Source organism: Anoxybacillus kestanbolensis, from assembly GCF_001996285.1.
Classification (GTDB): Bacteria; Bacillota; Bacilli; order Bacillales; family Anoxybacillaceae; genus Anoxybacillus; species Anoxybacillus kestanbolensis_A.
The window spans coordinates 229,896-287,566 of sequence record NZ_MQAD01000005.1 but is presented as its reverse complement, the minus strand read 5'-3'; the positions used below and the strand labels follow the sequence as shown (position 1 = coordinate 287,566).

General features: G+C 40.2%; 54 protein-coding genes, 1 other RNA gene and 1 riboswitch. Of the genes, 43 read left to right on the top strand and 12 right to left on the bottom strand.

The window, feature by feature from the left end; translation table 11 throughout:
- Positions 1-141: 141 nt before the first annotated feature.
- The 11 genes from BO219_RS03855 to BO219_RS03805 all read left to right on the top strand — a co-directional run bounded on the left by BO219_RS03855 (position 142) and on the right by BO219_RS03805 (position 10,574).
- Positions 142-366, top strand: coding sequence for a hypothetical protein (locus tag BO219_RS03855; protein WP_226373755.1), 225 nt, complete (start codon positions 142-144; stop codon positions 364-366).
- 55 nt (positions 367-421) lie between these two features.
- Entirely contained in the window at positions 422-1,408 is a 987-nt protein-coding gene (locus BO219_RS03850; RefSeq protein ID WP_077428464.1) for a sugar-binding protein, read from the top strand.
- Positions 1,405-2,844, top strand: coding sequence for a sensor histidine kinase (locus BO219_RS03845; RefSeq protein WP_012574929.1), 1,440 nt, complete (start codon positions 1,405-1,407; stop codon positions 2,842-2,844). Before BO219_RS03850 ends, BO219_RS03845 begins: the two co-directional genes overlap by 4 nt.
- Complete coding sequence (locus BO219_RS03840; protein ID WP_077428463.1) at positions 2,822-4,054, top strand: helix-turn-helix domain-containing protein; 1,233 nt, start codon at positions 2,822-2,824, stop codon at positions 4,052-4,054. The genes BO219_RS03845 and BO219_RS03840 overlap by 23 nt, the downstream gene beginning before the upstream one ends.
- 180 nt (positions 4,055-4,234) lie before the next feature.
- A complete protein-coding gene (xylF, locus tag BO219_RS03835) occupies positions 4,235-5,317 on the top strand; it encodes a D-xylose ABC transporter substrate-binding protein (RefSeq protein WP_006318730.1) in 1,083 nt (360 codons plus the stop codon).
- A gap of 16 nt (positions 5,318-5,333) precedes the next feature.
- Complete coding sequence (locus BO219_RS03830) at positions 5,334-6,887, top strand: xylose ABC transporter ATP-binding protein (RefSeq protein ID WP_006318729.1); 1,554 nt, start codon at positions 5,334-5,336, stop codon at positions 6,885-6,887.
- A gap of 3 nt (positions 6,888-6,890) precedes the next feature.
- Positions 6,891-8,060 carry a sugar ABC transporter permease gene (locus BO219_RS03825; RefSeq protein WP_077428462.1) on the top strand — a complete coding sequence of 390 codons (1,170 nt, stop codon included), beginning with the start codon at positions 6,891-6,893 and terminating at the stop codon, positions 8,058-8,060.
- 63 nt (positions 8,061-8,123) lie between these two features.
- Positions 8,124-9,245: an o-succinylbenzoate synthase gene (menC, locus tag BO219_RS03820; RefSeq protein WP_077428461.1), complete on the top strand. Its 1,122-nt coding sequence runs from the start codon at positions 8,124-8,126 to the stop codon at positions 9,243-9,245.
- A 4-nt stretch (positions 9,246-9,249) separates the two neighbouring features.
- A complete protein-coding gene (locus BO219_RS03815) occupies positions 9,250-9,762 on the top strand; it encodes a hypothetical protein (RefSeq protein WP_077428460.1) in 513 nt (170 codons plus the stop codon).
- A gap of 79 nt (positions 9,763-9,841) precedes the next feature.
- Positions 9,842-10,087, top strand: a complete 246-nt coding sequence (locus tag BO219_RS03810; RefSeq protein ID WP_077428459.1) for a YuzB family protein — start codon at positions 9,842-9,844, stop codon at positions 10,085-10,087.
- Between the two features lie 52 nt (positions 10,088-10,139).
- Entirely contained in the window at positions 10,140-10,574 is a 435-nt protein-coding gene (locus BO219_RS03805) for a DnaA N-terminal domain-containing protein (RefSeq protein WP_006318712.1), read from the top strand.
- A 70-nt stretch (positions 10,575-10,644) separates the two neighbouring features.
- On the opposite strand, the gene BO219_RS03800 is transcribed toward BO219_RS03805, so the two are convergent.
- Both BO219_RS03800 and BO219_RS03795 read right to left on the bottom strand, forming a co-directional pair.
- On the bottom strand, positions 10,645-11,304 hold the full coding sequence (locus BO219_RS03800; RefSeq protein WP_077428458.1) for a GNAT family N-acetyltransferase: 660 nt from the start codon (positions 11,302-11,304) through the stop codon (positions 10,645-10,647).
- 11 nt (positions 11,305-11,315) lie between these two features.
- Complete coding sequence (locus tag BO219_RS03795) at positions 11,316-12,173, bottom strand: carbon-nitrogen hydrolase family protein (RefSeq protein WP_077428457.1); 858 nt, start codon at positions 12,171-12,173, stop codon at positions 11,316-11,318.
- Between the two features lie 130 nt (positions 12,174-12,303).
- On the opposite strand from BO219_RS03795, the gene BO219_RS03790 reads away from it, so the two are divergent.
- From BO219_RS03790 to BO219_RS03780, 3 genes are all read left to right on the top strand, one after another.
- On the top strand, positions 12,304-12,798 hold the full coding sequence (locus BO219_RS03790; protein ID WP_077428456.1) for a glutathione peroxidase: 495 nt from the start codon (positions 12,304-12,306) through the stop codon (positions 12,796-12,798).
- A gap of 103 nt (positions 12,799-12,901) precedes the next feature.
- On the top strand, positions 12,902-13,993 hold the full coding sequence (locus tag BO219_RS03785) for a CotS family spore coat protein (protein ID WP_198936648.1): 1,092 nt from the start codon (positions 12,902-12,904) through the stop codon (positions 13,991-13,993).
- A complete protein-coding gene (locus BO219_RS03780; protein WP_198936646.1) occupies positions 13,990-15,300 on the top strand; it encodes a glycosyltransferase family 4 protein in 1,311 nt (436 codons plus the stop codon). Before BO219_RS03785 ends, BO219_RS03780 begins: the two co-directional genes overlap by 4 nt.
- 9 nt (positions 15,301-15,309) lie before the next feature.
- Here the strand turns inward: BO219_RS03780 and BO219_RS03775 are convergent, their stop codons facing one another.
- Positions 15,310-16,530, bottom strand: coding sequence for an NAD(P)/FAD-dependent oxidoreductase (locus tag BO219_RS03775; protein WP_198936645.1), 1,221 nt, complete (start codon positions 16,528-16,530; stop codon positions 15,310-15,312).
- Between the two features lie 179 nt (positions 16,531-16,709).
- Between BO219_RS03775 and BO219_RS03770 the strand changes: the two genes are divergently transcribed.
- Together BO219_RS03770 and BO219_RS03765 are read left to right on the top strand one after the other, a co-directional pair.
- On the top strand, positions 16,710-18,464 hold the full coding sequence (locus BO219_RS03770) for an ABC transporter transmembrane domain-containing protein (protein WP_077428452.1): 1,755 nt from the start codon (positions 16,710-16,712) through the stop codon (positions 18,462-18,464).
- A complete protein-coding gene (locus BO219_RS03765) occupies positions 18,461-20,227 on the top strand; it encodes an ABC transporter ATP-binding protein (protein WP_077428451.1) in 1,767 nt (588 codons plus the stop codon). Before BO219_RS03770 ends, BO219_RS03765 begins: the two co-directional genes overlap by 4 nt.
- A gap of 25 nt (positions 20,228-20,252) precedes the next feature.
- On the opposite strand, the gene BO219_RS03760 is transcribed toward BO219_RS03765, so the two are convergent.
- Positions 20,253-21,179, bottom strand: coding sequence for an MBL fold metallo-hydrolase (locus BO219_RS03760; protein ID WP_077428450.1), 927 nt, complete (start codon positions 21,177-21,179; stop codon positions 20,253-20,255).
- A gap of 196 nt (positions 21,180-21,375) precedes the next feature.
- On the opposite strand from BO219_RS03760, the gene BO219_RS03755 reads away from it, so the two are divergent.
- From BO219_RS03755 to BO219_RS03680, 16 genes are all read left to right on the top strand, one after another.
- Positions 21,376-22,368: a 2-oxoacid:acceptor oxidoreductase family protein gene (locus BO219_RS03755; protein WP_077428449.1), complete on the top strand. Its 993-nt coding sequence runs from the start codon at positions 21,376-21,378 to the stop codon at positions 22,366-22,368.
- 16 nt (positions 22,369-22,384) lie between these two features.
- Positions 22,385-24,640 carry a thiamine pyrophosphate-dependent enzyme gene (locus BO219_RS03750; RefSeq protein WP_077428448.1) on the top strand — a complete coding sequence of 752 codons (2,256 nt, stop codon included), beginning with the start codon at positions 22,385-22,387 and terminating at the stop codon, positions 24,638-24,640.
- Positions 24,641-24,790: 150 nt separating this feature from the next.
- Positions 24,791-25,735, top strand: a complete 945-nt coding sequence (locus BO219_RS03745; RefSeq protein ID WP_077428447.1) for an endonuclease I family protein — start codon at positions 24,791-24,793, stop codon at positions 25,733-25,735.
- 66 nt (positions 25,736-25,801) lie between these two features.
- Positions 25,802-27,190 carry a hypothetical protein gene (locus tag BO219_RS03740; RefSeq protein WP_077428446.1) on the top strand — a complete coding sequence of 463 codons (1,389 nt, stop codon included), beginning with the start codon at positions 25,802-25,804 and terminating at the stop codon, positions 27,188-27,190.
- A 213-nt stretch (positions 27,191-27,403) separates the two neighbouring features.
- Positions 27,404-28,717 (top strand): ammonium transporter, encoded by a 1,314-nt coding sequence (locus tag BO219_RS03735; RefSeq protein WP_077428445.1) that lies wholly within the window; start codon positions 27,404-27,406, stop codon positions 28,715-28,717.
- A gap of 13 nt (positions 28,718-28,730) precedes the next feature.
- Positions 28,731-29,759, top strand: coding sequence for a DUF294 nucleotidyltransferase-like domain-containing protein (locus tag BO219_RS03730; RefSeq protein WP_077428444.1), 1,029 nt, complete (start codon positions 28,731-28,733; stop codon positions 29,757-29,759).
- Between the two features lie 3 nt (positions 29,760-29,762).
- On the top strand, positions 29,763-30,482 hold the full coding sequence (locus tag BO219_RS03725; protein WP_004890245.1) for an exonuclease domain-containing protein: 720 nt from the start codon (positions 29,763-29,765) through the stop codon (positions 30,480-30,482).
- Positions 30,483-30,569: 87 nt separating this feature from the next.
- A complete protein-coding gene (locus tag BO219_RS03720) occupies positions 30,570-30,875 on the top strand; it encodes an ArsR/SmtB family transcription factor (protein WP_004890247.1) in 306 nt (101 codons plus the stop codon).
- A gap of 11 nt (positions 30,876-30,886) precedes the next feature.
- Positions 30,887-32,950, top strand: a complete 2,064-nt coding sequence (locus BO219_RS03715; RefSeq protein ID WP_077428443.1) for a heavy metal translocating P-type ATPase — start codon at positions 30,887-30,889, stop codon at positions 32,948-32,950.
- A gap of 118 nt (positions 32,951-33,068) precedes the next feature.
- On the top strand, positions 33,069-34,985 hold the full coding sequence (locus BO219_RS03710) for a sensor domain-containing protein (protein ID WP_226373754.1): 1,917 nt from the start codon (positions 33,069-33,071) through the stop codon (positions 34,983-34,985).
- 98 nt (positions 34,986-35,083) lie between these two features.
- Complete coding sequence (locus BO219_RS03705) at positions 35,084-36,415, top strand: right-handed parallel beta-helix repeat-containing protein (RefSeq protein ID WP_004890254.1); 1,332 nt, start codon at positions 35,084-35,086, stop codon at positions 36,413-36,415.
- Complete coding sequence (locus BO219_RS03700; RefSeq protein WP_077428441.1) at positions 36,399-36,845, top strand: nitrous oxide reductase accessory protein NosL; 447 nt, start codon at positions 36,399-36,401, stop codon at positions 36,843-36,845. The genes BO219_RS03705 and BO219_RS03700 overlap by 17 nt, the downstream gene beginning before the upstream one ends.
- On the top strand, positions 36,842-37,651 hold the full coding sequence (locus tag BO219_RS03695) for an ABC transporter permease (protein WP_077428440.1): 810 nt from the start codon (positions 36,842-36,844) through the stop codon (positions 37,649-37,651). The genes BO219_RS03700 and BO219_RS03695 overlap by 4 nt, the downstream gene beginning before the upstream one ends.
- Complete coding sequence (locus tag BO219_RS03690; RefSeq protein WP_077428439.1) at positions 37,644-38,345, top strand: ABC transporter ATP-binding protein; 702 nt, start codon at positions 37,644-37,646, stop codon at positions 38,343-38,345. The genes BO219_RS03695 and BO219_RS03690 overlap by 8 nt, the downstream gene beginning before the upstream one ends.
- A 49-nt stretch (positions 38,346-38,394) precedes the next feature.
- Complete coding sequence (locus BO219_RS03685) at positions 38,395-39,021, top strand: histidine phosphatase family protein (RefSeq protein ID WP_064214604.1); 627 nt, start codon at positions 38,395-38,397, stop codon at positions 39,019-39,021.
- Positions 39,018-39,545, top strand: coding sequence for a thermonuclease family protein (locus BO219_RS03680; RefSeq protein ID WP_004890265.1), 528 nt, complete (start codon positions 39,018-39,020; stop codon positions 39,543-39,545). Before BO219_RS03685 ends, BO219_RS03680 begins: the two co-directional genes overlap by 4 nt.
- Before the next feature lie 30 nt (positions 39,546-39,575).
- Here the strand turns inward: BO219_RS03680 and hcp are convergent, their stop codons facing one another.
- Positions 39,576-40,865 (bottom strand): hydroxylamine reductase, encoded by a 1,290-nt coding sequence (gene hcp, locus BO219_RS03675; RefSeq protein WP_077428438.1) that lies wholly within the window; start codon positions 40,863-40,865, stop codon positions 39,576-39,578.
- Between the two features lie 163 nt (positions 40,866-41,028).
- Positions 41,029-41,144, top strand: a riboswitch (TPP riboswitch).
- A gap of 56 nt (positions 41,145-41,200) precedes the next feature.
- Here hcp and thiM point away from each other — a divergent pair.
- From thiM to BO219_RS03660, 4 genes are all read left to right on the top strand, one after another.
- Positions 41,201-41,995 carry a hydroxyethylthiazole kinase gene (gene thiM, locus BO219_RS14410; protein WP_143271267.1) on the top strand — a complete coding sequence of 265 codons (795 nt, stop codon included), beginning with the start codon at positions 41,201-41,203 and terminating at the stop codon, positions 41,993-41,995.
- The gene (gene thiE, locus BO219_RS14405) at positions 41,996-42,649 is read left to right on the top strand and encodes a thiamine phosphate synthase (RefSeq protein ID WP_129000308.1); all 654 of its coding nucleotides are present in this window, start codon (positions 41,996-41,998) and stop codon (positions 42,647-42,649) included.
- Between the two features lie 42 nt (positions 42,650-42,691).
- A complete protein-coding gene (locus tag BO219_RS03665; protein ID WP_077428437.1) occupies positions 42,692-43,498 on the top strand; it encodes an enoyl-CoA hydratase in 807 nt (268 codons plus the stop codon).
- A 96-nt stretch (positions 43,499-43,594) separates the two neighbouring features.
- Positions 43,595-44,731 (top strand): PP2C family protein-serine/threonine phosphatase, encoded by a 1,137-nt coding sequence (locus tag BO219_RS03660; RefSeq protein ID WP_077428436.1) that lies wholly within the window; start codon positions 43,595-43,597, stop codon positions 44,729-44,731.
- Between the two features lie 27 nt (positions 44,732-44,758).
- On the opposite strand, the gene BO219_RS03655 is transcribed toward BO219_RS03660, so the two are convergent.
- Genes BO219_RS03655 through BO219_RS03640 form a run of 4 tightly spaced genes read right to left on the bottom strand, consistent with a single transcriptional unit; the run spans position 44,759 to position 47,139 of the window.
- A complete protein-coding gene (locus tag BO219_RS03655) occupies positions 44,759-45,052 on the bottom strand; it encodes an STAS domain-containing protein (protein ID WP_077428435.1) in 294 nt (97 codons plus the stop codon).
- Positions 45,049-45,441 (bottom strand): ATP-binding protein, encoded by a 393-nt coding sequence (locus BO219_RS03650; protein WP_077428434.1) that lies wholly within the window; start codon positions 45,439-45,441, stop codon positions 45,049-45,051. Before BO219_RS03650 ends, BO219_RS03655 begins: the two co-directional genes overlap by 4 nt.
- A complete protein-coding gene (locus BO219_RS03645; RefSeq protein WP_077428433.1) occupies positions 45,419-45,748 on the bottom strand; it encodes a hypothetical protein in 330 nt (109 codons plus the stop codon). Before BO219_RS03645 ends, BO219_RS03650 begins: the two co-directional genes overlap by 23 nt.
- A gap of 23 nt (positions 45,749-45,771) precedes the next feature.
- Positions 45,772-47,139: a globin-coupled sensor protein gene (locus tag BO219_RS03640; RefSeq protein ID WP_077428930.1), complete on the bottom strand. Its 1,368-nt coding sequence runs from the start codon at positions 47,137-47,139 to the stop codon at positions 45,772-45,774.
- A 371-nt stretch (positions 47,140-47,510) separates the two neighbouring features.
- Here BO219_RS03640 and BO219_RS03635 point away from each other — a divergent pair, with 371 nt between their 5' ends.
- The 7 genes from BO219_RS03635 (at position 47,511) to BO219_RS03605 (ending at position 55,174) form a co-directional block, all read left to right on the top strand.
- Entirely contained in the window at positions 47,511-47,744 is a 234-nt protein-coding gene (locus BO219_RS03635) for a CotD family spore coat protein (RefSeq protein ID WP_009361305.1), read from the top strand.
- Between the two features lie 124 nt (positions 47,745-47,868).
- The gene (gene gpsB / locus BO219_RS03630) at positions 47,869-48,165 is read left to right on the top strand and encodes a cell division regulator GpsB (RefSeq protein WP_004890279.1); all 297 of its coding nucleotides are present in this window, start codon (positions 47,869-47,871) and stop codon (positions 48,163-48,165) included.
- A gap of 67 nt (positions 48,166-48,232) precedes the next feature.
- Positions 48,233-48,625: RNase P RNA component class B (gene rnpB / locus BO219_RS03625), an RNA gene on the top strand.
- 61 nt (positions 48,626-48,686) lie between these two features.
- Positions 48,687-50,420, top strand: coding sequence for a putative bifunctional diguanylate cyclase/phosphodiesterase (locus tag BO219_RS03620; protein ID WP_077428432.1), 1,734 nt, complete (start codon positions 48,687-48,689; stop codon positions 50,418-50,420).
- A 6-nt stretch (positions 50,421-50,426) separates the two neighbouring features.
- Complete coding sequence (locus tag BO219_RS03615) at positions 50,427-51,560, top strand: THUMP domain-containing class I SAM-dependent RNA methyltransferase (protein WP_077428431.1); 1,134 nt, start codon at positions 50,427-50,429, stop codon at positions 51,558-51,560.
- A 115-nt stretch (positions 51,561-51,675) separates the two neighbouring features.
- Positions 51,676-53,604, top strand: coding sequence for an ATP-dependent DNA helicase (locus BO219_RS03610; protein ID WP_077428430.1), 1,929 nt, complete (start codon positions 51,676-51,678; stop codon positions 53,602-53,604).
- Positions 53,605-53,659: 55 nt separating this feature from the next.
- Entirely contained in the window at positions 53,660-55,174 is a 1,515-nt protein-coding gene (locus BO219_RS03605) for a carboxypeptidase M32 (RefSeq protein ID WP_006318625.1), read from the top strand.
- 26 nt (positions 55,175-55,200) lie between these two features.
- Here BO219_RS03605 and BO219_RS03600 read toward each other — a convergent pair whose 3' ends face one another.
- From BO219_RS03600 to BO219_RS03590, 3 genes are read right to left on the bottom strand one after another with little or no spacing between them, the layout of a single operon-like run.
- Positions 55,201-56,850, bottom strand: a complete 1,650-nt coding sequence (locus tag BO219_RS03600; RefSeq protein ID WP_077428429.1) for a b(o/a)3-type cytochrome-c oxidase subunit 1 — start codon at positions 56,848-56,850, stop codon at positions 55,201-55,203.
- Complete coding sequence (locus BO219_RS03595) at positions 56,847-57,320, bottom strand: cytochrome c oxidase subunit II (RefSeq protein ID WP_077428428.1); 474 nt, start codon at positions 57,318-57,320, stop codon at positions 56,847-56,849. The genes BO219_RS03600 and BO219_RS03595 overlap by 4 nt, the downstream gene beginning before the upstream one ends.
- Positions 57,321-57,341: 21 nt before the next feature.
- Positions 57,342-57,491, bottom strand: coding sequence for a cytochrome c oxidase subunit 2A (locus BO219_RS03590; protein ID WP_003396066.1), 150 nt, complete (start codon positions 57,489-57,491; stop codon positions 57,342-57,344).
- Positions 57,492-57,671 lie beyond the last annotated feature (180 nt).

Below are 57,671 nucleotides of genomic sequence, written 5' to 3'. Positions count from 1 at the left end.
ATTTAAACATATTTTGATTTTGGCAAATGGTGAAAAAGAATGCAAGTCTGTTTTTTGATAAAGAAATATTTGTATTTATAAATTTTTTTCATTTGATAAAATAGTGTTGCTCATCAATTCACAAAAATGGAGGGGACAGTAATGAAAACGCGAGGAAAAATCGTAGCTGTATATATCCTTACCGTCTTTTTGCTAGTTGGACTTGTTAACGGCATCATTTATGTTCAATTTCAATCATTAATCGCTAACAAAGTGATGACGACAAACGCTCAACTTGTTTTGCAATTGATTGATGCGAAGTTTGTTGGGGAGTGGCAAATCAAAGATGGCAAAAGGCAAATACGAACGAAAGCTGTATATGTCTAAAGAGCATTGTAAACGTTATCAAAACGAATTATAGTAAAATTAGGTGAAGAAGATCATGGCACAAAAAAAATGGACAATTAGCCTTATTGTACTACTCCTTTTGTTTTTATATGTTTTTTTTCATTTTATCACCGTAACAAAGCAACTAGAAAAAACAGTAGCAAAACTACAGCACGAACAAAAAGGAACGTCCCATCTTCCACATGTCATTTTAATATCGCAAGAATTTGACAATCCGTATTGGCGGAAAATTGAACAAGGAGCAAAGGAGGCAGGAAAAAAGTATGATGTAAATATTGAATACATCGGTCCGCTCCGAACAAGCGTTGATGAGCAAGTAAAATTGCTTGAAAAAGCAATTGCTTCTCGTGTTGATGGAATTATTGTGCAAAATCTAAAAGACGAAGCATTTACACCGCTTATTGACAAAGCGATTTCACGAAATATACCTGTCATTACAATCGATGCGGATGCTCCAGAAAGTCGTCGCATCGCTTATGTTGGAACAAATAATTTTGAAGCCGGTCAATTGCTTGGAAAGGCAGTTGTTTCCCGTGTGGAAGGAGAACGTGAGCTTGGGGTTATGATCGGAACGGATACATCAGAAAACCAACGTCTACGTTTGCAAGGATTTTTGTCTGTTATTGCTCAACATCCGCGCTTAAAAGTCGTTTCTGTTGCTTCGTCAAACATTTCACGCATTCAAGCGTCGATTCAAGCGGAACAAATGTTGCGAAAACATCCGCATATTTCGGTAATGGCCGGTACAAGTGCACTTGATGCAATCGGCATCCGAATGGCGACAAAAAATTTACATCGTCAGGACATTCAAATTTTCGGGTTTGATGATGTAGAAGAAACAATAGAAGCCATTCAACAAGGGGACATTGTCGCAACGGTCGTTCAAAAACCTTACGATATGGGTTATTCCGCAGTCAAGTTAATGGTTGAGCATCTTTCTGGTAAACAAATTCAAAAAGAACATTTTACAGCGATTGAAGTCATTGATCGTCAAAACGTTCAGCAGGAGAGAAACAAATGAAAATCCGGACGAAATTGTTTGTTTTTATTCCACTTCTCGTTCTTTTATTGAATTGTATTGCGTTTTTTATTTTCCAAAGCGGAAAAAAAGTACAAGAAAGCTATGATGTCATGATGCAACGTATTTTTTTATACAAGCAAATCTCACTTGAAACTCAGGAAAATGTTCGGTTTTTAAGTAGCTATTTAATTCATCAAGACGAATATAATTATAAACAGCTTATTGAACATAAACAACAACTCGAAAAGTTGCATCGTGAACTAACAGAAAGACAATTGGACGGAAACGATGCGTTTACACTTGAAAATTATAAAAATATGGTTTATGTTTTTCTCGATTTAGAGCAGGCGATTATTCATAAGCTGACAAAACAGCAATTCACAGGTTATGCGGATCAGTACAACGAAATTGAGAAAATCGCTTCATTTATTCGAGAAGATAGTCAAGCGCTTGTCGACGTTGAGCTCAGCTTATATCAACCTGTATACAAGCAAATATTACAGCATACGGCACGGATGAATGAACTCGGTGGAACGCTGTTTGTTTTAACGACCATTTTAAGCATTGTATTTGCGATATGGCTATCGCGAACCATCGTCATTCCGATCCATCACCTTGTTCACGTAGCAAAAAAAATATCATCCGGTCAATTAGATACACGTATCCCTCGTTTTGATGGGCACGATGAAATCGGTTTGCTTGGTCAAACGTTTCAACATATGATTGAAAATTTGCGCATATTAATCTCTAAAAATATGGAAATATTAGAAAAAGAAAAACTTGTGCGTGAACTAGAGTTAAAAGCGTTACAAAGTCAAATTAATCCGCACTTTCTATTTAATACGCTAAACGTCATTTCAAAACTTGCCTATATTGAAGGGGCGGAACAGACGAGTGAACTGACTGTATCTACATCGAATTTATTGCGATACAACTTACGGAAGCTCGATCAACCTGTTACGTTGCGTGAAGAAGTCGAACATGCGAAAGAGTATTTTGCGATTCAAAAAGCCCGTTTTCGCGATCGTGTGACTTTCGAAGTCAAAGTGGATGAATCGTGTTTAGAACAACCCATTCCTTGTTTAACGTTGCAACCGCTTATTGAAAACGCTTTTATTCATGGGATTGAAGGAATGGAAGAAGGGGCAAATATTCAATTAATCATCGAAGAAAAAAGAAATTGCATTCAAATAACAATTGCTGATAACGGCGTAGGTATGCCGTACGATGTACAACGAGCGATTATGGACGCATCGTATTCATTAACGAAAACAGGTCATTCCACAGGACTTGGGTTAGAAAATGTATTGAGACGTCTTCAGCTTTTTTACGGAGTCGAGAAAATACTTGAAATAAAAAGTGCCCCAAACGAAGGAACGGCCATCATTTTACGATTACCGAGGAGGGAGAGAGATGTACAAGCTGCTCATTGCTGATGACGAACCGCTAGAGCGGGAAGGATTGCAATTGATGATTGAACGGGCTTTTCCGCATATGTTTACCATTTTTCATGCCGAACACGGTCGCAGCGCCATTCAGCAAGTAGAACAACATCGGCCACACATTATTTTTATGGATATGAAAATGCCTGGTATTCAAGGACTCGAGGCAATCGCAGAAATACGAAAAATGGATGCGCAAGCGAAGATCGTTATTTTAACTGCATACGATTACTTTACATATGCAAAAGAAGCTATTTCTTTCGGTGTAAGTGAATACGTGTTAAAACCTGCGAAAAAACAACAAATGATTGATTTGTTACAAAAATTGTTACAGCAAATTGCAGAAGAACAAGCGATGCGTGAACAACAATTGGCTGCTCGTGAGAAACTCGTTCAGCTGCAAGCGTTAGGCGAGATCGCTTGGACGTGGTTGTTCATGGGGAAGATGGATGAATGTGCGGCTCATACGTTTACCGGTATGGAATTTGAAAGCGGATACGCAATAGTCGTGGAACTCGAAAAGGCTGATGCGTGTGAACGTGAGAAATGGGAAGAAAAGATGAAGCAATGCATAAAACAACAGCGACGTTGTTTATGTAGCTTGCTTAATCAAAGACAAATGGCCATTTTTATTGAAGCCAAGCAGGACGAACATGTTATTTCGTTTGTTCAATCGCTGTTAAAACAGCTCGAGAAAGCATTACAACAGCGAGTAAAGATCGGGATTGGCACGATCCAGTCAGGTGTTGATGGAATGAAACGCTCATATAAAGAGGCATCGATAGCAGTTCGTTACGTCTCCTCATTCAGTCGAGTGATGCATGTCGATGATGTTCCGCTGACGGATGAAGTGGAACAAACGACAATAAAAACAGGCGGTAGTGTCATTGAACAAGTCGAAATGTTTTTGCAAGAAAACTACTGTTATGATGTGACGCTTGAGGAAGTAGCAAAATATGTTCATTTAACTCCGTATTATTTCAGCAAACTATTTAAAAAAGAAACAGGTCAAACATTTATCGATTATTTAACCAATTTACGCATCGAAAAAGCGAAGCAATTGATGCGTGATGAAGGATTAACAGTGAAAGAGGCTTGTTATCGTGTCGGATATAAAGACCCAAACTATTTTAGTCGTGTGTTTAAAAAAGTGACGAATATGACGCCAACAGAATATCGCCAAGATGTGTGCGAGCGTGCATAAAACGTTCGCATTTTTTTGTTGTTGGACAAAAAAATGCTAGACCATTCTTTTTCGCAGGAATGAAAGCGTTTAAATTGTGCGAATATAGCGCAAATAAGTGAAGAAAGTGAAGAAAACGCTTTCTTTTTCCCGTGGTATCTTTAAATATGTAAACGATATGAAAAACAAGGGGGAATACGTGTGAAGTGGTGGAAACATGTCGCAAAAGGGGCGGCAACATTCGTATTAGCATCCGCATTAACAGCGTGCGGTGTCGTATCTTCGGGAAACGAAGGGGGAAGCGAATCGACGAAAAAAGACGACGACAAAATTGTCATCGGTTTTTCGATGGATACGTTAAAGGAAGAGCGTTGGCAACGAGATAAAGAATTGTTTGAGGCAAAAGTGAAAGAGCTTGGTGCGGAAGTGAAAACGTTAGCAGCGAACGGAGATGATGCGGCACAGTTAAGCCAAGCAGAACAGCTTATTTCGGAAGGTGTCGATGTTCTTGTCGTTGTACCTCATAACGCTGAGGCATCGGCAGCGATTGTAGAAAAAGCGCATAAAGAAGGTATTCCTGTTATTTCTTATGACCGTTTAATTAAAAATGCGGAAGTAGATTATTATGTTTCGTTTGACAACGTGCGTGTCGGTGAAATGCAAGCTCAAGCGATTGTAGAAAAAGCGCCGAAAGGAAACTACGTTTATATCGGTGGAGCAGATACAGATAACAACGCTCATTTATTCCGCCAAGGAGCGATGAACGTATTAAAACCACTTGAAGAAAAAGGTGACATTAAAATTGTTTACGATCAATTCTCAAAAGATTGGAAACCAGAAGAAGCTTTAAAAAATATGGAAAACGCATTAACAGCGAACAACAATAACATTCAAGCCGTTGTTGCAGCGAATGATGGCACAGCAGGAGGTGTCATTCAAGCATTAGCAGCACAAGGTTTAGCAGGAAAAGTACCTGTTTCAGGACAAGATGCTGAGTTAGCTGCATTACAACGCATCGTTGAAGGTACGCAAACGATGACAGTATACAAACCAATTAAAGCGATTGCAACAAAAGCAGCGGAAATGGCTGTTGCTTTAGCAAAAGGTGAGAAAATCGAAACGAACCAGACGGTATCAAACGGCAAAATCGATGTGCCATCTGTCTTGCTTGATCCGATCGCAGTAACGAAAGATAACGTTGTAGACACAGTCATTAAAGACGGTTATCACAAATTAGAAGATGTATTTAAAAACGTACCGAAAGATCAATGGCCAAAACAATGAAAACAAGGGGCTGGCTTTGCCAGACCCTTATTTTCAACATGATACAACGGGAGTGAAACGAATGTATGCGTTAGAAATGATCAATATTACAAAAGAGTTTCCCGGTGTGAAAGCACTTGATCGTGTTAGTTTCAAAGTGAAAAAAGGAGAAATTCATGCGCTTTGTGGTGAAAATGGTGCAGGAAAATCGACGTTGATGAAAGTGCTAAGCGGGCTGTATCCGGCTGGCACATATGACGGTGAAATTCGTATTGATGGGAAGCCTGTTTCGTTTCGGAATATTGTTGATGCGGAGCAAGCAGGCATTGCGATCATTCACCAAGAGCTTGCACTTGTCAAAGAAATGACCGTTGGTGAAAACATTTTTTTAGGACGCGAACCACGTAAATTCGGTGTCATTCAATGGGATCAATTGTACTATGAAGCAGAAACATGGTTAAAGAAAGTCGGATTAACAATTTCTCCACAAACAAAAATTCATTCACTCGGCATTGGGCAACAGCAATTAGTTGAAATCGCAAAGGCGCTAGCTAAGCAAGCAAACATTTTAATTTTAGACGAACCTACTGCGGCCTTAACAGAAAGTGAAGTTGACATTTTAATGGGTATTTTAGAACAACTACGGGCACAAGGGGTCGCGTGCATTTATATTTCTCATAAAATGCCAGAAGTATTTCGATTAGCAGATTCGATTACCGTATTGCGTGACGGAAAATCAATCGCAACTCTTTCACGTGCAGAAACGAATGAAGATGAAGTGGTTGCTCTCATGGTTGGGCGCGAGTTGACTGAACGTTATCCGTACGTCAAAAAAACGCCAGGGCATGCCGTATTAGAAGTAAAAAACTATTCCGTATGGCATAAAGAAAAGCCGATGAAAGTCAACGATAATATCCATATGACTGTCCGTGCTGGTGAAATTGTCGGAATTGCCGGATTGATGGGGGCTGGTCGAACAGAACTCGCGATGAGCTTATTCGGTGCATACGAAGGCAAAGCCGAAGGAGAAGTATGGATGGAAGGAAAACAAGTGCACATCCGCTCGGTACAAGATGCGATTCGATCAGGCATTGCACTCGTCACAGAAGACCGAAAAAGATTAGGGCTTGTACTCGGAATGGATGTGAAAACAAATACGACATTAGCAAGCTTAAAAAGCATTAGTCACTTACAAATTATCAATCAAAATGAAGAATTAAAGTGGAGCCAAAAATATGTAGATGAGCTAAAAACGAAGACAGCTTCCTTAGAAACGGCTGTCGGCACGTTATCGGGAGGAAACCAACAAAAAGTTGTATTGGCGAAATGGTTAATGGCAAAACCGAAACTTTTAATATTAGACGAGCCAACACGTGGGATCGATGTTGGGGCAAAATATGAAATTTATCACCTAATGAATAAATTAGCAAAAGAAGGCGTTGCCATCATGATGATTTCTTCTGAGCTTCCAGAAATTTTAGGGATGAGCGACCGCATTTATGTTATGCGTGAAGGACGAATCGTGAAAGAGTTATCACACGATGAAGCAACACAAGAAAATATTATGATGGCAGCGACAGGAGGGGAATGAGTCATGGAAGTGAAAGCAGTCATCGAGCAGCAACCGAAAAAGAAAAATATATTTGGCAAAATAGATATTCGTGCTTATACGATGATCGGTGCACTCATTGCCATTTGGATTTTCTTCGGCATGTTAAATGAAACATTTTTAAGCGCTCGAAATTTATCAAATTTATTTACACAAATGTCGGTTACAGCTATTTTAGCCATTGGTATGGTGCTTGTTATTGTCGCGGGTCATATTGACCTTTCCGTCGGTTCAATTGTCGGTCTTACTGGCGGTGTTGCAGCTATTTTAAGCAACTGGATGGGAATGCCAACATCTGTCGTCATCGTATGTACGTTGCTTGCAGGCGCACTTGTCGGATTCGTGCAAGGCTGGTTAGTTGCTTATCGGGCGATTCCGGCATTTATCGTTACATTAGGTGGAATGATGATTTTCCGCGGAGCATTAATGGGCATTACAAAATCAACAACCATCCCAATTTTTGATGCTCAATTTATCGCTTTAGGAAGTGCATATTTTACGGATATTTTCGGTATGATCCTTGCGGCGATTGCCATTGTTACGCTATTTATTTCAACATTTCGTAAGCGAAAATCGCGTCAACAATACGGCTTTACTGTTTCGCCGTTACCTCTTGAACTAACAAAACTATTCGTTATAAGCACACTTATTTTCGTATTTGTAGTTACAATGAACAGCTACAAAGGAATTCCGTTTCCAATTATTTTTGTTATTGCACTTGCATTGATTTTTTCATTCATTGCGACAAAAACAACGTTTGGTCGTCACGTATACGCCATTGGAGGAAATGTGGAAGCGGCTCGATTATCTGGAATTAACATCCAACGTCATACGATGATGTTGTTTGTCTTTACGGGGTTGCTTTCTGCTATTGCTGCGCTCGTTTTAACCGCGCGTTTATCTTCAGCGACCATTTCGGCAGGTCAAATGTATGAACTCGATGCTATTGCAGCCTGCGTCATCGGCGGAACATCGCTCATGGGTGGGTCTGGTACAATTATCGGAGCGATTATTGGAGCGATGGTCATGACGTCTCTTGATAACGGGATGTCATTGTTAGGGATGGAAACATTTTGGCAATATATTGTAAAAGGAAGCATTTTAATTTTAGCGGTTTGGATTGATATTGCTAGCCGAAAACGGAAAACAAGTTAGATAAAAAAGCTGATCGTTTTCTCGGTCAGCTTTTTTCATTTATTATATAATTGTTTCGGAGGGATGTTTGTGCAAATACATACAGTTATTTTACGATACTTACAAATGGAATTAAAATCACCATTTACAACAAGTTTTGGGACGATGAAAACGCGTCCTGCTTTATTAGTTGAAGTCGTTGATGAAGACGGTGTGTGTGGCTGGGGAGAAGGTGTAGCGTTTTCTGCTCCGTGGTATACAGAAGAAACGATTGAGACGACGTGGCATATGCTCGAAACGTTTTTAATTCCGCTTCTTTTTCAAGCACCCGTTTATCATCCTGACGAATTGCGTGACCGATTTTCGATTGTTCGCCGCAATTACATGGCAAAAGCAGCGCTTGAAGGAGCCGTTTGGGATGCGTTTGCGAAACGACATGGGGTGTCGTTAAGCTCTGCGCTCGGCGGTGAAAAAAAAGAAGTGAAAGTCGGCGTCAGCATTGGCATTCAACCGATAACAAATATATTAAAACGGATCGAACAGGCGCTTGCGGAAGGATACCAACGTATAAAAATAAAAATTAAGCCCGAATGGGATGTAAATGTTGTTCGAGAGATTCGTCATCATTTTCCAGACGTTCCGTTGATGGTGGATGCAAACTCTGCCTACTCGCTACGGGATATCGATCGTCTCCAAGCGCTTGATGACTATGAGTTACTGATGATTGAACAACCTCTTGCTGTCGATGATATTGTCGATCATGCAAAACTACAAGCGAAATTAAAAACACCGATTTGTTTAGATGAAAGCATTTGTTCGTATGAAGATGCAAAAAGGGCGATTGAGTTAAAAAGTTGCCGCGTGATCAATATAAAAATTGGTCGGGTCGGTGGACTGACAGAAGCGAAACGCATTCATGATTTATGTCAACAACATCATATTCCTGTATGGTGTGGCGGTATGTTAGAAGGTGGAGTTGGACGAGCACATAGCATTGCTTTAGCAACTCTCCCTCATTTTTCTCTCCCAGGGGATACAGCGGCATCAGCAAATTATTGGGAACGGGATTTCATTGATCCGGAAGTAACCGTTGACAATGGACGAATTTTCGTTCGGCAACAGATTGGAATCGGTTACACCGTTAATCTGACAGAAGTCGAGCGGCGTACCGTTCGCTCAAAAATATATAAAAAATCGAGAGGATGAGCATATGTTTGACCCAACGATTTTCGACAATTTAAAAACGGTCGTAGAAGGAGCCGTTTATGATTTAGATGTAACAGATGAACTCGTAACAGTTGTTGATCGCTCGGACATCATTGATTTAGCGAAATTTACGCGCGCATATGCGCTTTCTTTTCAATTGCGGCATGCGCATGAAGTGACGTGCACTATTTCTCTCGCGATGACGCTTCAACATATTGCAAACGAGTTGTTATATGAAGAAATCTCGCAGGCTGGATGCACGATGACCGTTTCGTTTTCTTTTTCGGCTACACATGTCGATGGCCAAGCTGTAGAACAGACGCTAAAGCACATTTGGGGGGAACAGCGCACAGTTATACAAACGTTAACGTATACATACCCAAAACATGAGCGATATACTCATCAAGTGACGATTGATTTCGAACGCATGATTAACGAAAGTCATGTCGACGATTTATTGCAGATGATTCCGTACATCATTCGTTCGCTTAAGCAATTACAACAATATGCCAAGTAAAAATCATTGAAGGAAGCAAACATTCAAAGTATGATAGAAATGAAAATGATTATAGTTATCATACTTGGAGTGTGACGAAATGAAAAAAGTGCACTTTTGCAAGAAAAATAAGTTTGCAACAAAAACGTTATATATGTTTCTAAAACAAACATTCAAACATGTCAAAATAAAACGAAAAGATTGCGTTGGTAAATGTAAAACATGCAAACATTGCCCGTTTGTCCTAATCGATGGCGAAGTCGTTAAAGCGACAACAACGGATGAATTGTATGATCGCATTTCTCATGAAGTGACAAAACAATGGTGGGCGTTTCGAAAAAAATAAGCAGGAATTTTTTTATTTTTGTTTAATTTCATGTGTGAAAGGGGGGAAAACAATGTGGTCAGAAGTGAAAAACGTTTTATCTCGCACGATGTCCTCACTTGCTTTTGAAACATGGATTGAAGGAACGACAGCGACGATGGAAGACGATAAAGTCATCATTCATTGTACAAACCCACTGCAAAAAAATTGGATACAAGCGTTGTATATGCCTCACATTGAACAAGCGATTGAAAAAGTTTACAGGAAGCGAATGATTATTCAGTTAGAGGCGCCTCATGAGCTGTCTGACGAACAATTTATGCGCATGTGGAACTACATGATCGCCCTCGAAAAACAAACGTGGAACCTCGAAGCGCGTGTAACGAAAGTCGAACGACAAATGGAAGAAATAAAAAAAGAAGTCGCTCAACTACAAGAGCGCACCGATTTTCTTGAACGGTTACTATCTGCTGAGGAACAACCAGTATCGAAAACGTATATTCACTAAAAAGGTGTTGTTTTTATTTTCTCTCGAACAGGGCGCCTGTTGCTTTATTTGGAGGCACCCTGATAATTTTTTATAAAAACGGATTGCGCCATTCCATAAGCAAGGCGTAGTTGCACGATTGAGCATCTTCTAAATAATTAGCGACGACTTTCACCGGCGTACGCCCGCAGCGAAGTAAAAACGTAATGACAGGGTCTTTTATTTTTCCTGTCATGACGGCGTCTACATACTGTTCGGCCGTCATTTCATTCGCATATCGATGATATCCTGGCATGCGACTGCCACCTAATAGTCGTTCAAGTTTTTGGTGAACGACAACTTCGTACATCGACTGCATTAGCCATTTTCCTAACCCGAGTTTGCGATATGCTGGACGTACGCCAATGTCGACGACGTATAACGTATTGCCGTTTCGGTTATGGTTGCGAATATATCCGTTGTCCGTTATTTCTTCCCACGTATGATCAGCATCGCTCGGGTGGAAGTTCACGATCAAACCAGTCATCGATCCGACGACTTCTCCGTCCACTTCGACACATAACGCCCCTTCTGGAAAAAGGGTGATATGGTTCATAAGCTGTTCTTTATTCCACCATAGTTCAGATGGAAATGGAGGTGGAAAGCTTTCTTGCTGGATGCGAATTAACGCATCGATATCTTTTTCTTCATAGTTGCGAATGGTGGCAGGAATCGGACGGTCGTCATGAAAGACGTAAAGTTGCTTATACATCGTTCTCCCCCTTATGTCCAATCGGTATATAAATCTGTGCGGCGGTCGCGCCATGTAGTGACGGATCCGCGCTTGCGAACGTCGTAAAGAAGCTGTAAATCAAGATCGGCCGTAATAATCATATCGTCATTGATTTCTCCCTCCGCTAAAATGCCGCGCGGTGGAAAGGGAATATCGTTCGGTGTAATAATCGCTGCTTGCCCGAAGTTTGCCCGCATAAAGTCGACGGTTGGCAATGATCCGACCGTTCCTGTCGTGACGACGTATACTTGATTTTCAATCGCGCGGGCGTGACACGTATAGCGTACGCGATAAAATCCGTGACGATCATCGGTACACGACGGACAAAAAATGACGTCCGCTCCTTTTGCACGCGCCATGCGCACAATTTCAGGAAATTCAATGTCATAACATGTTAAAATCGCAATCGTTCCTTTTATTGTGTCAAAGACATGTAATGTGTCGCCGCCATGCATATTCCATTCGTTCACTTCTGTCGGGGTAATATGTAGCTTTGCCTGTTCGGCAATCGTTCCATCGGGATAAAATAAATGTGCCACATTATATAGTCGATCTTCTCTTTTTATGACATGTGTCCCGCCAATAATATGCATATTCGTTTGTTTCGCAAGTGTTGAAAATAATGAGCGATATGCTTCTGTAAACGTTGGAAGCTCGTCAATCGTTAACGCTTCTTTCTTGTCATCGCCGATAGACATAAGCTGTGTCGTCATAAACTCGGGAAATAGGACAAATTCAGCCCCAAATTCTTGCGCTGTTTTTACATAATGTTCCACTTGTTTCGCAAACTGTTCAAACGATTGAATCGTATGTAAATGATATTGCACTGCACTAACGCGCATTTTCAACGAAACTCACCTTCTTTTTCTGTATTTTCCATCATTATAACGAATATTGTTTCATTTGTCAGAATGGAAGCATTGTTTATGTAGAAAAAACGATTCGTATGTTACAATAGCGCTAAAGGAGGAATGTGAAATGAACATTTACGATTTTCACGTACGTACGATTCATGGGGAAGAGCAATCGTTAGCGAAGTACAAAGGAAACGTATTACTCATCGTCAATACAGCAAGCAAATGTGGTTTGACGCCACAATATGAACAATTGCAACAACTATACGACAAATATAAAGAACATGGGTTTGTTGTGCTCGGCTTTCCATGCAATCAATTTGGAAATCAAGAGCCGGGATCAGAAGCAGACATCTCGCAATTTTGTCAACTCAATTATGGTGTGACGTTTCCGATGTTTGCGAAAGTCGATGTAAACGGTCCAAACGCCCATCCGCTGTTCGTTTACTTAACGGAACAAGCGCCAGGCATGTTAGGAACGAAAGCGGTGAAGTGGAATTTTACAAAGTTTTTAGTCGACCGAAACGGGCAAGTCGTTGCACGTTTTGCACCAACAACAAAGCCGTTTGAGCTAGAACAACATATTGAAGCTTTGCTTCGCGAAACCGTCTCTGAATGAAAAGAGGCGGTTTTTTGTTGGGCGTAATGGATATGTCTATACGAAATTTTTTTTAGTGCATATGTTGAGATAGTAGGGATTTATGTCAAATAGGAGGGGTTATATGCTTATTGAACCTTGGATCGTGGATGAAACGATGCCCGAGTTTTTTGTACCAGATTATATTGAACAAATGGCAGAAGACGTTTTGCGCCATTACGATTTATCTGTTCAAAGTAGGCAAGTCGTGACGACGAAGCCGGATAAAGGGGGAGCCATTTGGAAGTTAGAAACGAATAAAGGTCCGAAAAGTTTAAAATTGCTTCATCGCCGTCCAACGCGCAGTTTATTTAGCCTCGGGGCGCAACGATATTTAGTCGATGTGCAAAAAGCGAACGTTCCGCCAATTGTACAAACGACGGACGGAATGGATTATGTAGAAGCGGGAGGAAAGTTATGGTTTGTTGCGGAGTGGATTGAGCCATTATTTCCGGTAACAAAAGATTTAGAAGGAGCGAAACAACTGTGCTATGCGCTTGGTGAATTTCATCGTTTAAGTAAAGGATACGTTCCTCCAAAAGGAGCAGAAATCGCTTCACGGTTATACAAATGGCCGAAAACGTACGAAAAAACGATAAACAAAATGGATTGGTTTCGCCAATTAGCGAAGGCGTATAAAGAGATGCCTGCAAGTGCGATGTTATTGGAAGTTGTCGATCATTTTCAAGCACAGGCTCGTGAAAGTTTTGCGCGACTTCAACAATCTTCGTATCATCAATTAGTCGAACGAGGAAATAGCGAATGGGGACTTGTGCATCAAGATTACGGCTGGTCGAACGGACAAATGGGCGCAAATGGTATGTGGATTATCGATTTAGATGGTGTCGCATACGATTTGCCGATTCGCGATTTACGAAAACTGATTTCCGGTACGATGGCTGATTTATACCGTTGGGACGTTCATTGGGTGCGTGAAATGATTCGAGCGTATCATGAGGCAAATCCGATCGACGCTTCATTATATGACGTGTTGATGATCGATTTGTCACTTCCGAATGAATTTTACAAAAATTTAAAAGAAGTAGTATATGATCCAGAGCTGTTTTTAAACGAACAAACGATGCAACTCATTGAGACGATTGTTGCGACAGATGCAACAAAATGGCCAGTACTCGCTGAAATTGAAAACGATTGGAAGGAGAACGGAAATCGATGAACATTTTAATGATTTGTACAGAAAAGTTACCTGTTCCTCCCGTGCTTGGGGGTGCGATTCAAACGTATATTGCTGGGATTCTTCCTCATCTTCGCACCGCTCATCGCATTACTGTACTAGGGGTACAACACGAAACATTACCAAACGAAGAAACGATCGATGGCATTCACTACGTGCGCATCCCAGGAGGCATATTTGATACGTATTGCGATCATGTCGTTCAGTACGTGCAAGCGCATACGTTTGATTTGATCCACATTTTCAATAGGCCACGTCTTGTTTTACCTATTCGTCAAGTCGCTCCTCATGCCAAAATTACGCTCAGCATGCATAACGATATGTTTCAAATTACGAAAATTAACCGTGAAGAAGCAGAAGAAGTGGTGCGACAAGTATCCGCCGTTGTCACCATTAGCAACTACATCGGTCAAGTCATTCGCAACTTATACCCGGAAGCAGAGGGGAAATTACGAACGATTTATTCGGGTGTTGATTCCGGACGATTTTTACCAGGGAATCATCCGAATATGACATCAATTCGTAAGCAACTGCGCCAAGCGCACGGAATCGATAACAAAACCGTCATTTTATTTGCTGGTCGGTTGTCGCCAAATAAAGGAGTGGATAAACTCATTCAAGCGTTGCCAGAACTGGCGAAACGGTTTAATGATTTAGCGCTCGTCATTGTCGGAAGCAAATGGTTTAGCGAAGAAGGAACAACGGACTATATTGCCTACGTTCGCTCATTGGCTAAAAGATTGCCAATCCCCGTTGTGGCGACCGGATTCGTGCCACCAAACGAAATTCAAAACTGGTTTGCCGCTGCTGATTTGTTCGTTTGTACATCGCAATGGCAAGAGCCGCTTGCTCGTGTCCATTATGAAGCGATGGCAGCAGGGCTTCCGATTGTGACAACTGCTCGCGGTGGCAATGCAGAAGTCGTTGTTCCAAATGAAAATGGTGTCGTTGTTGAAAGACCAGAAGATCCGCAAGATTTTGTGGAAAAAATGACACACATCTTATCCAATCGTACATTGATGAAAAAAATGGGGGAAAACGGACGAAAATTAGCGACATCGCTTTATCGTTGGGAACGTGTAGCATCAGATTTGCTTGATGTATGGAAACATGTTGAACAAACGGATCTCTCGGTAGCACCGGTAACTGTTTCTACTGAAGCAACGATCGACGAAGTTGTTATAGAACCATCTGTTGAATCGATTTCACACGTTGAGTCATCTATTCCAGAAAAAGCGATAACGAATAAGAAGAGGAAAAAATCATTTATATGGGCGATTACGACATAAAACTCCCACTTACGTTTGTGGGAGTTTTGGCCTTGTTTGCATATATAAATAAAAGTCGTCATTTTGTTTTTCTGTAATGGCATCGCGTAAAATTTGAGCGAGTACAGTACTATATACCGTACCGTTATCTCCATAAGCGTAAACGAAATAACAATTCGGAAAGGAATCATATACCCCAATCATCGGAAGGCCATCGTGTGTCCCACCGTAAAAGGCAGCTAAATAAAATTCAGGAACGACGTGAATATCGGGGAACAGCCGGTGAAATTCTTCAATCAGTCGTTCTTTTTTATGCATCAGTTTGGCATCACGGTCATCCGCATAAGCTGTATTTTCATCTAGTCCGCCGATAATAATGCGATCATCCGCTGTTGTGCGCATATATACATACGGACGAGCTGTCTCCCAAATAAGCGTTCGTTTATACCAACTCGAAAAATCTTCAACACGATTGGTAACGACGGCATATGAACTAACGAGTTGCGCTTTTTTTTCTTGTTTTACTTCTAACGTTTCGTAACCAGCGGCGAAAATGACTTTTCGTGCTCGAATGGTATATCCGTTTTTCGTATAACATGTTGCCATATGTTGTTCAAGTTTTTTTCCGTTCATTTCTGTTTCTTCAAACACGCGCACGCCACGTGTTTTCGCATATTCCAATAAACCGATTGTCAATTTATAAGGGTTTAATTCGCCATCTCCCATCGTATATAAAGCAGCATGCTTTTCAAACGGGTAATGGCGACGAATTTGTTGCTTGTCTAACCAGACGACTGGATAACCTTGTTTTTTTAATGCTTCATATTCTTTTTCTAGTTTTGTTACATCTTCGGCCACGCTTGCGTAATACAAACTATCTCTTCTTTGAAATTCTACATCGATATGTAATTTATTTGCGATTTTCTCTAGCTCATCGACTGCCTGTTGACAAAGTGTCAAATGACGAGCGGCATACGTTTCGCCAAAACTGTTCACAAGCTCAAAAAACATTTTATCTCCAAGACATTGAATAAGTGCCGTATTTGTCATCGTGCTTCCGTACCCTGCTTTTCGTTTGTCGATGACAACAACGTCTAAATCCGTTTCACTCAAATAATAAGCACATAACGCTCCTGATCCGCCCGCTCCGACAATTAATACGTCGCATTGCATGTCGTTGTCTAGCGGTGGATACGAAGGGGCATCGGGAAATGTCGTTGGCCAGTATAATTTTCCTGTTTGTAAATCCATCGCAACAACCACCTTTTTTATTCGTTTTAGTCTTTTTTAGATTGGCCTGCATATGTAAAAGTATGCGATAAGAATAACACTATTTATATACTAACATAGCAAAAAACTTTCTTATTTTTGGAATATTTGATAAAATAGAACGAGACGACAATCGAAGCACGAAAAGGTAGGGATGGTGTATGAGAGTATTTCTCGATTTAATGTGGTTTTTTAAACAAGAAAAAAAAGCATACATAATCGGCATTATATTACTTGCGATCGTTTCATTGCTTGAGCTCGTTCCCCCAAAAGTAATTGGGCATGTTGTGGATGCTGTAAAAGCAGGAGAACTGACGAAAGAAAAGCTGATTATGTGGTTAAGCTTGCTTGCAGGTGTTGCGCTTTGTATGTACGTTTGTCGTTACGTTTGGCGGACGATGATTTTTGGCTCAGCAGCAAAGCTCGCCCGGTTGTTGCGCGATCGGCTATATGAGCACTTTACGATGATGTCGCCGTCATTTTACCAAAATCGCCGCATCGGTGATTTAATGGCGCATGCGACAAACGATTTACAAGCGATTCAACAAACAGCAGGTGTTGGCGTCTTGACGCTTGTTGACTCATTATGCATTGGGGGCTTTGTCATCGCGACAATGGCGTTAACAATTAGCTGGAAACTGACGCTTATTTGTTTATTGCCGATGCCGCTTATGGCGTATTTAACAAGCTATTACGGTTCTTTGCTTCATCAACGGTTCCATTATGCGCAAGAGGCGTTTTCTGCTTTAAACGATAAAGTACAAGAGAGTATCGCTGGAATCAAAGTAATAAAAACGTTTGGACAAGAAAAAGAAGAAATTGAATCGTTTCGAGCGCAAGTTGATGACGTCGTTCGAAAAAATATGGCAGTTGCTCGCATTGATTCGTTGTTTGATCCAACGATTTCGCTCATTGTCGGCGTGTCGTTTTTTTTATCGATTGTTTTTGGGGCGCGTTTTGTCGTTCAAGGAGAGCTAACGATTGGACAGCTCGTTTCTTTTACGATGTATTTAGGACTGCTCATTTGGCCGATGTTAGCATTTGGATGGTTGTTTAATATTGTCGAACGCGGTCGGGCTTCGTATGATCGGGTGTCATCATTGTTGCGAGAAAAACCGGATATACAAGGAGACGATGGGTTGCTTGATGAAGTGCCGACAGGTGACATCACATATGACATTCGTTCCTTTACGTATCCGAATGAAACGGAACCGATATTGCAACACATTCAGTTTACGTTAAAGAAAGGGGAAACGTTAGGAATTGTCGGGAAAACAGGAGCCGGAAAGACAACGCTTTTAAAAGTGTTGCTGCGGGAGTTTGTTGGAATAGATGGAGACGTGTATTTTGGTGGACATTCGATCACGCAATATCGGTTAGAACGATTGCGTGAAGCGATTGGCTATGTCCCGCAAGATCATTTTCTTTTTTCTGCTTCCATCCGAGATAATATTGCGTTCGCTCGCCCTGATGCAAGTCAAGAAGAAGTGGAACGGGTCGCTAAACTCGCTCAAGTGCATGATGATATTATGCAGTTTCCAGAAGGATATGAAACGGTCGTTGGCGAAAGAGGCGTTTCTTTATCTGGAGGACAAAAACAACGGTTGTCGATTGCTCGTGCGCTGTTGCTTAATCCAGAAGTGCTCATTTTAGATGATTCGCTATCGGCTGTAGATGCACAAACAGAGGAGCGTATTTTGCAGTCATTGAAAGAAAATCGTGCGGGAAAGACGACAATGATTGCGACACATCGGTTAAGTGCCATTCAACATGCACATCTCATTTTAGTGCTTGAAGATGGAAAAATTGTTCAACGTGGCACGCATGACGAGCTCGTTGCACAAGACGGATGGTATCGGGATATGTACGTTCGTCAACAGCTCGAACAATTTGTGGAACGTGGGGGTGCGCAATGAAATCAAATATGAATCAACGACAAGTGTTTATGCGACTGATGGGCTATACTGCACCACATCGAAAGTCGTTGTTGTTCGCTTTTTTTCTTTTAGCGTTAACGACTGCTGGAGACGTACTTGGTCCGATCATTGTAAAAATTTTTATTGACGATTATTTAGCGCAGATGACATTTCCGCTTCAAGCAATGATCGGACTAGCGACAGCGTATATCATGATTCATATCGGAAAAGTGTTTCTTTCTTATTTTCAATTATTAAAGTTCCAAGAGATTGCATTAAAAATCATTCAACAATTGCGCATAGACGTGTTTGCGAAAGTGCAATCATTAGGAATGCGTTACTTTGATCGCACGCCAGCTGGAAGCATCGTTTCACGAGTGACAAATGATACAGAAGCCATTAAAGAAATGTTTGTTGAAGTGCTTGTCACGTTTATTCAAAGTGCTTTTTTCTTAGTCGGCGTGTTTGTCGCAATGTTTTTGCTTGATGTCCGATTAGCTGCTTTTTGTTTAGTCATTTTACCGACCATTTATTTTATTATCCGTACGTATCGGAAGTACAGTTCGGTGTTTTATAGCGATTTACGCGAACGTTTAAGTCAACTCAATGCGAAATTAAATGAGTCACTTCAAGGAATGGCGATCATTCAAGCGTTCCGTCAACAAAAGCGGATGAAAGAGCAATTCGGAGTCATTAATGAAAAACATTATACGGCAGCGATGAAAAATATTAAACTAGATAGTTTATTGCTTCGTCCAGCAACAGACTTAGTTTATGTGTTTTCGCTCATTGTTGTGTTAAGTTACTTCGGTATTTCTTCCTTTCAAAGTCCAGTTGAAATTGGAGTGTTATACGCTTTTGTCAATTATTTAGAGCGTTTTTTTGAACCGATTAACCAAATGATGATGCGGCTATCGATGTTTCAACAAGCGCTCGTTGCTTCCTCACGTGTATTTCAATTGTTAGATGAACAAGAAGAAGAACCGAAACAAGCTGAAAAACCGCTCGTGATTGAAAAAGGGACGGTTGAATTTCGTAACGTATCGTTTAGTTATGATGGAAAACGGGATGTGCTAAAAAACATTTCGTTTATTGCTCGGCCTGGGGAGACCGTCGCGCTTGTCGGTCATACCGGAAGCGGAAAAAGCTCAATTATTCAACTGCTCATGCGTTTTTATGAGTTTGAACGTGGTGATATTTTGATTGATGGTCATTCGATTAAAGAGTATCCAAAGAGAGAGTTGCGGAAACATATCGGCCTTGTGCTTCAAGACCCGTTTTTGTTTTATGGGACGGTACGAGATAACATTCGGCTCCATCATCAACATTTGACGGATGAACATATTGAGCAAGCTGCCAAATTCGTTCAAGCTCATGCGTTTATTGAAAAGTTGCCAAAAGGGTATGATCATCCCGTGACAGAGAGAGGGACGACGTTCTCAAGCGGCCAGCGTCAGCTCATTGCGTTTGCTCGTACAATTGCGATGAACCCAAAAATATTAGTGCTTGATGAAGCGACTGCAAACATTGATACAGAAACAGAAGAAGCGATTCAACAAGCGCTTGAAAAGATGAGAAAAGGGCGAACAACGATTGCCATTGCCCATCGCTTATCAACAATTCAGGATGCAGATCAAATTCTTGTCTTGCATCAAGGGGAAATCGTCGAGCGCGGCACTCATCAGCAATTGCTTGCAAAACGAGGATTGTATTATCGCATGTACGTATTGCAAAATGGGGTAACGGAAGATATATGTATATAGGAGAATAAGTCTGAACCGCCACGCTTTATGTGGCGGTTTCACAATGTACGATTTCGCCTAATTTCAGCACACGTAGTTGTTCGTTCGGAAAGTTGCGACGTTTCCATTCAGCATAAAGGCGCTCTAACGCTTCTTTTGGTGTATCGTCAGCTAGCGGAAATGTGCCATAATGCATCGGAATAAATGTTTTCGCCCGGCAATCGACAAATGCTTGAACGGCTTCTTCAGGGGTAACGTGTTGAGGCCCCATAAACCACTCGGGTTCATATGCACCAATCGGCAATAAAGCGTAATCGATATGGAAACGTTCCCCAATATCGCGAAATCCATGAAAATATCCGCTATCCCCTGCAAAATAAAACGTCGGTTTATCTTTTGCTTCAATCACCCATCCACCCCAATGGGACGTATTTGTATCAAATAACGTTCGCTTCGACCAATGTTGTGCAGGAACGAATGTGAATGAAACATCTCGTTCGACAACGGTGTCCCACCAATTGCATTCCACAACATGCTCGAACCCTCTTTTCAGAAAGGATGAACGTAACCCGCTCGGTACAAGAATGAGTGGGTTTCCTTTCAGTTTTTTAATGCTCGCAAAATGTAGGTGATCGTAGTGACTATGAGAAATTAATATGACGTCAACGGGAGGTACATCGTCAATCGACAGAGCGGGCTCCGTTAGTCTGCGGATCGTTCCTAATCGTTTTGCCCACACAGGATCTGTAACAATCGTCAATCCGTTTATTTGAATAATGAATGTCGCATGCCCTATCCATGTGAGTAGTGTTTGCCCCGTATTTGTATGTAGCAACGAAGGTTGAATATGTTCGCAAGGCAAAGTATATGACCAATCTTTCTTTTTTTGTCTTCTTTCCGCATACCATTTCCGCAAGTCAGCAAACGATTTCGTTGTTGGGACGCCACCTAAATTTTCATATCGCTTTCTCATTTTTTCTCCTCCAATATGGGTGTTTCATTCAAATATGCGACTCTGTTATATACAAAATCCCCTTGTTATATAACATAATTTCACTCCTTTTTTTGCTTGTATAAATCAAAAATGTGTTTATGTTTGATTTTTGTCACATCCCTTTTTTGAATTTTTTTATAAAATAAAGAACGATTGACGAATGAGGGGGGATTCGATGTCTATTTTACCAAAAACAAATGAATTAGGGTTTTTTGAAATACGTCTAGAGTCTATCGGGGGATTAGGTGCGAATTTAGCGGGGAAAATGCTTGCAGAAGTAGGGGCGCTCGGGCATGGATTAAATGCTGCAAACTTTTCAACATACGGTTCTGAGAAGAAAGGATCGCCTGTGAAAAGTTATATTCGCTTTTGTGATGAGCATGTACACATTCGCGATCATAGTCCGATTGAACAACCGCATGTCATCGGGGTTTTCCATGAATCTCTTTATAAAATGGTTGATGTCATTAGTGGATTGCGACCAGATGGCATTGTGCTCGTTAATTCCGTGAGAAGTGCTGAGCATATTCGTCGCGATCTACGCTTGTCATACGGAACACTCGCGATTGTCGATGCGCTTGGAATTGCGGTAGAGGAAAAAACAAAAGTGAATACAGCTATGCTCGGGGCATTATTTCGCATTTGTCACTTTCTTGATCCCGAGAAAATGAAGCAAGTGATTCGTAAAACGTTTGAAAAAAAATATCCACACCTCGTTGAGGCAAATATTCGTACATTTGAACGTGGATATGAAGAAGTTCGTTTTTATAAGAGTGAAGACGCTTTATTAGAAACAGGAAAGCCGTTCTCTCGTCCGTATCCTTTGTTTGGTTATGAGACACAAACGATCGGTGGAGTCATTATAACAAACGGCAATAGCGTATGGAAAGACTTAAGCGGCTCTCGACAAGGGTTTCTGCCGAAATGGGAGGAAAAAGATTGCATTCATTGTGCCGCCTGCGACACCGTTTGTCCAGATTTTTGTTTCGTGTGGGAAGAAGGAGAAGATCGTAAAGGAAGAAAACAAATGTTTTTAAAAGGAATTGACTATCAATATTGTAAAGGCTGTTTAAAATGTGTAGAAGCATGTCCAACGAGTGCGTTAACGCCATATCGTGAACAAATTGGCTTTGCCGAGACTCATACGGTAAAGCGAATGAGAGTGTGAAAGGAGGAAAACACATATGGAACAAGTAGTCGCATTTGAGTCTGGGAATGAGATGGCGGCCCTTGCTGCTGCACAAATCAATTATCATCTCATGGGATATTTTCCAATTACACCTTCAACAGAAATTGCTCAACTATTAGATCAAATGAAAGCGCGCGGGGAACATGATATTATACTTATTCCTGCCGATGGAGAACATGGATCCGCAGGGATTTGTTATGGTGCGACAGTCATGGGCGCTCGCGTATTTAATGCAACAAGTGCAAATGGCCTCATGTATATGTTAGAACAGTTGCCTGTTCAATCGGGGACACGTTTTCCGATGGTCATGAATTTAGTGACTCGTTCGATTAGTGGGCCATTAGATATTCGCGGGGACCATTCGGACTTATATTTTGCTTTAAATACAGGTTGGGTCATTTTAACAGCACGCACTCCGCAAGCAGTATATGATATGAATATTATGGCTTTAAAAATTGCCGAGCATGAGGATGTACGTTTGCCAGTTATTGTGGCATACGACGGATTTTTCACATCGCACCAAAAACGAAAAGTTCAATATTTTAAAGATCGTCAAGTTGTTCAAACGTTTATCGGGGAGCGACCAACTCATTTTCCGAACGCATCCGATCCAACAAAACCAGTGACAATTGGTGCACATATGAATGGAGATGATTTAATTAATAATCATTATCAACAATCAGAAGCGTTATATCGGGCAGCTCATGTGTTTCAACAAGTGGCGAAAGAATATGCGCAATTGTCAGGACGAGAATATCCTTTTGTTGATTTGTATAAAATGGAAGATGCAGAAGTGGCGTTATTTTTAATTAATTCAGCAGCAGAAACAGCAAAAGATGTTGTCGATCAATTGCGAGCAAAAGGGATAAAGGCAGGTGTCATGAGCCCGAATATGATTCGTCCGTTTCCGAGTGAAGCCATCCGACAAGCATGTAAACATGTAAAAGTGCTTCTTGTCGGTGAACGTGCCGACTCATACGGGGCGCACGGAGGAAATATGACACATGAAATTAAATCCGCATTAAAGGAAGATCCACACAATCAAACGATTGTTTTAACGCGCATTTTTGGGCTTGGTGGAAAAGATTTTTACCCTGATGACGCGAAATCATTTTTTAATATTGCTTTACAAACTTTAGAAAAAGGTTTCGCTGAAAAGCCATTTGACTATTTTGGACATGTACCAGGGGATCCAAAACAGAAATGGGAACAAGCCATCGAGCCAATGTATGGTGATGCATTTAAAAGCGGACTTATTCAAGTGATTGAAGATGAAGAGACGAAAAGATTAAAAGTAAAAGTTCCTCCGCTTCGAGCGTTAACGTCAAAACCAAAACGGTTAGCTCCAGGTCACGGTGCATGTCCAGGGTGTGGGATTTTCCCAGGTCTCGAGTTGTTTTTTAAAGGAATTGAAGGGGATGTTGTCGTTTTATTTCAAACCGGTTGTGCTTACGTGGTCACAACGGCTTATCCGTACAGTTCGCATAAGCAAACGATGATTCATAATTTATTCCAAAATGGTCCAGCCACATTATCTGGGGCTGTAGAAGCGTTTTTTGAGATGAAACGCCGTGGAGATATTCAAATTTCTGATGATATCACGTTTGTTATGGTGACAGGCGACGGTGGCATGGATATTGGCATGGGATCAGCAATTGGCACAGCACTTCGTAACCATAAACTGATTATGCTAGAGTACGATAATGAAGGATATATGAATACAGGTTCGCAAATGTCGTATTCGACGCCGATTGGACATATGACAAGTACAACAGGCATTGGGAAAGTACAGAAAGGAAAAGCGTTTCATCATAAAGATACGCCGCAAATTATGGCGGCTACAAATATTCCATACGTGTTTACGGCAACAGAAGCGTTTCCACAAGATTTAATTAAAAAAGCGGCAAAAGCCCAGTGGTATGCTCAACATGAAGGAACAGCGTACGGTAAACTACTTATTACATGTCCGTTAAACTGGAAATCAGAAGAGCGATACGGGGAAAAAATCATGAAAGCAGCGGTAGATTCATGCTTTTTCCCGCTATACGAAGTAGAACGTGGAAAAACAACGATTACGTACGATCCAGAAGAAAAAAATAAGCGTATTCCGTTGCAAGAATGGTTAAAATATATGGGCAAGGCGAAACATCTGTTAAAAGAAGAAAATCGGGAATTGCTCATTGCTTTCGAACAAGAAGTAGAACGAAGATGGAGACGTTTAAAAGCAATGCACGAACATCCGGGTTTATAAAAGTGTCATGAAAATAGAACTGGGCATGACTATGCTCCGTTCTATTTTTTATTGTGTACATATTGATTATAATAGGTGTATGAAACAAAAGAGCGGAGACGTAATGGACAATATACGAATACATTATAGTAAAAATGATTGGAGAGAAGAATGGTGGAAGATGTTATCCATCAACATGCAGAGCAGCTGAAGCGTTGGGAAGAAAAACAGAAAGAAATTTTGCAAGAACTTATTGAAAATCAACAAAAAATTCAGCAACAAAACGCTTTATATTATAACGAAAAGGAAGAAGAGCGCATCATTGACCGATATTACGAACACATCGATCATCAAACGGATGGAAAGTTGTTATTTCAAGCGTATCACGATTTAATAAAACGGACGCACATTCGACGCATTCCATATTTTTTAAGCAAAGATTACTATTTGTACACATGGGTCGATTTGCAACCAGACGGAACAGTAAAAAGCATTTATTCAGGAAAAAAGAAAGATCCACGTACAATTATTTTACAAGATTACGAGATCATTCAAAAGCGATATGAACAATTTGTTCAGCTTGTAAAAAAGGCAAAAAAAGGCGAACTCGATTTTAATCAAAAAATAAAATTGGTTGATCAACAATTGAAATTTAATGCCGAACATGTCGTGCCGCAATCATGGTTTGGAGCGAAGGAACCGATGAAAGGGGATTTGCATCATTTATTCGTTTGCGAACCACGCTGCAATTCGATTCGTTCCAATTTTCCTTATGCCGATTTTCCGTTTTATGAACCTGAGTTGCCGAATGAAATCATTCAAAATGATTGTGGCGTGGCATACGGGGAACATTTCGAACCTGAACACGGAAAAGGAGCAGTAGCGCGAGCGATGTTGTATTTTCTTGTTCGTTATCCGCGAGCAATCAAACAGTCGTTTATTGACCAAATTAATATTTCGCTACTCATTCAATGGCATAAACAGTTTCCAGTTACAATGTATGAAAAACATCGTAACGCAGCCATTTTCCGCATTCAAGGCAATCGTAATCCGTTCATCGATAAACCACATCTTGTTGAAGAGCTCTATTTTTCAATTGGACGTAAAAGTGGTTAGGCGTTCGCACACATCGTTCCCTTTTTCATATGCTGTATTACAGTTTATGAAAAGGGGAAGAGGACGATGGGTGTGGAGTTAACAGCGTTACATTGGATTTACGTCTCGTTTATTTGTATCATTATCGCATTAATGATTTGGCGTAAAGATACATCTTTAGCTTGTATGGTAGGCATTTTTTTGTTAGCGATTACAGCGACAGGATCTTTACCGCTCTCTATTAGCACCATTTTTAAAAGTTTTGTTTACGCGATCACAGAACTTCTTCCGACTATTCTTGTCATATCGATTATTGTATCCATGAGTAAGTTACTGACGATTACCGGAATGAATGAAGTGATGATTGCGCCGTTTGCGAAATTCATTCGGACACCAACGCTAGCTTATTGGACGATCGGGATATTAATGATGGTGATCTCATGGTTTTTCTGGCCATCTCCTGCGGTGGCGTTACTTGGAGCGGTGTTGTTGCCCGTTGCCGTTCGCGTCGGCTTACCGGCATTAGGTGTAGCGATGGCGATGAATTTATTCGGGCACGGCATTGCACTATCAGGTGATTTTATTATTCAAGGAGCACCGAAATTAACAGCAGACGCAGCGGGGATTCCTGTTTCCGACGTCATTTCAGCAAGCATTCCTCTCGTTTTTATCATGGGGATCGTCACCGTGACAACCGCATTTTTCTTATTGCGTCGAGATGTAAAAAAAGGTAACATTCCACAAAGCGAAGCCGTTTCGATCGAAGAAAACGAAGTGCAGTCTCACTTATTAACGAGAAGGATGAAAACAACATTTGCGTTTCTCATCCCCATTTTATTTGGATTAGATGTTGTAGCGATGTACTATTTTCAATTGCAAGGTGGAGATGCAACGGCATTAATTGGTGGAACAGCGATTTTCATTTTATCTCTTTTATCAGTCGTTGCATATAAAAAGAAAAGTTTAGAACAAATTACAGATTTGTTCATTCAAGGATTTCAATTTGGGTTTAAAGTGTTCGGTCCGGTCATTCCGATTGCCGCTTTCTTCTACTTAGGAGATTCAGGATTTCAAACAATTATAGGAGAGTTTTTACCAAAACAGTCGCATGGTATTGTGAATGACTTAGGTGTTGCTTTATCTAGTGTCGTTCCATTAAGCAAAGAGGTAGGAGCGATTACGTTAATAGGAGTAGGAGCGATTACCGGATTGGATGGATCAGGTTTTTCAGGCATTTCTCTTGTTGGTTCTATTGCCAAATTGTTTGCAACGGCAATCGGAACAGGAATTGCTACATTAACAGCACTTGGTCAAATTGCAGCCATTTGGGTTGGTGGAGGAACATTAGTGCCTTGGGCGCTTATTCCGGCGGCAGCCATTTGTGGCGTGAGTCCATTTGAATTAGCAAGACGAAATGTCGTGCCGGTGGTTACAGGATTGATTGTCACGACAATTGTTGCTATGTTTCTAATTTAATTGTAATTGTAAGGAACTGACTCCGGGGAGATACATGAAGTTATTGATAGGTATAGGGTAGGGTGTCCCACCATTTCTTGGGACACTCTTTTTTTGTGTTATGAAAAATAACATGTAAATAAAAATTTTCAAAAAAATGTTGCATTTCTGTTTCTTTGTGTAATATATTATAACCATAAATGTTATAAAAAATAACACAAAGGAGAGATGAGTATGAACGAAGTACAGTTGAGTTTAGCTCTTGATTCACTTTGGGTCATGTTAGGTGCCATTTTAGTCATTGGAATGCAAGTCGGATTTGCTTTGTTAGAAGCTGGGTCAACACGAATGAAAAACGCAGGTCATGTCGCTGGGAAACAAATATTAAGTTTTGCGATTGCATCACTTGCGTTTTGGGCAGCAGGTTTCGCAATTACATTCGGAAAAGGGAATGGATTCATTGGCACAGAAGGATGGTTTTTAAAAGAAGGAACAGAGACGTTTTCTTCACTTTCGTGGGCAAATGTTCCACTTGAGTTGAAATTTCTATTTCAACTTGCCTTTGTTGGTGTATCTTTAGCGATCGCGTGGGGAGGATTTGCTGAGCGAGCAAAACTATCTGTTTACTTTATTTTTGGAACGATTTTCACGATCGCCATTTATCCAGTCATCGGTCATTGGGTATGGGGAGGCGGTTGGCTCGGAGAAATGGGAATGCAAGATTTCGCGGGCTCGACGGTTGTCCATTTACAGGGAGCGATTGCAGCACTCATTGCGACAATGTTGTTAGGGCCGCGCATTGGCAAGTTTAATAAAGATGGGACACCGAATTACATCCCGGGACACAATCAAGTATACACAGTCATTGGTGGCTTCGTATTATGGATCGGTTGGTTTGGGTTTAATGCGGGAAGCACAATGGGAACTGCAGATGGATTTTTCGGTTATGTAGCGTTAACGACAAATATTGCGGCAGCAGCTGGCGCGATCGCTTCCATTTTGACGGCAAAATGGCTCGTTGGAAAAGCGGATATTCCAGCCATGGTCAACGGTGTATTAGCAGCTCTCGTTGCGATTACAGCAGCATGTGCATTTGTTGAGCCATGGGCAGCTGCAGTCATTGGTGCCGTTGCGGGCTCGTTTACATTTTGGACGTCTGTATATTTTGAGCGAAAAGGCATTGACGATCCGATTTACGCGTTTTCAGTTCATGGTATCGCCGGTATTATTGGTACGATTTCAACGGGCTTTTTTGCTTCACCACGTTTAGTAGAGATCACAGGAATTGGAAAACCGGGATTGTTTTATGGTGGAGGAACTGATCAACTTATCGTTCAAACAGTCGGCGTTTTAGGTGCAGCGTTGTACGTGGCGATTGTCTCATTTATTGTTTTATATACTTTAAAAAAGACGATCGGCTTACGAGTGACGCCTGAACAAGAAATTTCTGGACTTGATATTAGTGAGCATGGTTCATATGGGTATCCAGAACAATTAGATTCAGCTTATAAACAAACGACAACAGTCGTTTCATCTCGTTCGTCATGAAGATGGTGATGTCATGAATAATTTTGAAGCAATCATCGTTCGAGCGGAACAATGCAACAATATGTCAGAATTGAAGCAACTTCACGATGAAGTTGCTTTTCTCCTCTCCTCTTTTTCAATTTCTTTTTCCTGTATATTTGAAGTATACGATATGCTTTGTATGTGCCACGATGCATTTATGAAACAGGCGCTGTCGTTAGCTGAACGGGAGGTTGATCGAAAAGGAATTGGCAAAAAGCCCTCGTCTTTCTGTTGGTTTGTGATGGGGAGCAGCGGACGGAAGGAGCCGACCATTTGGACAGATCAAGATAACGGAGTAATTTTTTCATGCTTTTGCAATGAAAAAGAAGAATGTTACGTATATATGCGTGAGTATGCGCGCATTGGTGTTCTTTTTTTGAATGAAATAGGGTATCCATATTGTAGTGGGTATGTTATGGCAACAAATAGAAGATGGCTAAAAGAAGCAGATGATTGGAATGAACAAATTGACAAATATGTAGCAAACGAACATATAGATGATATTCGTTATTTATCTATGTTAGCTGATATGCGTCCGATTTACGGTGAGTATGCACTTGCTAATCAGCTGAAAACGACATTGTATAAAAAGATTGCGGCGACTTTTTCTTTACGTAGTCGAATGATTGATAGCGTTCGTATTCCTTTTGTGCCGATTGGACCTTTTGGACGGGTGTACGTCGAACGTTGGGGGGAGAAAAGCGGCATGGTTGATATAAAGCAAGGGGGATATGTTCAGCTCAATTATATGTTAAAATGGGTTGCTGTTCAAAAACAATTTATTGATGTACATTCAACATTTGAGCGATTAACGTGTTGGTATGATGAAAATGGTTGTTCACAACAGCAATTTGAACGCATAAAAGAGGCACTTGAGACGTTTTTATATTTCCGTTTACGTTGTTCGTTAGAAGGGACTAATTTAGTCATTCATCATTTATCGAAAGAAGAAAAAAAGCGACTAAAAAGAGCGCTAGCAGTGGCCAAACGAGTACAACGTGATGCAAGGAAGTGGGTGTGATTGATGGAGCGACCGTTTCAATGGATCAGTCGCATACTATCGCTTGGTCTTCGATACGATCAAGCAACAGCGGTCGGTCCAGCTTTTCAACAAGAGGCGTGGATTCGAAAAATAATGAAAGAAGCAAAGAAGCATACGTATTCGCTCGAAACGCCGCTTTCTGACGTGACGTTTATTTTATTAGATACAGAGACAACAGGTTTTTCTCCACAAAGGGGAGATGAAATTTTTTCACTTGCAGCCTTAAAAACAAAAAACGGTGACCCACTTGATTTATATTGTTCCAACTTCCGACCAAAACGTCGCATTCCCGAACATGTTGAGGTGCTTACAGGGATAACAAACGACGATGTTGCATGCGCTCCGTTATTAGAGGAGGAAATTCATCATATTCTTTCTTTTTTGAACCATGGCATTTTACTCGGTTATCATATTCAGCATGATGTGGCGTTTTTAAATGAATTTTTATCACGAAATTATCGTACAGTTTTACAACAAACAACAATAGAAATGAGAAAAATTATGGAATGTATATATCACGACTCATTTCCGACGCTTGATGATGCTCTTTCATTTTATCATCTAACTCCGATTGATCGTCATACAGCAAAAGGAGATGTCATGAGTTTATTTGAAATGTGGAAGCGAGTGTTTATAGAGTTGCAACAGTTACAAATTGATACGTTGCACGACTTATATACATTACTTAGTCAATGTTCGTAAACGAGCGTTGACTTTTTTTGCGAAAAATTATACAATTTGATTAACTTATATGAACATATATTCATATATTGAAAGAGAGGGAATCGTATGGAACATCAATATGAGCAGTTAGATGAAGAAACGCTTTTCATCGTATCACAAACATTTAAAGCGTTAAGTGACCCGACACGTATTCGTATTTTACATTTACTTTCATCTGGCGAGTTTTCAGTAACTGAAATTGCGAATCGGTTGTCACTTTTACAATCGACTGTATCCCACCAACTTCGATTTTTGAAAAACTTACGTCTCGTTAAATATCGGAGGGAAGGAACGACACTATATTATTCGCATGATGATGAACATGTTTTGCACATTCTTGAACAAACGATTCGCCATGCGCGCGATCATTAGGAGGGAATCAAATGAAAGAGTATGAAATCAAAGGATTAACATGCGCTAATTGTGCGCGGGCATTAGAAGAACAAATTCAGTCACTTCCATATGGTGACGGAGCAACGTTGAACTATAATAGCGGAAAATTACGCGTACATGAACGCATCGATTTAGAAAAAGTACGGACGATTTTAGCGACAGATGGGGCATATATAGCAGACGATGAACAGACGCAAAAAAAACGAAATCCGCTCCTCTATCTCGTAGGTGCCTCTCTTGTTCTTTTTTTGATGGCGCTTGTGCTTGAGCATTTGGACATAGATGGTGCGAGCATTGTTATTTATATGACTGCGATAGCACTGAGCGGATATAAAACATTCGTTAAAGGATTAAAAAATATCATTCGTTTTCGTTTTAATATGGATACGTTAATGACGATTGCTTTAATCGGCGCATTTGGAATCGGTGAGTGGAAGGAAGCGGCTGTCGTTGCTATTTTATTTGGTATTAACGAATATTTAGAAGGACTAGGGATGGAACGAGCGCGTCGCTCGCTTGATATGCTGCTGAAACAAGCGCCAAAAGAAGCACTTCTTATATCGAACGGAAACATGCGTGTCGTTTCCATTGATTCGCTACAAGTTGGCGATGTGGTGGTTGTTCGCCCTGGTGAAAAAATTCCCTCAGACGGTGTCGTTATTGAGGGGAAAAGCTCTGTGAATGAAGCAGCGATTACAGGCGAAGCTATGCCGATCGAAAAAGAATTAGGAATGAACGTGTACGGCGGAAGTGTAAATAATGAAGGGGTGTTACACGTTCAAATTACAAAACAATATAAAGACAGCTCTTTGGCGAAAATTTTACATCTTGTACAAGAAGCGCAAGAAACAAAAACACCACTTGAATTGTTTATTCATCGTTTTGCAAAATATTATACTCCCTTTATTATGGTTGTTTCGTTATTCGTCATACTCGTTCCACCGTTATGGTTTGAAGCGTCTTGGCATGATTCGTTATATCAAGGGTTAGCTGTATTAATTGTCGGATGTCCTTGCGCCCTTATTTTATCTTCCCCGATTGCTTTGCTAGCGGGTATGACGCGCAACGCGAAGAACGGCGTGTTAGTGAAAGGTGGCGTTCATTTAGAAACACTTGGACGCGTACGTACGATTGCTTTTGATAAAACAGGAACAATAACAAAAGGAAAGCCACACGTAACAAATGTGATTGCATATAGCGATGAAAATGAACTGCTTTATATTGCTGCGTCTTTAGAAAGTGTATCTTCCCATCCGCTTGCACAGGCCATTGTCCAAAAAGCAAAGCAACATCATATTGCATACAAACAACCAGAACAAGTCGAAACACGAACAGGAAGCGGTATGGAGGGAAAAGTCGATGGGATATGGTATCGTATCGGAAACGAAAGAATGTTTGATCACCAATTGTTTACCGAACAAATTCAACAAGATGCAGAAAAGTTAAAATGTGAAGGGCGTACGATTGTTTTTGTCGCAGATGAACAACGTATACTTGGTTTATTTGGTATCGCTGATGAAATACGTGAAGAGAGTAAAAAGATCATTCAGCAACTACACCGTATTGGTATTCGGCGCACGGTCATGTTAACAGGAGATCACGAAAAAACAGCTAAACAAGTTGCTAAACAAGTTGGAGTGACACATACATTCGCAAAACTTCTTCCGGAACAAAAAGTAGAAAAAATAAAGGAGTTAATGAAAACAGATATAGTGGCAATGGTAGGAGATGGAATGAATGACGCCCCTGCCCTTGCTCATGCTCACGTTGGGATCGCGATGGGGAAAGGAACAGATAGCGCCATTGAAACTGCTGATGTCGTGCTTATGCAAGATCATCTCGAGAAATTGCCAGAGGCGATTGTTATTGCCCGGCGTGTAAATCGCACCATTCGTTTAAATATCGCAATCGCCCTTTCGTTAAAGGCAACGGCGCTACTATTAACCATTCCAGGTTGGTTAACATTATGGATCGCCATTTTATCGGATATGGGGGCAACGATTTTTGTTAGCATACTGAGCTTATTCATTTTATGGGAAAAGCGCACGATTTAAAGTTGTGCGCTTTTCTAAAAAAAGTATATTATTCAGAAATATTAGAAACGTTGTTGATTTTTTCACCGTTTTTAGTGAAAATGAAGATAGAACTTTAACAACAAAGAGGTTGAATAAAATGATGCAAGCAATCGCTGTTATGGACCCGAACGGAAAAATTTTAGGAGCGGATGAACATTTTCTTCGCCATTTTTATCATCTTCGTGTGAATCGAGAGCTGTTAAAAAAGTTGATTCATGATGCACAACATGGTCGCATCGTTTCGTATGATATTTTGAAGGAAGATGAGCGTAAAAATATATATGTTCAAGCCACCGCTCTATGTAACAAAACAGGTATGCTACAAGCCATCGTTGTGACGTATCGTGACGCACCGTTTATTGATATGCGTCTCACTTCTTCTATGGCTTCAATGGCGTCTGAATTTACATTTATTTTATCATCAGAAGGTGAAATTACATACGTTTCACCAAGCGCTCAACACGTGCTAAAATGCGCAGAAGAAGTGTGTAACCATGAGTTGTTTTCTTTCGTTCATCATGATGACATCCCGCTTTTGATGGAAAAATTACATACGATTTACGCGACAAAAGAGAAAGAAACAACTGTTGAATGTCGTTGGCGAACACACAAAGGGCATTTCATATGGATTGATATGCATGCTCAGCCGTTACTAAATGAAAAAAATGAGATAGAACACGTGATTGTTGTGGCAAAAGATATTACAAAATGGAAATGTTGTGAGGAAGAACTGATCAAATTAAAACATTTCGATTCGCTAACTAATATTCCAAACCGCTTTTATTTTGAAACGTATGTGCAACACATGATTCAAAAAATGCGTCCATTTGCATTATGCTACATTGATTTTGACAAAATTAAGTGGATTAACGATCGTTTTTCATATCAAGCAGGGGACTTTTTTTTACAAGAGGCGGTTCGTCGCATTCAGCAACATTTGCAACAAGAAGACTTTTTTGCTCGTATCGGTGGCGATGAGTTTGTCATTGTGTTACATGATGTCAACAAAGAGACGATGGTTGCGCGCATGGACCATTTGCTTCAATCGTTTGTAGAGCCATTTCGATATAAAGAGCATCTCATCCAATCAGGTCTTTCTATTGGGGTGACGTTCTCTCCGCAAGATGGTACGGATTTAGACACGTTGCTGAAACAAGCCGACCAAGCGCTTTGCTATGCGAAGGAACGTGGGAAAGGGTATCACTTTTATCACCCTCAACAAAATCGAAAAACGATGATTGAACAAGAATTACCGCTTGCGTTATTGAACAATCAGTTTTATTTATGTTATCAACCGAAAGTGTCGTTAGATAATAAATCAATTATGGGGGTCGAGGCGCTCATGCGTTGGACACACCCGACGCTCGGAGTGATCTCGCCATTGGAGTTTATCCCAATTGCTGAGAAAAACGGCTTCATTTTTGAAATTACAACATGGGTGTTAAAAGAAGCGTGCCAACAAGTAAAACAATGGAAAACTCATTTTCCGACATTAAAGCTCGCAGTAAACTTATCACCATTTTTACTCAATCGAAAAGAATTTGTGATGCATGTGAAAAATATTTTGCAAGAAACACAGTTTCCACCTAACTATTTAATTTTAGAAATAACGGAAAGCGGATTAATGGAAAACATCGAAACAGGAAAACATATTTTAACAGAGTTAAAACAGATCGGCATTCAAGTTGCGATTGACGATTTTGGTACCGGCTTTTCATCGCTTGCTTATATTCGCAATTTGCCTGTTTCGTTATTAAAAATCGATCGTTCATTTATTCGCGATATTACCGACAATTCGAAAGATGCAACGATCGTCGATACAATTATTCATCTCGCTAAAAGTTTAGATTTACAAGTGCTCGCTGAAGGGGTAGAACGCGACGATCAAGTCTCTTTATTACAGAAGATGGATTGTGATTTTGCCCAAGGGTTTTACTTTAGTCAATCGTTAGAAGCAGAAAAGTTACTTCAATGGCTTGAACAACATAATCAATCGAAAGAGGCGCTACATTAGCGTCTCTTTTCACGTTTTGTTCACATATATTTTCTTTTTTCTTCACAAATTTACATTAATGTGGATATATAAATGACAAACATGAGGACGGAGTGGACATGCGTAGCTTATTTTTTTTGCTCATACCGATCGTTACACTTTTGTTTACAAAAACGGTATATGGAGAAAAGATTGAAGCACATAAACAACTGCAACAAGCTATTGATGAAGCACATGCTGGCGACGTGTTAATCGTGAAAAAAGGGATATACAAAGGTCCGATCATCATTCATAAGCCGATTCATCTCATTGCTGAACCCGGAGCGGTAGTTGATGGGGAAGGAAGCGAATATGTTGTGACAATTCGTGCTCCTCGCGTTCATGTCGAAGGATTAACGATTCGCAACAGCGCATATGGAAAAGGAGCTGGTGTGCTCATTCAAAAAAGTTCACATGTTACGTTAAAACACGTACGTATAGAACATGTACATTACGGTGTTTATGTAGAAAAAGGAACAAATATCAACCTTTTAAACAATGTCATTCGTGGACGAGATATTCATTTCGCTCAACGAGGAAACGGTATTCACCTATTGAAGACAAGCGGGGTTGTTGTGCGAGAAAATCATATTTCACGTGTGCAAGATGGCATTTATTTAGATTGGGCTAAACATACAATGATCGAAAAAAACGAAGTAACGAATGCACGCTATGCCATTCATTTCATGTATGCTGAAGACGGGATGGCAAAAGAAAATGTGCTCGCAGAAAATATTAATGGAATGATGATGATGATGTCCAAGCAGTTTACGATTGGATATAATACGATTGCTAAACAATTAGATTATCGTGGATACGGAGCGCTCATTTACGATAGTGAACATGTAGTGATGCACAACAACACCTTCCGTTATAATAGCACAGCTTTATCGTTACAAAACGCACGTCATTGTCATGTAAAAGATAATGAATTTATCGGTAACTATCGTGCATTGCACAGCTTATATGAAAATCCCAACATCATTGTTGTGAAAAATAAATTTTTAGGAAATATGGAAGATGCACTTATCCAAGGAGCGCCCATTACATTTGATGACGGAATAAAAGGGAATTATTGGGATGCTTATCAGTTTTATGATTTCAATGATGATGGAGTCGGTGATACCCCACATCGCATTCGTTCTATGTATAGTCGACTGCTGCGGAAATGGCCAAGTGTGCAATTTTATTTTCAAAGTCCGGCGTTATCACTTCTTGATACAACGGAGTCATTTTTTACGCAAGCACAGGCGCAAGGGGAAGACCGCTTTCCACTTATAGAAGTCGATCGCAATAAAAACGAAACAATCGAAAGATCGTGGAAACTGTTGCTGTTTGGAAGCATTTTATTTGTAAGCAGCTTGCTTATGATTGGATATGGAAGGAGAATGACATATGAAAAAAATTGCTAGCCTTTTCTTTGTATGTTTTCTCGTCGCATGTAGTGGAGCGAAAACGTACGAGCCTGAAGAAATTAATCCAGATATTGATGTATGTGTAGTTTGTAATATGAGTATAACAGCAGAACCATATGCTACAAAGATAATTTTAAAAGATGGAACGGTGCATAAGTTTGATGATATTGGGTGCATGATCGAGTGGATGAATAAAAGCAACGAGGACATTGCAAAGAAATACGTTCGCGATGTAACAAACGGGGAGTGGATTGAGCTTGAGCACGCTGTTTTTGTATACAATTCAAATTATTGGACGCCGATGAATTATGGGGTTGTTTCATTTGCAAACGAAAAACATGCCAAAGTATACATGGAACAAGAAGGAAATGGGGAGTTATGGACGTATGAGCAATTAAAAAAACATCGGTGGGGATTTGAACAATGAGTACAGCGATAAAGTACCAATGGATGATGATGATTCGTAGCAAATGGCTTATCACTTTTGCTGTTTTGTTTGCCGTTTTATCATCAACTGTGATCGCAAGTAGCGGACACGAGGTATCAGGAGTATTTACACGTTCGACCGCGGCTTTATTAAATCTGTCCCTTTTGCTTGTCCCACTCGTTGCTTTATTAGCAGGTAGTTTGTTTATTGCGGGGGAAAAAGAAGATGGTCGATTATCGCTTATATTAACATATCCGGTTTCCACTTACTCTTTAACGCTTGGGTTATATGTGGGGAGCTGCATATCATTATGGACAGTTGTTGCGCTCGGGTATGGAAGTGCAAGTATCGCCCTTTTTGCAACAGGAGGGACGTGGTCGACGTTTGTTTTTCTCTCATTTGTATTAACCATTATATTAACAAGTATTTTTTTAGCGATTGCTTTATTCGTTGGACTTGTTGCCTCTAATCGTTTACAAGCCCTCGGCATTAGTTTATTTATTTGGGCGTTTTCCGTTTTATTTTATGAATTTATCGTATTGTTTTTATTATCAGTTGTTCCAAAGCAATGGACCATTTTTTTATTTGCCTTATCTATCATATTGAATCCGGTTGAACTCGTGCGTGTTTGGACCGTGGCTGCTCTGAAAAGTAGCGCACTATTTGGTCCGCAATTATATGAATGGTCAAAATGGGCAGAGAGTGCAAGTGGACAGCTTACATTTATTGCAATCGCATGCATATGGACCATTGTGCCGTTGTGTTTAGTAAACGTATGGATGAAACGAGGGAAACGTTATGCTTGAAGTGGGACAATTGACGAAAATATATAACGAACAAAATAAAGTAGAAAACATTTCTTTTTCTGTTCAAGAAGGACAATGTTTAGCGTTATGTGGCGGTAACGGTGCAGGAAAAAGCACGATTATTAAAATGCTAATCGGACGGCTCCCACCGACGAAAGGAGACATATATGTAAACGAACAACCAATTCAAAACAACGACAAGCAATGGTTTTCATTTATGCCGGATCATCTTCAATTTCCCCCGCTTTTAACAGGTTATGAAGTGTTATCTTTATTTGGACAATGGCAAGGAGCAACAGACGAGCGGGTGAAACAATGTTTAGATGTTGTCGGACTGACGAATGATCAACATAAGCAAGTAAGGATGTATTCAAAAGGCATGCAACAGCGGCTCGCTTTTGCGCAAGCGCTCTTAGCGGATGCCCCATTGCTTATTTTAGATGAACCAACAAACGGTTTAGATCCGTATTGGGTATGGGAATTTAAACGACTTATTCGTTTGGAAAAGGAAAAGGGAAAAGCTATTATTTTTTCGACACATATGCTGTCAATAGTTGAGGAAATTGCAGATACTGTCGTATTTATTCATCAAGGACAAATGCTTATATACGATTCGGTTTCCGCGCTTTGTCAAGATGGAAAATCGTTAGAGTCTATATTTTTTGCACAAATTTCACAACATATGTCATACTGAAAAAGTAAGCAAATATTGCTTGCTTTTTTCATTCGAAGGGGGAGGTAAAGTGTTAAAATTATACGTCATTCGTCATGCTGAAACAGAGTGGAATGCACAACAACGCATGCAAGGATGGAAAGACTCGCCTTTAACTGAAAAGGGAAAAAAACAGGCAGCACTTTTACACGATCGGTTTCGTACAGTCCCGTTTACTGCTGCGTATTGTAGTCCAAGTGATCGTACGAAAGAAACAGCACAAATTGTTTTAGGGCAACGTCATGTGCCAATATATTTTGATGAACGGCTACGTGAGATTTACTTAGGTGATTGGGAAGGGAAAACGATTGCAGAAATTGCGCAATCCGACGAGCAAAATCATTATCATTTTTATCATGATCCAGATGCATACAAGCCGATTATTGGCGAGACGTTTTTTGATGTTCAACGTCGAGCTGTTGCTACGATCCAACATATAGCTAAAAATCATTCAGAAGGTCATATTCTTGTCGTTACACATGGTATGGTGATTCGCACGCTTCTTGTATATTGGAAACAACAAACGCTTGCGGAGTTGTGGAAAAATAGCCGTGTATACGGTACGAGTGTGACGATCGTATCGTTTGACGGGGAAAAGTGGGATATGGAATGTGAATCAGACATTTCACATCTTGAAAGTGGGCTGACACATTTATGAGAAAATGGATTATGTTTTTTACGGCAATTGTCTTTATTGTCGGTTGTACATCGCAAAATAAAGAGAAAACATTTGTTACGACAGTAGAATATGTTGTTGATGGGGATACAGTAAAAATAAAAAAAGATGGCGAAATCGTAACGGTTCGTCTACTAAATATCGATACCCCCGAAACGTATCGCGAAAAACAGGCGTATGGCGAAGAGGCAAAACAATTCGCTAAAGACGTTTTGCTTCACAAAAAAGTGACAGTTGAACTAAGCGCAAAAGAACAACCGTACGATCGTTATGGTCGATTGCTTGCGTACATATGGTTAGAGGATGGAACTTTATACCAAGAAAAAATTGTACAAGAAGGGTTTGCGCGTGTTGCTTACGTATTTGAACCGGACACAAAATATGCAAAAAAATTGTATAAAGCACAAGAAAAAGCAAAAAAAGCAAAAAAACGAATATGGAGTGTCGATGGATACGTGACAGAAGAAGGATTTAATATGAGTGTATGGTTAAATAAAGCTTCGTAAATGTGAAAAGGGCTGGATGAAACAGCCCTTTTAATGTGCGAGCATCGCTTGCATATCTTCTTCTACATCGCCGATAAGTTTGAGACCGAACATGTCTTGTAGGACGCGTAACACACTTTCAGAAATAAAGTGCGGTGCTTTCGGTCCAATTCGAATGTCTTGAATGCCTAAACTAAACAATCCGAGTAAGATTGCAACTGCTTTTTGTTCAAACCATGAAAGAACGATGCTGACCGGTAACTCATTGACCTCACAGCCGAATGCTTCCGCAAGCGCCATTGCAATTTTGACAGTCGAAATCGAGTTGTTGCATTGCCCTAAATCAATATATCGTGGAATGTTCGTGCCAGGAACAACCCCGTAGTCGACATCGTTAAAGCGGAATTTCCCACAGGATGTCGTTAAAATGACAGTGTTTTTCGGTAACGATGTAGCTAACGTGCGATAATATTCACCGCCTTTTCCAGGAGCGTCGCAACCTGCGATAACGAAAAAGCGTTCAATTTTTCCTTCTTTTACAGCTTGAATAATTTCTGGTGCAATTTGAATTACAGTTTCGTGATGGAAACCAGTCACTAACGTTTCATCCGATTCAATGTTTGCTTCTGGAAGTTGTAGCGCTTTCTCAATTAACGGCGTGAAATCATCGTTTTCGATTTTTTGCACATGTTCTAATCCGGCTACATCATATGAAAACATGCGATCAGCATATGAACCTTTTATCGGCATGACACAGTTTGTTGTCGCTAAAATAGCACCAGGGAATTTTTCAAATAGGCGACGTTGATCGTACCATGCTTTTCCGACATTTCCTTTCAGATGTTTATATTTTTTTAATTGTGGGTAACCATGTGCTGGAAGCATTTCGGAATGTGTGTAAATGTTAATTCCTTTTCCTTCTGTTTGTTTTAATAGTTGTTCAAGGGCAAATAAGTTATGTCCTGTAACGAGAATACATTTTCCTTCAATTCTATTTTGCGTTACACGAACAGGTTGAGGAATGCCAAGTCGTTCTGTATGTGCTCGATCGAGTAGTTCCATTACGCGAATGGCTGCTCTTCCGACTTTCATCGCCATGTCTATATGTTCTTGTACGTTAAAGTTAGAGTTTGTTAACGTCATATATAACGCTTCATGTGTCGTTGTATCAACGAACGGATCGGTATACCCAAGTTGATGGGCATGCGTGCGATATGCTGCAATTCCTTTTAATGCAAATACGATCGTATCTTGCAAACTTGCAATTGTTTCATCTTTCCCGCAAACTCCAACAACAGTACATCCCCCTGTTGGTGTTTGTTCACATTGATGACAAAACATTATGACCCCTCCTTTTCTTATTGACACTTTAACAATAGGAGAAAATATGTACGTCGTAAGTGATACATATCACACTTTCATACAAAAATGTGAACGGAATTTGACAATAATCCATATTGAATCAAGAGAAAAAATGTATTAAAATGAAAGAAAATTGAATCAATCAAACTACTAGGGGTGCCGGATGGCGATGGCTGAGAGGAAAACGCGCAATCAGTTTTCCAACCCTTTGAACCTGATCTGGTTTGTACCAGCGGAGGGAAGTAGGCTATGTTTTCAGTACGCAAACTAGTCGACTCTGTCCGACTAGTTTTTATTTTTTTTAGGGGGAATGAATGATGAATGTAGGACAATGGTTAACGCGTGTTAGGAAGGAGTCACCACTCGTACATAATATGACAAATGTTGTGGTGACCAATTTTGTTGCGAATGGTTTGCTTGCTGTAGGCGCATCTTCTGTTATGGCGTATGCAAAAGAAGAAGTAGCGGATATGGTTCGGTTAGCTCGTGCTTTAGTGTTAAACATTGGCACGCTAAACGAAACAGACGTAGAGGCGATGTTAATTGCCGGAAAAGCAGCAAATGAGGCAAACATTCCTGTCATTTTCGATCCTGTTGGAGCTGGTGCGACAGCGTACCGCACCGAAACAGCCAGACGTATATTACGTGAAGTAAACATTTCGATTTTACGTGGGAACGCATCGGAAATTGCGAGCATTGCGGGTGAACAAGTACGTACAAAAGGAGTCGATGCAGGAGACGTTCAAGGTGACCTCGTGGATGTAGCGAAAAAAGCAGCACTCATGTTTCGTTCTGTAGTTGTTGTCACAGGGAAAGATGATGTAGTAACCGATGGAGAACGTATTGTAATCGTCTCAAATGGTGATGCGATGTTAACGAAAGTAACAGGGACAGGTTGTTTGTTAAGTTCGGTATTAGGTGCATTTGCGGGTATAGGAGACGATATGATGATGTCATCAGTTGCTGCCCTCGCTTATTACGGTGTGGCGGCTGAAAAAGCAGCCAAACAAGCAAAAGCACCTGGTTCTTTTCAACTTTCTTTTTTAAATGCTTTACATGAAACGAGTGCAGAAGAAGTTGATCAATACGCGCGTATTCAAGGGGAATAAATGATGAAGCAGAAGCTATCGTTGTATTTCGTTATGGGGAGTATCGATTGTACGAAAGATCCGCTCGCTGTGCTTGATGAAGCAATTAAAGGCGGTATTACAATGTTTCAGTTTCGCGAAAAAGGAAAGGGGGCGCTTACGGGGATTGAAAAATACCGCTTAGCCGAGAAATTACTTGAACGATGCCGAATGTATAATATTCCTTTTATCGTGAATGACGATGTCGATTTGGCCCTCGCTTTACAGGCAGATGGCGTTCATGTCGGTCAAGAAGACGAAGTAGCTGAACGCGTTCGCGATCGCATAGGAGATAAATATTTAGGCGTATCTGTTCACAACTTAAATGAAGTAAAAAAAGCGCTTGCTGCTTGCGCCGATTATGTTGGATTAGGCCCGATTTTCCCAACTGTTTCAAAAGAAGATGCAAAGCAAGCATGTGGACTGACGATGATTGAACATATTCGTGCCCATGAAAAACGTGTTCCACTCGTTGCGATCGGTGGAATTACAGAACAAACAGCCAAACAAGTGATCGAAGCGGGTGCAGACGGAATTGCTGTCATTTCGGCCATTTGCCGTGCTGAACATATTTACGAACAAACAAAACGACTATATGAGATTGTCATGCGTGCAAAACAAAAAGGCGACAGATGATGTCGTCTTTTTGTTTTGTTCTGTGCAGGATTTTATTCATATATGTCGAAAGAAAATAGCGAACAAACGAAAGAGGGGATGGAGAAGATGGAACATATCGTACTATCATACGAAAATCGCGTCGCAACCATTGAATTGAATCGTCCGAATGCGCTAAATGCTTTACATGAACAAATGTTAACAGAGTTGTTACAAGCGTTAAAAGAAGTTGAAGCAAGTGAAGCGGATATCGTCATCATTCGTGGTCGCGGCAAAGGATTTAGCGCAGGGGGCGACATTAAGACGATGTTGCAATCAACGAATGAACATTCATTCATTGAAGTGATGGAAACGATTAAACAAATAGCGATGACATTGCATCAATTGCCGAAACTAACGATTAGCTACATACATGGTGCTGCTGCAGGATTAGGATTTAGTTTAGCCCTTGCTTGCGATCATGTAATCGCAAATAAACAAGCGCGCGTTGCAATGAATTTCATTGGCATTGGTTTAGTTCCAGATGGTGGGGGACATTTCTTTTTAAATCGAAAAATTGGAGATGTCAAATCAAAACAAATCATATGGGAAGGAAAAATAATGAGTGCACAAGAGGCATATGAAGTGGGACTCGTTGATGAAATCGGTGATGAACAAGCGATTCAGCACAAAGTGAATGAATGGCTAGCAAAACCGATTCGTGCGATGATTGCGACGAAGCAGTTATATGCTCGTTTAAGCGAACAACAGTTGTTGAACACGTTGCAAATGGAGACAGCGTATCAAGCGGAAATGCGCAAAACAAAAGACCACGAAGAAGGGATTCGCGCCTTTTTAGAGAAGCGACGTCCGCATTTTAGCGGAAAATAAAAAATTTGCAAAACTTTCATCTTTAAGCTATCTTTTTCGGGTTTGCAACGTGTATAAATGAAATATACAACAATATAACGAAAAGGGCGGCCGAAGATGAAAGTAGTAATTATTGATGACTATATGCCGACATTAGAAATGATGGAAGCGATGCTTGAACATATCGAAGGCATTTCTATTCATTTATTTGAAGATGCGGATAAGGCATATGCCTATATTTTATCTCAACAAGTCGATGTCATTTTAATGGACATTTGTATGCCAGGAATGGATGGGATTGAGTGGTGCCGACGATTCAAGCAACACGAGCAATTACAACATATTCCCGTATTAATGGTCACCGGTTACGATGATGAACAGAAATTAGAGGAAGCGTTTGCGGCGGGGGCGTTTGATTACATTCGCAAGCCGTTTACAATGGTCGAACTCGTTGCACGTGTTCAATTGGCTTATCGCCAAAAAGAAACGATGGACCAACTAAAACGAACAAATGAAGCATATATGGAAAGTTATCGGCATATGTGGACGATGCAAAAAAAGATGAATGAAGATTTGCACTTAGCTCGGCTCGTTCAAGAAGGTTTACTTTCTGAACCGCTGAATAATGAACATATCCATTTGATTGGAACGTATATTCCTTCAACGCAACTATCTGGCGACTTATATTTTTGGCAACAAGTTCGTCCGCATATGTACGCTTTTATTGTTATTGATGTCATGGGGCATGGCGTCGCATCGGCGCTTGTTGCGATGTCGATTCGTTCGTTATTACATGGGTTAATGACAAAAGTGACAGATCCGCTTCTTGTTGTGCAAGAATTAAATCGACATGCTTTCCAATTATTCGGAAAGGAAACGAAATATTACTTTACCGCTTTTTACGGAACAATTGATGTAAAAAAGAAAGTCATCGAGTATGTAAACGCAGGTCATCCCCCAGCGATCTTGATGACGAATCGAAAAATAATGCTTCTAAAAGAAGGAGGCATTCCAATCGGTATTGTAGCAAACGCCCCTTACAAAAAAGGAATGATTTCTTTTCAAGACGATGTATATCTCATTCTTTACACAGATGGATTAATCGAAGTATTAGGTGAAGAATGCGAAAAACAACTTGCCGACGTGATGCAAATGTCTCATACGTTTGATGAGATGGTAAAGAACATAAATGAAAAAACGCAATATGATAAAGGAAATGACGATATTACATTCGTCTCTATTCATGTAAAATAGCAAAAAAGGGGCTCTATTTCGGCCCCTTTATTTAATGTCTACAAATTGATCCAATTGACAAATCGATAATATATGTTTAATAGGTGCTGAAACGCCTGTCATTTCAATACGCATGCGATCTTTTAAAGGATACAACCAGCTAATAAGTAATCGAACGCCTGAGCTATCAATGAACCGAACAGCTGATAAATCGATTTGTAAATGAGATGTGTCCCACGGTTGCGATTGAATGGTTTCTTCCATGACACGTGACGTTTCAAAATTAATATCTTGCTGAAAAGAGACAACGATTTTATCATCATATGTAACAATGTCGATCATATTTCTCCCCCTTTATTTCGCGCGACAACAACAATGGCATGTTTTCCTTTTTCGTCAAATGAAAATTGTGAAGCAAGCTGTTGAACGAGAAAAAGTCCTCGCCCTCCTTGACTAGCTAAGTCGGGAGGAGGGGCGTTGAGTTTTTCCTCCCATTGAAAGCCGTCGCCTCCATCTATGACTTCAATGACGATTGCTTCATCTGACCAGCTGATGTGCACAGTAGCATATTTTTTTGTAGAGTGTCGAATGACGTTTGAGACAAGCTCCCATAATATTAATTGAATCGTGTATTTTTTTATTTCATCTAGTTGAATACGATCATGTATTTGCTCGAGCATCGCCGAAATCATTGTGCTATAATTTGTTTCATTTAGCTGAGCTTGAATCATTGTTTTTTAACTGAATCAAAAGTTGTTGTATATAAGGATGTTTATAATCACCTTGATGCTCGAGACGATACAATTGACTCCATAAAGAGTTGTATGTTGAACGAAACGGGAGCGGGATGCTCTCTCCGAACGAACGTTGCAAATGCATGAGACGAAACTTCGCATAGTTGCGTGACGGTACATCGTTTGGGAGAAGTCCCATATCGATGCGAATGAGTTGCTCATTTGCTTCATGAAGCAACGTTTCTGCCATTTCATCGATATGAGCAAACGTTCGTTGCTCGTATTTCAGCCGTGGGTGTTTCATCGTCATCTTCCTCCGTTTAACAATTACGAATTAAACTTTTCCGTTAACTCCTGATTTAAATCGTTTAACTGTTCGGCCATTTCAGCAATTTGTGAGGCAGCAGATGAAATTTCATCAAACATTTGGTGAAACTGTTCGATGACTGAAGTAAATTGGTCAATTTTTTTACTTGTTGACTTTACATCAGTAACAGATTGGTCAAAGATGTGAATAATGCTTTCGTTTGCTTGTCGGAATGCTCGCGTTTCCTCGACAATTTGTTGAAACGCCTGCTCAAATTTACGAATCGTTTGTTGCACAATATCAATGTGATTTTGAATGTAGTCAAGCGATTGTTCCGTCTGCGTTGCAAGCTTTCGCACCTCATTCGCAACGACCGCAAATCCTTTTCCGTGTTCACCCGCACGCGCCGCTTCAATGTTGGCATTTAACGATAAAATGTTCGTTTGATTGGAAATGCTGCGAATCGCATTGACGATTTCTCCGATTTTTCGCGAGCTATCTGTCAGTTCGTTTGTAAGCGACTTTGTTCCTTCAATTAATGTAGCGACACTATCTAATTTCGTTAACGTTTGTTTTACATCTTCTTTTCCTTTTTCGACGCGTTCGCTCATTTGAACGGATTGGCGTTGAATGCTTGCTACTTCGTCCAACATTCCTTGCACATTTTTTTGTACTTCAAAAATAGAAGCAGTCGTTTCTTCTGCGCTTGAAGCAAGCGTTGTCGATGATTCTGTTAAACGATGCTGCAACTCTGCAATTTCGTTTAACTTCATCATGGACGATGTATACGACTCAATATACGTTTCGATTGCGATTTGCATATCGAAAGAACAAAGCTTAGCAAACGAACAATATATGTTTGTCGCTTCTATTGGAGGTAATTCTTCCATCAATATACGAAGCACTTCGTTTTGAATGATTGTGTAAGCACCTAAGTACCATTCTGGAAACAAACCGATTCGGTTATGAACATTGCCGATCACTTTGCGACGAATAATATATTGCTCACCAATTTCACCCGATACCATATCCATTAAATACGCGCGCAACGTTTGTTTTAAGCGATCAATCGTTGAATGATTATCAATAATGCGTCTTAAATGAGGCATTTGCCCAACTTGATCGTAAAACGCATTGACGATTCGTTCGACATGTTTTGTAAAAAGCGGGCGAATCGAAGCAAGTCGTTGTACATCTTCCTCTGTTAATCCAACGAAAGAAACTTGCTGTTTACGATCGCTTGAAAGGAGTTGTCGATAATACGTTGCAACGTGTGAAGATGTAGAAGGACGAACATTCATATCTTCATTTTCTTTTTGATGTTTTTTGCGGAACAGCTGAATGGCTCCACGTTCATTAAAAAGAGTGTGAAATGGACATTTTGACATCGTTTCCCCTCCAGTTTTCATAAAAATCCCCTAAAATGTTATATCATGTACGGCAAAAAGAAGAAGGAAAATTTTTATGTTATTTCCGAGGGAAGCGCAAAAAATGACAAAGTTTTCCCTACTTGTCGAACAAAGAAGAACGAAGTAAAATGTTTATTTGTGAACAATAAGAATAGCGGAGAGAGAAGCGATGAGTAAAAAAATTTTATATTTATTTTTTGTGCTAGTAGGAGCTACAGTTATCATTTTTGCGAATATGAAACATAACATTTATACGTTCATGTAAAATAGGTATTTCCATTAGTACATGTATACCCCTTTGCACATACGCTAGAAGTGTAACAAACTTTAATACGAAAGGGGTATGAAATATGCATTGTCGTCCAAATATGATGCCGCCAATCGTTCACCCAACAAAATGTTGTACACAACATCAAATGCAAACAACGATTGTGCCGCACATTCATCCGTCACATACGACGTATGTGAACCATCATGTATTTCAACATCAACATTATTTTCCGCATACGCAATCTGTTGTAAACGATGTATCCCATCAACATGTTGTTTGTCCAGGACCTGGTCCGTTTCCACGTCCATTTTAACCGAAGGCAATTCGCCTTCGGTTTTTTGTCGAAAAAAAGACGAAGTTTGTGAAAATGAAAAATTGACAACGACTGCTTTTTTTGAAAGAATAGGTGTAGACATGGATAATTGAGGTGAGCAAACGTGCTGTCGGACCGCATCAACTTAACAGCAAAAGACATTCTTGAAAAAGAGTTTAAAATAAGTATGCGCGGATACAATCAAGATGAAGTTGATCGCTTTCTTGATTTAGTCATTAAAGACTATGAAACATTTCATCAAATGATTGAACAATTGCAACAAGAAAATGCAAAATTGAAAAGCCAATTGCAGGAGGCACAAAAACGTCAGCCATCTCAAACAGGAACGACGAACTTCGATATTTTACAACGTCTTTCCAATTTAGAAAAACATGTTTTCGGAAACAAACTTTACGAATAAATATTCCAACCTTTTCTATTGATTTGGCTTATCGTTTCGGATATACTAGCATATGCTTACATGAATCATGTTCGGGTAATCGCTGCGATGTGTATGCATCGTAGAGGAAAGTCCATGCTCGCACGGTGCTGAGATGCCCGTAGTGTTCGTGCCTAGCGAATTCATAAGCTAGGGCAGTCTGGCGATGCGCTGGGCTGACGGCAGGGAAAGAGCCTACGTCCTTCAACGGATATGGCTCGACTACCTTTAAAGTGCCACAGTGACGTAGTCTTGCTGGAAACGGCAAGAGTGGAACGCGGTAAACCCCACGAGCGAGAAACCCAAATGATGGTAGGGGCACCTTCTCAAAGGAAATGAACGGAGAGAAGGACAGGCGTACAGCCTGTAGATAGATGATTACCACCGAAGTACGAGGCGCAAGCCGTTTGCAGTACGACGGAACAGAACATGGCTTACAGAACATGGTTCATGGCACCACTCTCCTGCACAACATCAGGAGAGTTTTTGTTTTTTGGGGGAATATGAGGGGAGAGTTTGTGGTGAACAAAAAATTGTCATCTTTGTTTGAAACACATACATTTTTATCTATTGCCCATACGATTATTCAAGAAGCGGACGAAGGAATGATTGTGACGGATAGTGAAGGGCATATTTTGTTAGCTAACCCAGCTTTTGAAACGGTGACGGGTTATACGCAAGAAGAAGTGCTCGGTAAAAAACCGAATATTCTTCGTTCTGGACTACACGATCGCAAATTTTATGAAAACATGTGGGAAACGATACGTGATCATGGCGTTTGGAAGGGGGAAATTTGGAATAAACGAAAAAATGGTGAGTTGTTCGTCGAGTGGCTAACAATTAAAGCTATTTATGATGCCGCAGGAAGACCAACGCATTATGTAGCCATTTTTTCAGATGTCACACAACATAAGCGAACGATGGAGCAACTTGCTCGATTATCGAACTACGATTTGTTGACCAACGTTCCAAATCGACAATTATTTACGAAACGTCTACAACATTTGCTTGATATGGCACGCCATTACAATCAACAGCTAGCGATTTTATTTCTTGACTTAGATCGATTTAAATATATTAATGACGAACTCGGTCATTATAGTGGAGACATATTGTTAAAAAAAGTGGCCAATCGTCTAAAAAAGCGACTGCGCACGAAAGATACGTTAGCTCGCATTGGTGGAGATGAATTTGTTGTTATTTTACCTAAACTAAAAGACGTTCAAGAAGCTGTTAGCATAGCAGAACAAATGATTGAATCATTACAAGCTCCTTTTCTATTACATAACAAAGATATATACATCTCGGCAAGCATTGGGATAAGCATGTATCCGAACGACGGAGATGATGGGGAAACGTTATTACGTCGTGCCGATCGCGCTATGCAAAAAGCGAAAGAAAGCGGAAGAAATCGTTTTGAACTATATACGGCTAAATTAGACTATCAAAGCGAAGTAGTGACGTTAGAAAATTATTTGCGAAAAGCGATTGAACGAAATGAATTATTTGTTTGCTATCAACCGATTGTCAATATGAAAACGAAAAAAATTGAAGCATTAGAGGCGTTAATGCGTTGGAAACAACCGAATATCGGGTTCGTTTCTCCTGCGCAATTTATTCCATTGGCAGAAGAAACAGGACTGATTGTTCCGATGACGAAGTGGCTATTCGAACAAGCATGTGTACATATGAAGGCGATTCATCAATTCGCTCCCCACGTAAAAATCGGAATAAACATTTCTGCTGTTCATTTTCAACAAGATGATTTCGTTCAGCAATTATCGACGATCGTCAAAAAACATGATGTACATCCGCGCTTTTTTAAATTAGAACTGACGGAAAGTACGATTATGCCAAATGCAGAGGAATCTGTTCAAAAACTTGTACAGTTAAAACAGTGTGGTTTTAAACTAGCTATTGATGACTTTGGGACAGGTTTTTCTTCATTAAGTTATTTGCATCGTTTCCCAATCGATATTTTAAAAATTGATCAATCGTTCATTCGTCGCCTCTCTTTATATAGCGATGATGCGACGATCGTCTCAACAATTATTATGATGGCGCATCATTTGCATTTATCTGTCGTGGCCGAAGGGGTCGAAACAGAGCAACAATATGAATTTTTAAATAAACAACAATGTGATATGGCACAAGGATATTACATTGCTAAACCGATGCCAATCGACGAGGTACAACAATTTGTTCAAGAATGGGACGAATACATCAATGAAAGGTGAATGAATATGGGACAGATCACATTAATTGCTACTGCAGCAATGGGGCTTGAGTCGATCGTTGCAGATGAAGTGCGTGCGCTCGGGTATGATTGTCAAGTGGACAATGGAAAAGTGATGTTTGTGGCGGACGAGCGAGCGATTTGTCGCACAAATTTATGGCTTCGCACAGCTGACCGTGTAAAGGTAAAAGTAGGGGAATTTCGCGCAACGACGTTCGATGAGTTATTTGAACAAACAAAAGCGCTCCCATGGGCACAGTTTTTGCCGGTTGATGCCCAATTCCCTGTTGTAGGAAAATCAGTCAAATCAACATTGTTTAGTGTATCCGATTGCCAAGCGATTGTAAAAAAGGCGATTGTAGAACATTTAAAGCAACATTACGGTGTTTCTTGGTTTGAAGAAACGGGTGCGTTGTTTCGTATTGAAGTTGCTCTCCATAAAGATGTTGCTACATTAACGATCGATACGAGCGGGGCAGGGTTGCATAAAAGAGGATATCGCGTAAAACAAGGAGAAGCACCATTAAAAGAAACATTAGCGGCAGCGCTTGTTCGGTTGACGAATTGGACACCAGATCGTCCATTCGTTGATCCGTTTTGTGGGTCGGGAACGATTGCGATTGAAGCGGCACTGATTGGTCAAAATATCGCACCAGGATTTAACCGCGATTTTGTATCTGAACAATGGAGTTGGATTCCGCCTCATTTATGGGATGAAGCGCGGGAAGAAGCGGAAGATTTAGCACGCTATGATCAACCGCTACATATTGTCGGATTTGATATTGATCACCGCATGGTCGACATCGCGAAAACAAACGCACAAGAAGCAGGATTAGCAGATTTAATTACATTTAAACAAATGCAAATGAAAGATTTTCGAACGAAAGAGGAATATGGCGTCATCGTCGGCAATCCTCCTTATAGTGAACGATTAGGAGAAAAGGAAGAAGTAGAACAGTTATATCGGGAAATGGGAAAAACATTCGCTGCACTCGATACGTGGTCGATTTATATATTGACCTCTCACCGCCATTTTGAGCAATTGTACGGGAAGCAAGCGACAAAACGTCGAAAACTATTTAACGGTTTCATTGAAACACAATATTATCAATTTTGGGGACCTCGTCCACCACGTTATTAGAAAAAGCTGTCTTGTTGGCAGCTTTTTCTTTTCAACTTCATTGACTTCTTTCCTTTTTTGAACGATAATTAATGTTTGTGTACTTCGTTTAAATTGATGGAGGGACTAAAAAAGTATGAGCAAATATCCGTTTGCATTAAGTAAAAATGAAAATTTTTTTGATAAATTAAATGAATGGATCGGGGACGTATTTTACGATATTTTACCAGAAGCAGGTTTTGAATTACGTGATGAGCAAATTTTTATGGCATTTCAACTTGAGCGAGCGTTTAAAGAGAAAAAAGTGATGTTTGCTGAAGCCGGAGTAGGAACAGGAAAAACGATTGTATATTTACTTTACGCCATTTGCTATGCACGATATATCGGAAAACCTGCCATCATTGCATGTGCAGATGAAACATTAATTGAACAGCTTGTAAAAAAAGAAGGAGATATTGCTAAAATTTCACGCGTTTTAAACATAAACATCGACGTTCGCCTAGCGAAGTCGCCCGATCAATATTTATGTTTAAACAAATTAGACGATATATTGATGACGGAAGAAGAGGAATTATATGAACAAATTTTTGACGAATTGCCTTCATTTGTTCATGACCATGCTCCGCTCCAAACGTTTTACCATTATGGCGATCGAAAAGATTACGCTCACTTAAGCGATGAGCAATGGTCAAAAATTGCTTGGGATCCGTTTCAAGACTGTTTAGCGTGTGAAAAACGTCATCGTTGTGGGCAAACGTTATCGCGCGATTATTATCGCAAAGCGACGGATTTAATTATTTGTTCTCACGATTTTTATATGGAACATATTTGGACGTATGAAGCACGGAAACGTGAAGGGCAGTTACCACTTTTACCTGAAGCGAGCTGTGTCATTTTTGATGAAGGACATTTATTAGAATTTGCTGCTCAAAAAGCGTTAACATACCGTATGAAAGAGACGACGTTAGAAACGTTGCTTTCTCGTTTATTAGAAAATGATATTCGCGAACAATTAGCTTATTTAATCGAAGATACATTAGAACTTAGTACACGATTTTTTGATGAATTGATGAATCATGCTAAAGCGGTACCAGGATCCAATCGTCAAGAATTAACGTTCACTCCGTCTCTTTTACAACTAGCACAAACGTTACGAACAAAAGTTGAACAAATTGGAGACGAGCTCGTATTTGAGAGTGAGACGTATACGATCGACCATTATCAATTGAAAGTTGTTGATGAATACTTAGATCAAATTCACCATTCACTATATTTATTCATTCATAATCGAGATGCGATTACATGGCTTGAATCGTCGCTCGATGGCAACACGCTTGTTATTATGCCGAGAACAGTACAAGAAGTGTTGCGCGAAAAAGTGTTTTCTAAACATATTCCATTTATTTTTTCATCTGCTACATTATCGAATGAAAAATCATTTGATTATATGGCAAAGAGTCTGGGTATTGATGAGTATTTATCATTTCATGTTGATTCTCCATTTGATTATGAGGAACAAATGACAATTTACATGCCGATATTTGAAAATAACGAACGCATATTTGAAAAGAAATATGCATACGCTATCGAAAAAATTCGGGAAACAAACGGGCGTGCACTTGTGTTGTTTCCAACGCGTGAACAATTAAATGAATTTAAAGCTCGTGCCCAGCAAGAAGAAGGATTCACCTTTTTATTTGAAGGGGATCAAGAAATTAGCGAACTTGTTTCCCGTTTTCAAAATGAAGAAGAAACAATTTTATGTGCCCAACATTTATGGGAAGGATTAGACATTCCTGGTCCGTCACTAAGCAACGTCATCATTTGGGCGCTCCCTTATCCGCCAAATGACCCTGTTTTTCAAGCGAAACGAAAACAAACAGACAATCCATTTTGGGAAGTGGACGTTCCGTATATGATTTTACGATTACGACAAGGGGTAGGACGACTTATTCGCCAACGAGATGATCGGGGAATTGTATGTATTTTTGTGACAGACGATGAACCTATGCAAGTGATTGAAACAATAAAGCGCGTTCTGCCGACAGACGTACATCAAAAATAAAGGAATAATTGTAAGTATTGTAGAATAACAAATACAATGGAATGGAGGGGAGAAGATGAAAAAAAATATTCAAGAAATGGAAAAACAGTTTTTGCAATATGTCAAAAAAATGATGGCATATAAAGAAGCGATTTCGCTTATGTATTGGGACTTACGTACAGGGGCGCCGAAGAAAGGGATTGACCAACGTTCGGAAGTGATCGGGATGTTATCACAAGATGTGTTTCATATGTCAACGTCCGAGCAAATGGCCGCATATATTGCGGAACTTTCAGCGAAGTCTGTACAAGAACAAGTATCGCCGGTCACTCGTTATACGTTAGCAGAATGCCAAAAAGAGTACGAACGCAACAAAAAAATTCCTGCTGATGAATACAAACAATATGTCATTTTACAATCGAAAGCAGAGAGTGTGTGGGAAGAAGCGAAAGCGAAATCTGACTTTTCGCTTTTTGAACCATACTTAAAGCAACTTGTTGATTTCACGAAACGCTTTGTCACATATTGGGGGACAAATGGACACCCATATAATACGTTATTAGATTTATACGAACCTGGTGTGACTGTCGACTTGTTAGATGATGTGTTTTCAAAATTACGCAATCATATTGTTCCGCTCGTTCAACAAATTAATGAGTCGCGACACAAGCCGGAAACGAATTTTTTATTTCAGTCATTTCCGAAAGAAAAGCAACGAGCGTTTAGTTTAGTCCTCTTAAAAGAATTAGGCTACGATTTTGATGCAGGACGACTTGATGAAACTGTACATCCTTTTGCGATAACGTTAAATGAAGGGGATGTCCGAATTACAACAAAATATGACGAAAACGATTTTCGAACAGCAGTATTTGGTACAATTCATGAATGCGGCCACGCTCTTTATGAACAGAACATCTCTAAAGAATGGGCAGGTACACCACTTTACGATGGTACGTCGATGGGCATTCATGAGTCGCAGTCGCTGTTTTATGAAAATTTTATTGCTCGTCATTATTCGTTTTGGAAGCGATATTATAGCTTGCTACAACAATATGCTCCGCATTTTGTTGACGTTTCATTGGATGATTTTTATCGCGCAATTAATGAGTCCAAACCGTCTCTTATTCGCATTGAAGCGGATGAGTTGACGTATCCATTACATATTATCATTCGATATGAAATGGAAAAAGCGTTGTTTGATGACGCAATTGAAGTAAGAGATTTACCACATATTTGGAATGAAAAATATGAGGCGTATTTAGGTGTTCGTCCAAAACGTGATGCAGAAGGGATTCTTCAAGATGTTCATTGGGCTGGGGGAAGTTTTGGTTATTTTCCGTCATACGCCCTCGGATATATGTATGCCGCCCAGTTTAAATATGCAATGGAGAAAGAGTTGACAAATGTTGATCAGTTGATTGAAAACGGGGAATTCGGGCGTATTCGAGAGTGGCTTACAAACCATATTCACCAATATGGAAAGACGAAAAAGCCGCTTGAGATTTTGTACGAAGTAACTGGAGAGGGGTTAAATCCAACTTACTTGATTCGCTATTTGGAAGACAAATATAAACATATTTATCGATTATAAAAAACCGGGCAAACGCCCGGTTTTTTTTACCAAAGTTTAAATCCTTTTGAGCCAGGAGGTGCATTTTGGATCATATCGATAAATGGAACAGTATATGCAATTAAAATGAGTACAACAGCAATGCCGATCCATAATTTCCAGTTTTCAAATACGAGTGGTGTACGCTCAGCCTGTTCAGCAACTTCAGCAACTGGAAACTCTGTCTCACCTTTTGGAGCGAAAAATGCTAAGTTTGTAACGATAATGAGCACAAGAATAATACCGATGAATAAGATTGTTCCTCCAACTGCTTGAGCGATTTGGTAAGGAATCCACTCTAGCGCTTGTGGTGCATCTCCGTATGTTGAAAATGCTGAACGGCGAGGAGCGCCAAGCAACCCTGCAAAGTGCATTGCACTAGACATGAAAATCATACCAATCGACCAAACGATCGTTTGAATGATCGCTAAACGGTTCATCGCTTTTGTCATCACACGTCCTGTTAAATGTGGGATGAGCCAATAAGCTGCACCAAAGAATGTCAATACAACGGTTGTCGCTAATGTTAAGTGGAAGTGGCCCGTTACCCAAATCGTGTTATGAACAACTTGGTTTAATTGATGTGATGCGTTGACAAGACCACCAGCACCAGCAGGGATAAAGAACAACATACCGATAAAAGGTGCAAAGAAACGAGCATCACCCCAAGGGAGTTTACGTAACCATCCGAACAATCCTGTTGCTCCTTTGGAGCGACCGTACATCTCAAACGTTGCAAACATCGAGAACGCTGTCATTAATGATGGAATAACAACCATAAATGTTAAAACAACTTGTAAGTATTTCCAAGCTGGATCAATTCCAGGCTCCACAAGTTGATGGTGGAAACCAACAGGAATCGAGAAAATTAAGAATAAAATGAATGACATGCGCGCAAGAGAATCAGAGAACATTTTTCCACCGATAATTTTCGGAATAATTGCATACCAAATCATATATGCAGGCAATAACCAGAAATATACGAGTGGGTGACCGAAATACCAGAATAATGTTCGGCTCACAAGTACGTTAATGCGATCGACATAACCTAACGACCAAGGAATGAATTGGAATAATACAGTTGCTGCTACACCGAGCGAGCAAATGAGCCATAAAATCATATTCACAACAGACATAAATGTAAGTAGTGGGCTCACTTGACTCGGGTGGGCTTTTTTCCATTTCGCATAATGGACAAACGTTGCAAAGCCACTAATCCAGCTACCAACGACGACAAGTGTTAAACCGATATAAAATCCTGCATGTGCTTGTAGTGGTGCATAGAATGTATATAAAACAGAAGCTTCGCCAATTAAAATGTAAAAGGCAGTAATTGCTGTACCAATTGTCATGAGCCAAAAGCCGACCCAACCCCAAAAGCGAATGCGATCAGAAAGCGTTCCAGCCGTACGGCTTATAGCTGCAAATTGAAAACCAATGATAAAGAATGTAGTTAAAACGAGTCCGAGTAACACACCGTGGGTTGTTAAAATCGTATAATAGCTAATGCCTGCTGGTAATTCAAATTTTCCTGATCGTACAAGCACTTGTAATAGACCAGCGAGTCCCCCTAGTGCGAGAGCAACGAAAGCGACATAAATATGAGCCATGGCTAATTTGCCATCACGAGCGTCTACTTTCCATGTTCCGTTCATCATTGTTCAACCACCTTCACTTTCGCCGTCATTAAATGATGACCAGCTCCGCAATATTCGTTACATAAAATAACATACTCGCCAACTTTATCGAACGTTTGCGTATAGCTGCTCACATAGCCTGGCTCAACCATCATATTTACGTTCGTTCCAGCTATTTGAAACCCGTGAATGACATCTTTCGTTGCTACGTTGATCGTTACTTTTGCTCCTTTTGGAATTTCGACTTGATTTGGCGTGTACGCAAATGCAGAAGCAACGATATTGAGTTGATATTCATTGTCTCCAGTTTTAACAAGACCAGGTTTATCAAATGGTGGTGTTTGATCGACTTTTTCCGGATCGATCGTTGTTAAACAGCTTGGCGGCTGTGTTCCTTGTGCGAATGCACCAACTCCTAAGACAGCTAAAAATACGAATAATGAACCGATGCCGAAAAACAGCCAAATTTTTTCATATTTATGCATGTGCATAACGTCCCGTCTCCTTTCTCTCTATAAACGATTCAAAAACAAGAAATATACGCTTACCCACGTGAAAATGAGGAAAAATCCTAAAAATAAAACAGAAGCGAGCGTTCCTTTCAATGTAGGCTCTTTCTCCACTTTTGTTTTTGGGGTGTTTGTGTTTAATTGGGTTTTCATTTTTATTCCTCCTTTCCTAAATAAACCTTAATTAGAAATGTATACACTTACATAGTACAAAACAATTTGCGAAATGAAACGCTTTCTTCGTACATTTCACAAATTGTTCATTCGTTACTTTACCATCATCATAACCGTAAAAATAAGGAGTAGCTGTGACTTTTGTCACACGAATTTTGT

Bases quoted from the DNA above. Each gene is read 5' to 3' on its own strand.
- BO219_RS03765 (WP_077428451.1), top strand. From the start codon at position 18,461: ATGAAATCAAATATGAATCAACGACAAGTGTTTATGCGACTGATGGGC.
- BO219_RS03695 (WP_077428440.1), top strand. From the start codon at position 36,842: ATGAGTACAGCGATAAAGTACCAATGGATGATGATGATTCGTAGCAAA.
- BO219_RS03755 (WP_077428449.1), top strand. From the start codon at position 21,376: ATGTCTATTTTACCAAAAACAAATGAATTAGGGTTTTTTGAAATACGT.
- BO219_RS03735 (WP_077428445.1), top strand. From the start codon at position 27,404: ATGAACGAAGTACAGTTGAGTTTAGCTCTTGATTCACTTTGGGTCATG.
- BO219_RS03845 (WP_012574929.1), top strand. From the start codon at position 1,405: ATGAAAATCCGGACGAAATTGTTTGTTTTTATTCCACTTCTCGTTCTT.
- BO219_RS03610 (WP_077428430.1), top strand. From the start codon at position 51,676: ATGAGCAAATATCCGTTTGCATTAAGTAAAAATGAAAATTTTTTTGAT.
- BO219_RS03700 (WP_077428441.1), top strand. From the start codon at position 36,399: ATGAAAAAAATTGCTAGCCTTTTCTTTGTATGTTTTCTCGTCGCATGT.
- thiM (WP_143271267.1), top strand. From the start codon at position 41,201: ATGATGAATGTAGGACAATGGTTAACGCGTGTTAGGAAGGAGTCACCA.
- BO219_RS03780 (WP_198936646.1), top strand. From the start codon at position 13,990: ATGAACATTTTAATGATTTGTACAGAAAAGTTACCTGTTCCTCCCGTG.
- BO219_RS03615 (WP_077428431.1), top strand. From the start codon at position 50,427: ATGGGACAGATCACATTAATTGCTACTGCAGCAATGGGGCTTGAGTCG.
- BO219_RS03775 (WP_198936645.1), bottom strand. From the start codon at position 16,530: ATGGATTTACAAACAGGAAAATTATACTGGCCAACGACATTTCCCGAT.
- BO219_RS03620 (WP_077428432.1), top strand. From the start codon at position 48,687: ATGAGGGGAGAGTTTGTGGTGAACAAAAAATTGTCATCTTTGTTTGAA.
- BO219_RS03855 (WP_226373755.1), top strand. From the start codon at position 142: ATGAAAACGCGAGGAAAAATCGTAGCTGTATATATCCTTACCGTCTTT.
- BO219_RS03720 (WP_004890247.1), top strand. From the start codon at position 30,570: ATGGAACATCAATATGAGCAGTTAGATGAAGAAACGCTTTTCATCGTA.
- hcp (WP_077428438.1), bottom strand. From the start codon at position 40,865: ATGTTTTGTCATCAATGTGAACAAACACCAACAGGGGGATGTACTGTT.
- BO219_RS03745 (WP_077428447.1), top strand. From the start codon at position 24,791: ATGGTGGAAGATGTTATCCATCAACATGCAGAGCAGCTGAAGCGTTGG.
- BO219_RS03645 (WP_077428433.1), bottom strand. From the start codon at position 45,748: ATGAAACACCCACGGCTGAAATACGAGCAACGAACGTTTGCTCATATC.
- BO219_RS03825 (WP_077428462.1), top strand. From the start codon at position 6,891: ATGGAAGTGAAAGCAGTCATCGAGCAGCAACCGAAAAAGAAAAATATA.
- BO219_RS03785 (WP_198936648.1), top strand. From the start codon at position 12,902: ATGCTTATTGAACCTTGGATCGTGGATGAAACGATGCCCGAGTTTTTT.
- BO219_RS03605 (WP_006318625.1), top strand. From the start codon at position 53,660: ATGAAAAAAAATATTCAAGAAATGGAAAAACAGTTTTTGCAATATGTC.
- BO219_RS03850 (WP_077428464.1), top strand. From the start codon at position 422: ATGGCACAAAAAAAATGGACAATTAGCCTTATTGTACTACTCCTTTTG.
- BO219_RS03635 (WP_009361305.1), top strand. From the start codon at position 47,511: ATGCATTGTCGTCCAAATATGATGCCGCCAATCGTTCACCCAACAAAA.
- BO219_RS03740 (WP_077428446.1), top strand. From the start codon at position 25,802: ATGGGTGTGGAGTTAACAGCGTTACATTGGATTTACGTCTCGTTTATT.
- BO219_RS03725 (WP_004890245.1), top strand. From the start codon at position 29,763: ATGGAGCGACCGTTTCAATGGATCAGTCGCATACTATCGCTTGGTCTT.
- BO219_RS03770 (WP_077428452.1), top strand. From the start codon at position 16,710: ATGAGAGTATTTCTCGATTTAATGTGGTTTTTTAAACAAGAAAAAAAA.
- BO219_RS03655 (WP_077428435.1), bottom strand. From the start codon at position 45,052: ATGATCGACATTGTTACATATGATGATAAAATCGTTGTCTCTTTTCAG.
- BO219_RS03805 (WP_006318712.1), top strand. From the start codon at position 10,140: ATGTGGTCAGAAGTGAAAAACGTTTTATCTCGCACGATGTCCTCACTT.
- BO219_RS03680 (WP_004890265.1), top strand. From the start codon at position 39,018: ATGAGAAAATGGATTATGTTTTTTACGGCAATTGTCTTTATTGTCGGT.
- BO219_RS03660 (WP_077428436.1), top strand. From the start codon at position 43,595: ATGAAAGTAGTAATTATTGATGACTATATGCCGACATTAGAAATGATG.
- BO219_RS03815 (WP_077428460.1), top strand. From the start codon at position 9,250: ATGTTTGACCCAACGATTTTCGACAATTTAAAAACGGTCGTAGAAGGA.
- BO219_RS03640 (WP_077428930.1), bottom strand. From the start codon at position 47,139: ATGTCAAAATGTCCATTTCACACTCTTTTTAATGAACGTGGAGCCATT.
- BO219_RS03690 (WP_077428439.1), top strand. From the start codon at position 37,644: ATGCTTGAAGTGGGACAATTGACGAAAATATATAACGAACAAAATAAA.
- BO219_RS03750 (WP_077428448.1), top strand. From the start codon at position 22,385: ATGGAACAAGTAGTCGCATTTGAGTCTGGGAATGAGATGGCGGCCCTT.
- BO219_RS03590 (WP_003396066.1), bottom strand. From the start codon at position 57,491: ATGAAAACCCAATTAAACACAAACACCCCAAAAACAAAAGTGGAGAAA.
- thiE (WP_129000308.1), top strand. From the start codon at position 41,996: ATGATGAAGCAGAAGCTATCGTTGTATTTCGTTATGGGGAGTATCGAT.
- BO219_RS03840 (WP_077428463.1), top strand. From the start codon at position 2,822: ATGTACAAGCTGCTCATTGCTGATGACGAACCGCTAGAGCGGGAAGGA.
- menC (WP_077428461.1), top strand. From the start codon at position 8,124: ATGTTTGTGCAAATACATACAGTTATTTTACGATACTTACAAATGGAA.
- BO219_RS03760 (WP_077428450.1), bottom strand. From the start codon at position 21,179: ATGAGAAAGCGATATGAAAATTTAGGTGGCGTCCCAACAACGAAATCG.
- BO219_RS03710 (WP_226373754.1), top strand. From the start codon at position 33,069: ATGATGCAAGCAATCGCTGTTATGGACCCGAACGGAAAAATTTTAGGA.
- BO219_RS03715 (WP_077428443.1), top strand. From the start codon at position 30,887: ATGAAAGAGTATGAAATCAAAGGATTAACATGCGCTAATTGTGCGCGG.
- BO219_RS03600 (WP_077428429.1), bottom strand. From the start codon at position 56,850: ATGATGAACGGAACATGGAAAGTAGACGCTCGTGATGGCAAATTAGCC.
- BO219_RS03800 (WP_077428458.1), bottom strand. From the start codon at position 11,304: ATGTATAAGCAACTTTACGTCTTTCATGACGACCGTCCGATTCCTGCC.
- BO219_RS03705 (WP_004890254.1), top strand. From the start codon at position 35,084: ATGCGTAGCTTATTTTTTTTGCTCATACCGATCGTTACACTTTTGTTT.
- BO219_RS03810 (WP_077428459.1), top strand. From the start codon at position 9,842: ATGAAAAAAGTGCACTTTTGCAAGAAAAATAAGTTTGCAACAAAAACG.
- BO219_RS03650 (WP_077428434.1), bottom strand. From the start codon at position 45,441: ATGATTCAAGCTCAGCTAAATGAAACAAATTATAGCACAATGATTTCG.
- BO219_RS03790 (WP_077428456.1), top strand. From the start codon at position 12,304: ATGAACATTTACGATTTTCACGTACGTACGATTCATGGGGAAGAGCAA.
- BO219_RS03730 (WP_077428444.1), top strand. From the start codon at position 28,731: ATGAATAATTTTGAAGCAATCATCGTTCGAGCGGAACAATGCAACAAT.
- BO219_RS03595 (WP_077428428.1), bottom strand. From the start codon at position 57,320: ATGCACATGCATAAATATGAAAAAATTTGGCTGTTTTTCGGCATCGGT.
- BO219_RS03665 (WP_077428437.1), top strand. From the start codon at position 42,692: ATGTCGAAAGAAAATAGCGAACAAACGAAAGAGGGGATGGAGAAGATG.